Genomic DNA, 56,844 nt, shown 5'->3' on the forward strand with positions numbered 1-56,844 from the left:
TTGCGCGTTCGCAGGAAATCGGGGTTTCCGGTGCAAACCCGAATCCCATGTTCTTCACCATGATGGCAATCTCCAAGCTACGGGAGCTGGGCCTCGTCGAAAAAGGTATAGGCGCGCGACAGACATGGAGCCGTCCCGCCCTCGATGACTCTCTCTGAATATGCTCGAGCGCCGTCTGAGGCTACGGCCGATGCGGGTTCGCACCGCCATCGACGACGATGCGCTGCCCGGTGAGATACGCGGCCTGCTGTGAGGTGAGAAAGGCCACTACGTCGGCAATCTCTTCGGGCCTGCAGACATGTCCGTAGGGATAGTCGGCGTCGAGATCAGCCGCGCGCTTGCTGGCACCGCCGGTGAGCGCATTGGTCAACCGATCCCCCATGTCTGTCGAAACTAGGCCGGGTGCAACGATATTGACGTGGATTCCATGCCGAACCTCTTCCTTGGCGAGGGTGTAGGCGAGGGCTTCCAAGGCTGCTTTCGCCATGCTGTACGGAGCGCCGTGCGACGCGAGCGAATGCGCGGCGACGCTGCTGATCATGATGATGTCGCCACGCGGGCAGTCCCGCATGCCCGGCAGGACCGCCTTGGTCAACTGGTGCGGTCCGACCGCTTGGATCCCGAGCAGCCGTACGACCTCGTCGGCGTCGGTATCACTGACAAGCTTTCCGCGACTGGCGATTCCGGCGTTGTGGACGAGAATGCTGATCGGTCCGAGCGCACCGGTTGTTGCATCGACCAACGCTTGATGGCCAGCGACATCGTCGATGCGTGCCTGGATCGGGATCGCTGTGCCCCCGTGCGCCCGGATTTCTTCGACGGTCGCAGTCGCCGAGGCCTCGTCGCGCGCCCAGTTGACCGCGACGGCGGCACCGCGGGCGGCCAGACCGAGGCTTATGGCGCGGCCGATTCCGCGACCACCTCCGGTGACGAGGGCGGTCCGGCCTGCGAGTGGTCGATCGGCGATCGTCACTGAGTTCTCCTTCGGTGGAATGTCAGTCGACCGAAGGTAGCGCACCCGCTATGTGACGTGCTTCAGGTCGGCCGTCGCGGTTCCGTACTGCGGACGCCCGTTGGGCCGGTACACCTGAATCGTCACGCCGCCAGGTGTAGTGCTCGATGCGATCAGTTCGAGAGCGATGTCCGGGCCTGCGTCGGGGAACAGCCGCGTGCCCTGGCCGATGACTACCGGGCAGATGAGCAGGTTGATCTCGTCGACCAATTCGTTGTCGAGCAGCCACCTGACAAACGCGCCGCTGCCGTGCACCTGCAGCTCGCCGCCGGCCTTGGCCTTGAGTTCGCGGACCGCCGCAGCAACGTCTCCCGAGAGCACGGTCGTGTCAGCCCATTGCGGATCGGTGAGCGTCGTCGACGCAACGTACTTCGGTCGTGAGTTCAGAGCCTTTGCAACGGGATTCATGCCTGGATCTTCCACCTGCCCCCAGGAGCCCGCGAAGATGTCGTATGTCCGCCGGCCGAAGAGGAACGCATCTGCGCGCTCGTAGACCTCATTGAGAAAGGTCATCGCGCCAGTGTCGAAGAGTGGCTCGATCCAGCCGCCTCGCTCGAATCCGCCGCTGCGGTCCTCGTCCGGTGCGCCGAGACCCTGCATGACTCCGTCGACCGTGACCATGATGGTGGCAGTCAATTTCATTGTCAGTCTTCCTTTCTCGTCAGTTATTGGCTTTCCCGAACGCCGGCCGCTCGGCGGCGACGTCGTATTCCAACACGGACGCCGAAAGCATCTTGGGGAGTTTCACATTGCCGGTGCCGCCCCTGCGCCGAAACGTATCCAGCGCCTTCTGGGATTCCCAGCGCTCGAAGATGTTGACACGGCCAGGGTCGATCAAGTCGGCGGCAATCGAGACGTCGAGGCACCCAGCGGCAGGGCGGGCCTTCTCGACGATTCGCAGAGAACCTGCGAGGTATGCCTCGCGCTGATCCGGTTCGACCATGACGTGCCCCGCGACGATGACCATAGTGCTGCTCATGTCTTCACCTCCAGTCGAGTTACTTGTTTCAGACAAGCACACTTGCTTTGATGTATCAAGTGTCTGCGCGACAAGACCCTGAGAGGACTTTCTGCGTCAGTTGACCAAATGATGGTGGTTCGCCAGAACCGATCGGATACTCGGTATATGCACGCGATCGAATAAACCCAAGCGGCGGTTGATATTTGATCGACAACGAGGCGCCGGGAACGGTGTCCACAAATCCAATTCCAGCTATCCCGACCTTGCGCTGCCCATGCGCGGCGCGCCCACGATAGGAGAAGTCATGCGTACCACCGTGATTACCGCAGGAGCCCTCGCAGTTGCCATTGCCCTGATCGGCGCGGCACCCGCTTCAGCCGTTCCGGCGTCGTCCATGTCGGACGGTTTGTATATAGTCGGCGTGGACATTGCGCCCGGCAATTACTCCACTAGCGGGCCCGACGAAGACTTCGGTTGCTACTGGGAGCGACTGTCCGGCACGAGTGGTGAATTCGACGACATCATCTCAAACGACTACATCGTCGCGGGACGCTCTCAGGTCACGATCAAGCCCACGGACTACGCGTTCGACTCACACGGGTGCGGCACGTGGACCCTGCGGGCGTCGTCGACATAAGGACCCAACTACCCCCGCCCATCGTCGGTCGCACCCCTTCTCGGGATCCGCACCCCGACTTGCCGAGCGACACGCCGCGACTCGCCCTAAAAGTGGTGCGGCTGAGCCGGTCTGGCGGGTTCTCCCGGCTAGCGATCCTGCAACGTCCAGGGACTGGCATAACCCGACGGGGCGTCGACATAAGGACCCAACTCCCCCCGCCCATCGTCGGTCGCACCCCTTCTCGGGATCCGCACCCCGACTTGCCGAGCGACACGCCGCGACTCTCCCTAAAAGTGGTGCGGCTGAGCCGGTCTGGCGGGTTCTCCCGGCTAGCGATCCTGCAACGTCCAGGGACTGGCATAACCCGACGGGGCGTCGGAGCCCAAAAGGTCCAGGAATGGCACGGCGTCGAAGGCTTCCGGACCGAGCACGCCGATTCCCGACCAGCGTCCCGATGCCAGTAATTCAAGTGCGACAACGGGATCGATCGCGGTCTGCCACACCACGCATTGCGCACCGTAGTCGCGCATACTGTCCGCGTTGTCGACGACGTGTGAGAGATAGACCTCGCGGGGTTGGCCGTCGTTACCCATTCCGGTCACCCACAAACCCGCACACGTAGCGCCACTCATGCGATCGCCCAGCGTCGCCGGATTGGGCAGACAGGCCGCGACGACGTCGCGCGGCGAAACCGCGCGACCGTTGACGCTGACCGGTTCGGTGCTGTCCAGACCGAGCTTGTGCAACGTCCGCAATACGTCGATGAATTCGGTGCCCAGCCCGTACTTGAAGGTCACGCGCCGCGCATCGACCCACCGCGGCATGAGCAGCACTTCCTCGTGCTCGACGTTCACGCATTCGACCGGGCCTATGCCACCGGGAAAGTCGAAAACCTCCGGCTCGCTGAACGGTTCTGTCACGTACCAACCGCGGTCGCGTTCCCAGATCACCGGCGGATTCAAGCACTCTTCGATCGTCGTCCAGATCGAGAAGGACGGTGCGAAGTCGTATCCGTCGACGACCAGGTTGCCGCCATCGCGGACGCCTAGTTCATCGATCTCGCTGAACAGGTGGTCTGCCGCATATCGGGCGAACACGTCGGACAGGCCCGGCTCCACGCCCATACCGACGAGAGCGAGCCGACCGGCGTCTTCCCATTCGGCCGACCGGGCGAACTGTTCGTCGCCGAGCTTGACTCCTGTTTGCGCATAAGGCCGTTCGAGGTTGGGACGTGACATCGACATCGCCATGTCCAGGTAGTCTGCACCAGCGTCGAATGCCCCGGTAAAGATCGGCATGACGAAACGCGGATCGACGGCATTCATTACGTGCGTGATCGCATGCTCCTTGCTCAACGCCGTCACCGCGGCACTGTCGGATGCATCGACGCGAGCTGCTGTCATGCGCCTTTCATCCGGATACCGCTCGCGCACGGCAGCCACTGTCCGCTGTGCGCGTGTCAGGTCGAAGTCGGCGATCACCAGCGCCTCGAAGAAGTCACGCCGCGCCGCGATTCGCGCGAACGCATCACCGACGCCTCCGGCACCGACCAGCAGGATGCGCATCACTTCTCCGCGGGCGGCAATACCAGGCCGGGGGTGCCGGAATCAGGCAACATGAGCCCCGACGTGATCGGCGCATCCTCGGCCAGGAAGATCGGGGTGTCACGGTTCAGGGTCTCGCCGCGGAAGAAAGGCTTGTAGACGCGCGACGCCCAAATCATCAGCACGACACCGAGAATCGCCGAACCAGCCCCGATGATGAATGCCCAGCCGATCGTCCAGTGCCACGGCGTGGTCCAGACGACCGCACTGTTCTCCGGCTTCCAGTCCTGGACCGCGGTGAGGAGAAGCCCGCCGAACAGCAACACTCCGCCGAGCGTCGGGAAGACACCGCGCAGGAAGAAATCTTTGACGCTTCCGGTGAGCTCGCGGCGGTAGTACCAGGTGCAGGCAAAGCCGGTGAGTCCGTAGTAGAACGCGATCATCATGCCGATCGCAGTGACGGCGTCTTCGACGAGCCCACCGCCGGAGTAGAAGTTCATCGCCAAGTAGATCAGGGCGGAGATGACGCCCATCCAGATCGTCGAATTGGTCGGTGTCAGGTACTTCGGGTGGATATCGGCGAATCGAGCCGGTATCGCTTTGAACGCCGCCATCGACAGGGTGGTGCGTGCGGTAGGCAGAATCGTCGTCTGCGTGCAGGCGGCAGCCGAACTCAGCACGAGCAGAATCAGCAACTTACCCATCACCGATCCGAAGGTGGAATCGCCGAATGCGGCAGTGCCGATCACGCTCAAGATGTCTGAGGAGTTCTCTTCGTTTGCCAGCCCGACGCCTTCTTCGCCGACACCGGCGTAGGACTGTGCTGCCAACGCCACGATCACGTACGTCACCAGCAGCAGGACCGTCGACGTGATCGCCGCACGACCGGGCGTCTTGTTGCGGTCCTTCGTCTCTTCGTTGATCGCGACCGCCGAGTCCCAGCCCCAGTAGATGAACAACATCAGGATGATGCCCTGGGCAAACGTGCTGACACTGTCGATCTCGAACGGGTTGAACCACGAGAACGACGGATCGATCGCAGTCTCGGGCGGATTGCTGCCGAATGCCTTGATCAACGCCGTACCCGCGAAGACAACCAGCACCAGCACTTCGAGGGCAAGCAGGGCTTGTTGGAAGCGGGCCGAGATCTCGATCCCGCGGAAACAGATGTAGGTCATCAGACCCATCCAGATCAGGCCGGCAAGTAGCACCCAGCCGCTCGCGGGATCGTGGCCGATACTCTCCGCACCGATGAGCAGGAAAAAGTACTGCCCCGCAACCTGCGCGAGGGATGCCATGACCAGCACATCGGCGGCGATAATGCCCCACCCGCCCAACCAGCCGGTCTTCGGTCCGAACGCCTTGGTTGCCCAGGTAAACGTTGTGCCGCAATCGGGTTCACGTTTGTTCATTTGCTGGTAGCCGATAGATACGAACAGGATCGGAACGAAAGCGAGGACGATGATCGCCGGAGCTTGCAGTCCCACCAGCACGACGATCGGACCGAGCGTCGCCGCGAGGCTGTACGCGGGGGCGGTCGAGGCGACGCCGATGACGACACTCGAGGCAAAGCCGATGGCACCGGTTTTCAAGCCCTTGCCACCGTCGTCGGATGTACGGGGTTCGGTTGCAGCATTCGTTGACATGGGTCACTCCGACTACTGAGCAGTTGACGCAGGACTTGCACCTGTCCTGCGTTTATCGCAGTAAACTACGCCGACAGCAAGGGTATTAGTGCTTCTTCTATGTAAATTCGACGAATTTCGTGGCAATTCTCGGTTTCGAGGCCGATGATCGGGGCATGGCGAATCGCGACGGTCCGGGCCCGACACTCGACGCCCTGTCCAAGTCGATCATCGAGGCCCTGCAGCAGGACGGCCGAAGGTCGTACGCGTCCATCGGAGAATGCGTCGGCCTGTCCGAGGCCGCCGTTCGGCAGCGGGTCCAGAAACTGCTCGAGGCCGGGGTCATGCAGATCGTTGCGGTGACCGATCCGATGCAGGTCGGCTTCAATCGCCAAGCGATGGTCGGCATCAGAGTGGTCGGCGACCCGGCGACGGTCGCCGCGGAAATCGAAACGCTGCCCGAAGTCATCTACGTCGTCGTCACCGCGGGCTCGTTCGATTTGCTGGTCGAGATCGTGTGCGAGGACGACGAACACCTGCTCGAGGTCGTGAGCGGCAAGATCCGGGCATGCGCCGGTGTGACCAGCACCGAGACCTTCCTCTACCTGAAACTGCAACGACAGCGCTACGACTGGGGGACCAGATGAGCAACACGACACCACCCAGCACAACACCGCGTGGAACGGCACGCGGCGACGCAGCCCGAGACCATCTGTGGCTTCACTTCACCCGCCACTCCGCGTACACCGATACGCCCCCAACGATCATCGCGCGCGGCGAGGGCGCCTATATCTGGGACGACAAAGGCAAGCGCTACCTCGACGGACTGTCCGGCCTGTTCGTCGTCCAGGTCGGGCACGGCCGTCGCGAACTGGCCGAAGCTGCAATGGCGCAAGGCAGCGAGTTGGCGTTCTTTCCGCTCTGGTCTTACACCCATCCCGCTGCAATCGATCTGGCCGAGCGGCTGGCTGATTACGCGCCTGGCGATCTGAATCGAGTGTTCTTCACGACGGGTGGCGGTGAAGCTGTCGAAACCGCATGGAAGCTGGCCAAGCAGTTCTTCAAGCTGACTGGAAAACCGAGCAAGACCAAGGTGATCTCGCGGGCGGTGGCCTATCACGGCGCACCGCACGGAGCGTTGGCGATCACCGGAATCCCAGCAGCCAAGCAGGCGTTCGAGCCGCTCGTGCCGGGTGCGCTGAAAGTGCCGAACACCAACATCTATCGGGCCGCGGAGGGGCTTCGCGACGACCCGAAGGCGTTCGGGCAGTGGGCAGCAGACCGCATCGAAGAGGCGATCCTGTTCGAGGGACCCGACACCGTCGCTGCCGTTTTCCTCGAGCCTGTGCAGAACTCGGGCGGTTGCTTCCCCCCGCCGCCCGGATACTTCGACCGGGTTCGCGAGATCTGCGATCGCCACGACGTCCTGCTGGTCTCGGACGAAGTCATCTGCGCATTCGGCCGGATCGGCTCGATGTTCGCGTGCGACGACTTCGGGTACGTCCCAGACATCATCACGTGCGCAAAGGGTCTCACGTCCGGCTACTCGCCACTGGGTGCAATGATCGTGTCGGACAGGCTGTTCGAGCCGTTTGCAACCGGCAATACAACATTTGCACACGGCTTCACCTTCGGCGGGCACCCCGTCTCGGCCGCGGTCGGGATGGCCAACCTCGATATCTTCGAACGCGAGGGACTCAACGACCACGTCAAGAAGAACGGCGAAGCGTTCCGCCAATCGCTCGAGACCCTGCTTGACCTGCCGATTGTCGGTGACGTCCGCGGCGCCGGTTTCTTTTATGGAATCGAATTGGTGAAAGACAAGGCAACCCGCACAACTTTCGACGCCGACGAATCGGAGCGACTGCTGCGCGGCTTTCTTTCGAAGGCCCTTTTCGAAGCCGGGCTGTATTGCCGCGCCGACGACCGGGGTGATCCGGTCGTGCAGCTCGCTCCGCCGTTGATCTGCGGACAGGCCGAGTTCGACGAAATGACCGAGATCTTGCGCGATGTTCTCACCCGGGCGTGGTCCGTACTGTGAGTCATGATGAGCAGAAAAGTGTTGCACACCAGTAAATTTCGATCGCACGCCCAAATTGTCGTCGATCGGATAGCGCTTACCGAACAGGGAAAGCCGGATCAGGCGGCCGCACTGGTCCGCAGCAAACGCAACGAGTGTTCGTGAGCGGCAGCGGCAAGTGCGATCTCACGTGCGTGGTCCGCGCTGTTCTCGGCGGCCAGGTGTTCGTGCAGACGCGCCTTGGCCTCGTACCAGGCAGCCAGCTGCTCAGGGTCCGTGCAGCTGGCCGGTCGACTGATCGAGAGGGCAGTCATTTCGATTAGAACGTTCATCTCTGGGTCCTGCCTCTGCGATCGCCGGGCTTCCCGGCCTTCCGTTGGTTGCCTACCAACTTTCGCAAGACAGTGGTCCCCGTCACATCCGTAGATCCACCTGTCTAGGTACGTAGATCCGTGGACCCGTGTACCTAGACAGCCGAAGCGGTCGGCCGGTGTCTCGCCACCAACCGACCGCTATTCCCAGCTCAGAGCATGTTCAGCCCGGGTAGACGCCGGAAATTGGGGCGTCGTCGACCTCGATCCGTCCGGTTCGCGTGAACGTGGCCGTGTCGTAGACGTCCAGGTAGCGCGACTCCTCGCTCGGTGGGAACCATGCGATGAACAACTTCGACGCCGCCACCGGGTCGATGAAGTTCGATGTACCGCCAAGGCTGCTCACCCATGCCGTGCCACCGTCAGCCGAGAATCCGGCATAGACAGGCGCCGAATCGAGGTGGTGCGTCTCGAGGATCTCACCGGAGTGTGCATCGAGTTCCACAATCGTGTTGTCGCCGATATTGCAGATCCAGAGCTTCGAGCCGTCCGGAGTGAGCGTTCCCGAAATCGCTCCGGCCATGACCGGCAGCTGGACCGTACGAGTGACGGTCCAACTCGGAATGTCGATCCATGTCACACCGGCGTAGTAGTTGACCGCGTACAGCGTCTTGCCGTCCGCGCTCATCGCTCCCCAACCCGGCGCAAATCCGTTGAGGAACAACGGTGTATCGATCATTGCGCCCGTTACGGTGTCGTACTTGGTGACAGTTCCCGCGCCGGACATCACGTACATGATCTTGTCGTCCAGCGACAATTCCATGTGTGCGGGGCTGGGCGGGATCGCGATCGGCAGCGTGCGCACGATCTCGTCGGTCTGCGTGTCGATGACCTGCACCGTGGACAGCAGTGTCGGGAGGTAGACGTACCGACCGTCGTGCGACATGGTCAACACCGCGTACGGCGCGCCGAGGGTCGGGATTTTCTTGATCACCGTGTCCGTCTTCATGTCGATGACGGTGGCAAAGGAGCCGATCGGTCCGAAGTTGCTGACGTACGCCTTCGAATGGTCGGGCGTCGTTCGGATGACCAGCGGGTGATCGCCGATGTCAGGGATGGTCTTGACGACCTTCTGCGAAACCGGATCGACGACCTCGACGGTGCCGACCTGGTAGTTGGGAATGTAGATCATCCCGTTACCCGATGTGCTGCCGACGATCGACGGGTTGGCAGCGGCGGTGCCTGTCGGCACGAGCAAACAGGTCACAGCGACAAGAGTCGCGATCCCCACCCTTCGCAATCCGGCTTTCATGGAAGTTGACCTTTCATGGGATTTCACAGTGGAGCTCCCTTCGAACTTGAACCTGGCGCGCATCACAGGTCGGGCACCCAAACCGGGAAACCGGGACCGGCGGCGGTTTCGGTCTTGTCCAGAATCTGACCGGTCTTCGGATCGAACGTGATGAGCGTGCCCGGTCCGAAACCTGCTGCGAGAGAAATGATGTTGAGGAAGACAGGTCCCTCGCCGAGGGGTCCGGGCAAGAAGTCGAGCGGAGCGGGACCGACATCGGTGATGTACCCGCGGCTGCCGTCGTCGCTGAACGTGACGCCGATCGTGTAGCCATCGGTCGGGACGGTGCCGATAACGCGTTCGGTGATGAGGTCGACGATCAGCACACCGGTTGCGCCGAACATCGTCACGTACATCTTCGTGCCGTCAGGCGAAACCTCGTTGATGAAGGCACCGGGGTTGAGCAGACCGCCGGCCCCGTTCGGGTTGGTCGCAATGGTCTTGGTGAGCTGCCACTTGTCCATGTCGATCACGCCGATGGAGTTGATCGTGGACGTGTACAGCTTCGATCCGTCCTTCGCCCAGTCGTACCAGAACGTCGCGATTCCACCGCTCCAGATCGGAGGCTTGACTGTCGCACCGGTTTTCGGGTCGTATGCACCGATCAGTCCGGACGCGAAGCCGACGTACATGTTTCCGTCCGGGCCTGCGATCGCTCCGACCGGAATGTCGGCGAAGCGCAGTTTGCGCACGATCGTGTCGGTCTCGACATCGAGAACCTCGACGACGAAGTTCAGTTCCGGAATGTAGATCTCTTTGCCGTCGGCGGAGGTGAAGATTCCCATCGGCGTACTTTCGACCGGAATGGTCCGTGTGGTGCCGGCTTTGCGATCGATGATCGAGATGGTCGGCGAGGCGAGCCCGAAGTTGTGCACGTAGATCTTCGACCCATCCGGGGTCTTGGTCAGCACCGAAGGTCGCGACGGCCCGACCGGCGCGTGGATCGGCAGACGCTCCTTGGTCGAGTTGTCGGCACTGTCGAGAACCGCGACCGAGTCGTTGCCGACCTCCGGAACGTAGAGTTCCCCGGCCGGGCCCGGAGTGGGCTCCTCGCCGGTCGCGGTCGACGGCGCTGCAAGCAGCATCGCGACCAGCGATGCGAGGAGGACGAACGAATGGCCGGCGACGGCCATCCTCTTGCCTTTGCGACGCTGCGCTGTATTCATATTTCCCTCAAATGTTTGTGCCGGTACGGAACCTCGCTCGATTGACGAACCTTCCGGCGGACAATGGGCACATATGTGTTACCCATGGTTACAGCTTCGGGACTATACGGGGTATTTTCCGCACGGTCAGTGACGCAGCAGCCCCGCCTGGGTTGTCTGAATCGACATAAGCGCACGTCAGCCGTCATTTAGGCGCATCGGCAGCGCGCCCGTTTTGTGAGGAGGCCCATGTTTCTAAGGGCCATACCATGGCCGTCACAGGTGCGCACCGGCGCGGCCGGCAGGGCTGCCCCAGCCGGGCCGCCACCCCGCCGGTGGCCCGTGTCGCATGCCTTGACCAGGCGTGACCCGTCACACACGGCAAGACATGACGTCGATCACGCCCGGCTCTCGTTACGTGCTTTTGCCGGAGATTTCTGCGAACGTAACCGCTCGTAACAGTTACCGTCGGGAACGTAAACGAAGGAAGGGAGAAGCCGACCATGACCAGTCCCGGACCCGGCACGTCCCTTCCGGCACCGGCAAACGAACTGTTAGCGCGACCTCACCGCGCGATCGTCGAATACCAAGCTTCCAGCGAGCCCGCCGATCGATTACACATGCGCACCCGCGACAACGGCCCTGCGCTGGACATCCTCTTCACCGCGGAGGATTCGATCCGCGCGCGTGCTCGGGTCGCACCGATTACCTGATCGAACAATTCCTGACGCGCACAACCCACACATTTTGCGGGCGCACTCGTGCGTCCGCATTTGGCAAGACCGGGTCAACGACGACTCGTAGGAACGTTGTTTCTCGGCGTCCTCAGCTTGTCCAAATATCGAGACTGCGCGATTTCCGTTCCTGCGCGAAATCGCATTTATTCACATTTGATCGGGAGGAAGAAAATGCAAGAAAAGCTGAACCGACGCCGCCTTCTGCAATTGTCCGCGATGGCACCCGCCGTGGCCGGAGTTGCCTCATTCGCCGGGGGAATGCCGACCGCTCAGGCGGCGCCGTTCGAACCTCCGATGCCGATGCTCCCGAAGGATGACCCGATGCCGGTCATCCGGCAGGCGACGCTGGCGGCCGCACAAGCCCAGTACCAGTGGACCGAGGCGCACCCGTTCATCGTCGGCGTACCGTTTGCCGTGTTTCCGCCGATCGACGCACTTCCGACCATCGAGTGGCTGATCACCGGAGCAGACGCGCTGATCGAGCTCGGTATGAACCTTGTCAGCACGATCATCCCGCAGATCAATGCGTGCGCGACCGGCACGCTGGCCGATTCGAAGAACCAGTTCAACCAATTGAACGTGCGGCTCGATTCGGGGCGCATGCGCTTTCGGAACCTCGGTGGTGGCAAGTACAACATGGTCGGCGAGCGGCCCGGCGATGCGTATGTGCACCACGTCGATCCGCAGGATGCCGCCGAAGCGACGCTGATTCAGACCGAACTCATGGACGTCTTCCGTCAGATTCAGATCGTGATCGGGAACCTTCGCGAAAACCTTGCCGCCCTGCTGAACACCAACCAGGGCATCGGCAATTTCGGCACGCAGGAAGGGCTCGCGAAATACAACGCGATCTGGGGCACGATGCCGCTGCCCCCTGTCGCCGAGAATGTGCACGACGACGAATTGTTCGCCTACATGCGCATCGGCGGATTCAATACGAACGTCATCGAGCGGGTCAATGGTTCACTGCCCGCTAAATTCCCGCTGACGAATGCACAGTTCCAAGAGGGCTTGGGCAATACGTCCGACACCCTCGATGGCGCGATCGCCGACGGTCGCCTCTTCTGGATCGACTTCGAGGAGCTCGGCAAGATGGCGCCCGAGCGCGCGACCTACAAACTGCTGGCCGGCGAAACTCACAACAACGCGCCGATGGCCGTGTTCGTCGTTCCGCAAGGCAAGAAGAGCCTCCAGGCGATTGCAATTCAGTGCGGCCAGGATCCGGCCGTCGCTCCGATGTTCGTGCGCCCCGCCCCCGACGACCAATCGCGTCACTGGGGTTGGCAGATGGCAAAGACAGTCGTGCAGACCGCAGACTTCAACCATCACGAAATGCTCGCCCATCTCGGACGCGCACACCTCGTTTCGGAGGCGTTCGCGGTTTCGGTCCACCGGGCATTCGCGCCCGCACATCCGCTGAGCGTCTTGCTCGTGCCGCACTTCGAAGGCGACCTCTTCGTCAACGAACTCGCAGCCGACGTCATCCTCCCGGAGAACCTGTTCGCCGATGTCATCATCGGTGCACCGTTGAACGATGTCCGCGAAACGGTCGGCAAGGACCGGCTCGATTGGGACTTCTACGAGCGCATGCCCGCTGCCGATTTCGCGCGACGCGGCGTCGACAACCCATCGGTCCTCGACTTCCCCTACCGCGACGACGCACTGCTCATCTGGGACGTCCTGCACAACTGGGTCGACGAGTACATCCGTGCCTACTATCACAGCGATGCAGACGTCGTCGGCGACGTGGAACTCACCGCATTTGCCGACGAAGTGATCACTCGTGGCAAGGTCAAGGGCTTCCGTCGACTCACCACGATCGAAGAACTCGTCGAAGCCGTCACGATGATCACCTTCACCGCGAGCGCCTACCACGCATCGGTGAACTACCCGCAGTCGCACCTGATGACCTACGCGCCGTTCGCCAGTGGCTTCACCGCGACCGCGGCACCCACCACGACGACAGGCCACTCCGAAGCGGACTGGATCAAGATGCTCCCGTCGGTCTTCGTCTCACTTGCGAACTTCTACTTCCTCAATGTGCTGGCGACGATCTACTACCGCCCGCTCGGCGACTACCGGACAAATGTGTTCCCGTTCCCCGAGGCCATCTATGACCCGAAGGTGACGGGCGCGCTCGCACGTTTCAGGTCTGCGCTGCAGGGTGCCGAGAACGAGATCAACGTGCGCAACATGACCAGGTCGCAGCCCTACGAGTACCTGCTGCCCAGCAATATCCCGACCAGTACGAACATCTGACGGAAGTTCGTCCGACAGATAGACAGCGCGGGGCGAGCAACTGCTCGCCTCGCGCTGTTGTGTTCGGGTGCCGGATTCGACGAAAGGGGCACAACAACTCCTCATCGGCGGCGGGGACCGTGTCTTGTCAAGGTTTTCTTGACAAGACTGCCTCTGTCAAGGAAACCTTGACAGCATGGATCGAACATTTGCTTGCCCCCAGCCCCCGTTGCCACTGACCGTCTACGGCATCAACGAGGCGACGCCCGGACCTGAGTGGAAGGCGCTTTTCGACACGACCTGGCCGGCCTATCGTGATTGGTATCTGACTGAAACTTCCGGCAGCAGGCCAGATCTCGCGACCTCGCAGTCGATGCTGGCCCACTACATGCCCGAACTGTTGCCGACCTATACCCGACTTGTGAGTCTTGCCGGCAACGACGAAACGGCGGCCCGCATGCTCACGCTGTGGAATGCTCCGGCCTTCCTTCCGGCTTGTTCGCAGGCCGTGTTCGCCGGACCGGAACCGGTGCTCTGTCGCAACTACGACTACAGCCCCGATCTGTGGGAGCGGACGATCTATTCGAGCGCGTTCACCGGACGCCGAGTGATCGGCACCGGGGATTGCCTGTGGGGATTGCTCGACGGGATGAACGACGCGGGCCTGGTGGTCTCACTGACCTACGGTGGCCGACCGGGGTCCGGCCCGGGGTTTGCGATCCCGTTGGTGATTCGGTACTTGCTCGAAGTCGCTGAGACGACCTGCGAGGCACGAGAGCTGTTGCAGGACTTGCCTATAGCGATGTCCTACAACCTGACAATGGTCGACGCCGGCGGCGACGCGTGCACCGCATTCGTGGCACCTGGGCAAGAGCCCGAGTTCGCCGCCGCTGCGATCGCCACGAACCACCACGGGTCGATCCCCGAATACCCTGAACGCGCGGCGCGATTCTCGAGCGTGCAGCGGCTGGACCGATTGGCCGAACTCATCGCCGAGCGACGGGAACCCGACGATATCGCCGCGGCCTTCCTCGCGAGACCGCTGTACAACGTCGAGTACGACAGGGGCTTCGGCACCCTCTACACCGCGGTGTACCGACCCGCGGATCTGACGGTCGAATACCGGTGGCCCAGCGCAACATGGCGCCGCGGGTTCGACGATCCAAGCGCCACCAAGAACATCGTTCTCGGCGGCCCGGATCTCGCCGGGGAGTTGACGGCCCCCATATTGTGATCGGGTGACAGATGACGACTCCGATGTCCCCCATGCGCTGGTCGAACCCGCCGGACTCGGTGAGCTCGAACAGGCCGCCGCCGCCGCGGTGTCGGCACTGGCAGAGAGCGCGGACCCGGAGGCTTTCCAAGCGCTCTTGCGATTGAGTGCACTGGTCGGCGAGAGCCTCGGGGTCAGCGCTCGCACCCTTGCGGCCGCCGGTTCCTGGGCGAAAGTCGCCGAGTTCGCGGGAACCACCCGCCAGGCCGCCTGGTCACGCTGGAACGGCTGACGCGCGCAGTCTTGTTTCCTCTCACGTCATTGCGCGGGCGGGACACAAAACCTCAGGCAGCGCAGAGTAATTCGATGACTATCGCTGGTAACCCCGACGCATATCTTCCACGATCCGAGGGTGTTCGAGCGTCGAGGCCTCCAGATGCCGTGGCGCCCGGTCTCGCGGAAACGCCGTGGCGCCGTCGAGCACCGCCTGATCGAGAAAACGCAATTCCGGTGCAGCAACCGGGATCTGCAGGGCGGGCGGCGTGGTTCCCTGCTGCGCCAACGTGTAACCCCAGTCGCCGAAGCTCGGCACGAAGACGTGATACGGCGTGACGGCGAGCCCTGCTGCCTCGACTGTAGAGACGGTTCGCCAGTATGCGTCGGGGGTCGAGTACGGACTGCCGGATTGCACGACGAGCAAACCGTCCGGGTTCAGCGCACCTTTGGCGAGGCCGAAGAATTCCAGGGAGTACAGCCTGCCCAGTGCCGGTGTGTCGGGATCGGGTAGATCGACGACGACTGCGTCGAACCCGTCGAGCCCCTCGGCGGCATGGTTTCGCAGCCATGTCATCGCGTCCTCGATGACGACAAGCACCCGGGGGTCAGCCAACGAGCGGTCGTTCAGGTCGACGAGCTCGGTGTTCGCCATCTCGATCATCGCGGGGTCGAGTTCGACCTGAGTGATCTGCCGAACCGACGGAATCTTCAACACCTCTCGCGCGGCGAGGCCGTCTCCTCCGCCGAGGATCAGCACGCTCTCGGGAGTGCGTGACAGCGCCGGGTAGACAAGAGACTCGGTATAGCGGTGCTCGTCGGCGCTCGAGAACTGCAGGTCGCCGTCGAGAAACAGACGTTTGTCGTTGTTTCGTTCGGTGATCACGATCTCCTGATACACCGAGAGTCGTACGGCAACAATGGGATCGGAATAGAGTCGTTGCCGGCTGGTCGTCTCGATTTCGGCGGACGCGGCGAGGAGGTATCCGAGTGTTGCGGCGGCAGCGAGTAGCGATCCAGCGGCGACGATCCGCGCACGAACGCTCAGCTGCGACCGCAGAAGAATCAGCGCCACAACTGCGGCTGCAAGCAGATTGATCATCCCGGTGATCGCTGCCCCGCGGATCATCCCCGCCCACGGCAACAGGACGAACGGCCAGGCGAGTCCCCCGGCGAGCGCACCGAGGTAGTCCGCTGCGTTGAGGTTGGCCAGCACGGAACCCGTGCCTGCGGCGGAGGTGACGCGACCGGATTGCAGCAGCGTCATGAGAAGCGGTACTTCCGCACCGACGAGCAAACCGAGGACGAATGTCGCGGCCACAAGGACGGCGGTGCTCACGCCGATGAAGCTGAACGACACATACAACGCTGCGGCGCTGAGCCCGCCCAGAATGCCGAGCGCGACCTCGACAGCCACGAAAGCTGCTGCCGCCCGGGTCAATAGGGGCTTCGCAGCGAGGGCGCCCAGCCCGAGAGCGGCTACGTACCCTGCTATGACGACCGAAATCTGTGTGATGCCACCGCCCACCAAGCTGGTGGCGAGCGTGAGCAGAGCCAATTCGTAGATCAGACCACAGGCAGCGCACGCGGCGACGGCGGCCAGCAACGCGACCCGCGCGGACTTGCCGAGCGGCCGCGCCGTCGAGCGTGGCAACCGCTCCGCGGCCTCGTTTGCCGACGGATCGGTCGCCCGAGTACCCAGCGACGTCACGTCAGTGCGGCTGCGTTCACGAGACCGACCGCCACCATCGTCGACGCCACGGCCCACGCGGCGCCACTCATTTCGGGTTCGTCTACCAAAGTCCGAAGATGGCCGGGCACAACAAGATCCACCACGCGGAGCGCAACCGCCTGGAGGACGATTCCGAGCACGCCGTATGCCGCCGACTCCACGAGTCCCTGCGCGTAGCCGGCGTCGCTGGCGACGATCGCTGTGGTGACGACGATCGCCAGCGCGATGTGGTTCGCGCCGAGCAGGATCGCGGCGTTCGGATTGCGTTGGACGTATACCTGCTGACGCAGGTTGCCGGGAGTCAGAAGGTCGAGCGTCACGAATCCGCCCCACAAGACGAGCGTGCCGACGAAGAAGTACGCAATCGTGGCAGCGAGCCCGGACCCGAGCCCGCTGAAACTGACGCTGCCGAATTCGACAGCGAGATGGCTGGTGCTCACGAGGATCTCCTGTTGATTGGTCATTTGCCACCTTCGTTGTCCTGGGCCGCGGATGCCGGGGTGAAGCCGGGACCGAGGTACGAGTACGCGCCGTTGTTGAGCTTGGCGTCCACGTCCTCGACGACGATGTTGCTGCCGCTCGGTGTAGCCGGACTGACGATGATGACTTCGTCGTCGTAGCGGAGATACTGATTCGCGCCGTCGGTAGCCCGCGCCGCGGGATTGACTTCGGCGGCGATCTTCGACACCGTGCGGTCCACGGGATCGTCCGAGTGATAGTTGACGGTGTCCGCGGAAGAGCCGGTCTTGTCGTACAAGTCGCCCACGAAGTCACGCGGTTCGTCTTCACTACATCCGCCGAGCAGCAGCGCGGCACACACGGCACCAATCATCGCGACGCGTCTTCTCACGCCCGCCACCTGCTTTCGGCTGTCACGATCGTTCCGCCGCCTGCGACCGAGGGATAGAGATGCCAGCTTTTCCAGCTGCAAAGACCGTCTCCGACCTGCGCCGTGAGCACAGTCACCGCAGTACCCTGCCCGGGGAAAGTCCCGCAGAGCCAGTTGGGTTCCCGTGCGCTCCGCTGGCGAAGCCGCTCGGCCAGCGCGGCGAACTCGAGTTCGTCGGCCACAGCGGTCGACGACCGAAACCGGTATCCGCCCCGGCTCGCGTCCGCCGGTAAGTACTCACCGCCCATGCCCAGGGCGTCACAGGAGACCTGCTCGGTAAATGCGGAACCGCTGCTCGAAACCGTCACCACGTGAGATGCACCCAGAACTCCGAGGACCACACCGACGTGGGCTCCGCCCAGGACGAGCTCGGCAAGCGGGACGGGAGCCGGCGCACCGACCACGAGACCGAGATTCGCCGCGCACACATCGCGCGGTTCGACCTGCAGAACGTGGACGCTCACGCGAACCGCGGCGAGCCCGCCGCCCTCGTTGCAGTATTCGCGGAGTCCCGCACGGTGCCCCTATCGGTCGTAGCGGCTTCGGTGCGACATTAGCGCAGGTCATACCGGTCAGGACGGATATTTGCGACATTTCGGCAGCGATGCCTTGCCGGAACCTGAGGTTCGCGTCGAGTTCGGTGGGAGTCAGCACCGCAAAGCCGTACAGTTCGGGAATCCGACCGGGCTCGAGGTCGGCGCAGAGGCAGGCGAGCCGGTTTGTCGAGAAAGAAAGCGAATGACGAACAGTTGGACGATCGGCGACTTCACGATCACGCAGGTTGTCGAAATGGCAATCGAGGTCGGCGAACTCGACGGGCTTATCAAGGAAGCCACTCCCGAGGCGGTGAAAGACATCGGCTGGCTGTATCCGGATTACGCCACCGAGAGCGGTCAAACACTGTGGAGTGTGCATTCGTACGTCGTAGACACGGGCGCAGCCGTCGTCCTTGTCGACACCGGATGCGGAAATCACAAACACATACCCCTCGTTCCTGCGTGGAGCGACATGAACACCTCGTACCTGGAGCGACTGGCAGAAGCCGGATACGCTCCGGAGCAGATCGACTACGTCGTCGCGACGCACCTTCATTTCGACCATGTTGGCTGGAATACGGTGCTGCGCAACCGACATTGGGAACCGACATTTCCGAACGCTCGATATTGCGTCGTCAAGGACGAATTCGAATACTTCCTGGGACTAGCAGAAGGTAAGCCGCTCTCCGAGCATGCCGACGCCGACCTTCGCCTTCAGACGCGCTTCTTGTTCGAAGAGTCGATCGATCCGTGCGTCGATGCGGGACTTCTCGATCTGGTACCGATGAATCATCTTGTCTGCGAAGGAGTTCGGTATACGTCGACACCTGGGCACACACAGTTCCATCACAGCCTGACGATCGAATCGCAGGGCGAAGTGGGCTTTATCACCGGCGACTTCATTCATCACCCCATCCAGATCGCTCGTCCGAGCTGGAGCTCGCAGAGCGACTGGGACCGAGGTATCTCCGCCGAGCGCCGCCGGGAGTTTCTCGAATACGTCGCCGACGGCGACGTTCTACTTTTCGGAACACATTTCGCGGGGCACAGCGTAGGCCGAATCGTCAGCGACGACAACACGTTCAAGTTCGTTGCGGTCTGAAGCAAAACCCCCGATTTCCGGGGCTGAAAGTTCAGCAGCGCGAATCCGACGGAGTGCAGCAGTATGCTCGAGTTCGGCACGGTAACAGCCTGGCCTTGGGTATTGATTCGCAGCCGTATCAAAGACCCATTGCGTCGATCGCAACTCGCGAAGATCCGTACGAGTCACGATCGTATCGAGTGATTCGAGGACAGATGAACCCGGAAATGCTTGCGCGGGTTATGTTCTGGAGACTGGCCGAGCCACGAAAGCCGGCGGTGCGGGCGCCTTATCCTCATCCAGCAGGTCGAGTTCCCTTACTGGGTGACGTTTTTCGCCTGTCGCCACGCAGTCCGATGGCTGCGATCCAACGCCTCGGGTCGTCACTCGGACCGATTTTCGAGATCAAGGTCTTCGGTCAGCGCTTGGTGGTCGCGGCGGATCCGAGCGTGGTTGCCGATCTGTGTGACGAGTCGCGGTTCGCGAAGTACGTCGGCCCCGAACTCGTCCAGTTGCGAAAGGTGATCGGGTCCGGTCTCGTGTCCGCCGACGTCGACGATCCGACGTGGCGAAAGGCGAGCGAGCTGATGCAGCCCGCGTTCTCGCAACAGGCGATGCGCGCCTATCACTCGACTTTGGCCGACGTTGCAATGGAATTCGCCGCATACTGGCTCACCAAAGTGGACGGTCCCGCCGTCGATGTGGCTACCGAGCTATCCCGCGCAACCAACGAGATGACCGGGCGCGTGACATTCGGCCAAGCTTTCGGTTCGTTCGAACGCGGCGATCCGCATCCGTTCATGGCAGCGCTGACTGCCATGATCAACCAGTCGGAACGCGCGAACATCATGCGACGGGTGCCGCTGAGTACGCTGCTGATGCGACGTGCGCAGGAAGCGAGCGACAAACGCGGCTCCTACATCAACGGCGTTGTCGACGCCGTCATTCGGGAGCGGCGAGCCAATCCGCGCGATGAGCGAAACGACATCCTCGACGTCATGCTGGGAGCGAGTGGGCCGAACAATCCTGACCAGATCAGCGACGAAGACATTCGATATCAGGTCATCGGACTGATTTTCGGCGCCGACGCCACTTTCTGCCCGCCGTCGATTGCGCTCTACTACCTGTCCCAGAATCCCGAGATCTTCGAGCGCGCCAGGGCCGAGGTCGATCGAGTGTGGGGCCCGCCCGGCGCGAGCCCACCGTCGTTCGAACAGGTCACAAAGCTGCGGTATGTGCGCCGGGTGCTCGACGAGGCTTTGCGATTGTGGTCGCCGGTGCAGGGATTCTTGCGCGTCGCGAGGCAAGACACTTTGCTCGCGGACCGGTATCCGCTCGAGAAGGGCGAATGGGTCGTCGTGTTCATCCCACTACTGCACCGTGATCGCGTGTGGGGCACGGATGTCGACGAATTCGACCCTGACCGCTTCCTCCCGGAGCGTGTAAAAGCCCGGCCCGCTCACGCATTCAAGCCCTATGGAACTGGGATGCGATCGTGCATCGGCCGCCACCTTGCGGTGCACGAGTCACTCCTTCTGCTCGGCACGATTCTGCAGAGGTTCGACACTGTGCCGCAGGAGGGTTACCGGCTCGAGGTGCAGGAATCTGGTGGTGTGAAGCCAGCAGGCTTCGAGCTCTACATCCGGCGACGCCATGAATCCAGCAGTGTCAATTAGCGGCGGATCGTCGGGATAATTTCCGCCATATCAGGCCCGCCGCAACATGCCTGTCGAACAGGACGTACGACGCGGTCGAGTCGGTCAGCATCGTGAGTTGCAGTTCGCGGCGAGTGTGACTATTGCCCGCGAACAGCAGTTCGTCACCGACGGCGAGGACGACCTCGTCGTCTGGACACACGACGGTTTCGTCCGCTCGTGCAAGCAATAACGGAACGACCTTCAATCGCCGGTTCCTGTCCTCGGGATCACGCAGCAGCCCAGCAAGGGTGACCCGACCGTCAGCTAACAGGTCGACCAATGCCGGGGCACTGGTCCGGTCCAGCGTCACCTTCCACAGGGCGGGCAGAGCCCGGCCGCAATGTGTGTGGAGCCGATCGACCAGATCGGCCGCCCATTCGTTGCCACGCGCCGGTACTTCGCGCAGGAATCGCCACAGTAGCGGCGTGCTGATCTGCGCATAGACCTGGCGGGCGACCACTTCGGTCGGCACAAGGAGCGCGTCGACTTCCATCGCCTTGAACAACGCCGCGTTGGATCGCCGATTCTGCCGGGCGGCGAGAAACAGGTCGGAGTTCAGCTGCCGAGCGTTCACCAGAATCGACAAGTTGGTCGTGTCGTTATCCGTTGCCGCGACCAACCCGATCGCGGTGTCCAGGCTCGCTTGCTCGAGTACGCCGAGTTCGGACGCGTCTCCCGCGATCACGTCGGTGTGCGTACCTGTCGACTCGATGACGGTGACATCCAAACCCGCCGCGCGCAGATCCGCTGTCAATTCGCGACCGAAGCGGCCGTAACCGCACATGACCCAACGACCGGCCGGCGGCAGCTTCCCCCTTTGCGGCAAACGGGCACCCGGTCCAGCCTCGAGCCATTCGAGCAGCTGATACGTCGCCGGCGCGCGGAGAGCCACCCGGAGGTTGTCGCCAAAGAGGTCGAATGGATTCACGACCGTCGGCGTACCGAACGCGCGAAGCCGATCGGCGACGGGTGCCGAGTCGGTGCGAGCGAACACAGGCAGGTCGGGCCGCAACAACGCGGCAGTCATCGAGATCGTCAGGTTGGTCTCGTCGTTATCGGTAAGTGCAAGGACGCCAGCACAATTCGCGTGTCCGAGCCCGGCGAGCGTCAACAGGCGCGGACTCGCGGCGTCGGCGACGAGCATCGGGATATCGGCATGCAGCGGTTCGAGATCCAACGCTTCGATTCGTTCGTCGGACTTGTCGAGAACCACGACTCGCTGGCCCAGTTCGTCGAACGCCTTGACCAGGAGCCGACCCGCCTGGCCGTAACCGGCGAGCAACAGATACGGCTCACGGAGCCGGTCAACTTTGCGGGCGAATCGCTGCAGCGCCAACGCGCGGCGAAAACCCTGATCGCCCAGCATCGTCAACATCGATCCGATCGCATACGCCCAGCCGACGACGGACAAATAGATCGAGACGGTCAACCACAGGCGTTGCCCCGTGGTGAACGGGTAGGGCAGTTCGCCGAATCCGATTGTGGTCGCTGTGTAGCTGATCACGTAGAAGGAGTCGAACAGCGTCAGTCGGTACGGGTTGCCCGCCGGATCTACACCGGGAATCAGTGCCAGGCCGACAACGCTGATGGCAAAGAGCACGATCAACGTGATCAGCGGTGCCCGCAGTCGACGCATGACCAGGAAGATCGAGGCGGAGGGCGGCGCGTAGTCCAAATCCGCCGCCGCAGACGGTGGCGGCAGGCCCTTGCGGGTCCCGAGTTGTCGGAGCGCGATCAGCAGCGGATTGGCCATCGTTGCAGGTCCGGATCAACGGCGGAACGTCATGGTTTCGGATACCAGCAGGACTACCGATACCAAGTTGGCCAGGAGCGCCCCGCCCGACAGCGACACCATGCTGGCTGTCGAGCTTGCTGTCATTCCGTGTCCGGTGATCTGCTCGGCGAACAGCCAGACCAGCCCGGCAGAGACGAGTTGGAGATCTGCGACGAGACTGGTCGCCAGGTGCACGGCTCCGAGCTGTGTCCGGTCGCCGAACTTGAGCACCGTGGCAATCAGGCTGATCGTCAGCGCCGCGAACAACTCGTAGATGTTGTGCATCGTGGGGTCCGACATGTCCCCGATGAAGAACCCGAAATTGAGTGTCGCAGCAAGCAACACGAAAAAACCGAAGACCACCTTCTCGAGGTTCATCCGCGCTCCTTGGCTCATCTACACGGCCGCTAGAGTCACTGTCTCACTTTCGGCCGGTGCGCGGATCGACGTTGGCAATTCCCGCCGTCAGAACACATTGTGCAGGTTGAGGGTTCCCGTTTGGCTCCAGTGAGCGAGCGATGCTGGTTTTCGCGCCAGACGACCAGCCCGTCCGTTCGCCCGGGACCTCTTCGGCCCGACTCGCGTCGACGGGGCTTTTCGGACACTGCGGAGGGCTCGGTCAAAAGGCTTGGGAGCGCCTAGTTTTCGACTGGCTGGGTACGACCCTCTCCCCTACGGCGGCCACTCGCGAGGTGTCGCACCACCCGATTGCGCCAGCTCTCGATGCGATCGGTGAAGCCGACAGCGATGTCGGTCTGGATCCAGCGGTAGGCGTGACCGATTGCCTCGACGACGAGTTGTTCCGACTCTGCCGAGGCATCGAGGTCGGCGCGGATCGAACCGTCGTTCTGACCTGCTGTGAGCCACAACTCGAATTGCCCAACGAGCAGCTCTAGCCAACGGCGAACCTCCGGTCGCATCAGATGGTTTCCCGCAGCGCCTTCCAAGCTGACGATCAATATTGCGCGAAGTAGGCGCGGATGGTCGCGCGCGAAGGAAAGTAACCGATCGAAACCCGCGAGCAGGCTGTCGAGTCCGGTCGCGCCCTCGAGTCCGGTCGAGTCGCCGACAAGAAGTTCCTCGTACTCGCGTTGCAAAGCGATGAGCAGGGCATCCTTCGAGCCGTACCGCTCCCGCACCATCGCCCGGCTGTAGCCGGCGCGCACGCCGATTTCCGCGGCAGTGGTCGAGATGTAGCCCTGCTCTATGACGAGGTCTGCAAGGGCGAGCCTGAGCCGCTCCGCCGAGGTAGACGACCGCTCGACCTGGGTCCGGGAGGGAATCGACATGGCTGCGAGTATAGGTCGATTCCTCAAATACATGCTTGCGCACACGCAAGTAAGTTGCTTAGGATCGGCACATGACAAGCGTCGACTCCCATTTGGCCGCATCCCGACGACAGGGCCGGCGGTGGGCCCGCGACATAGCCGCACGCCTCGATCCCGTTGCGGACCACGAGTACCTAACGCACCTGACCCTCGAGGTGCGATACGGCGACCCGATTCTGACCTCTGCCCTCTACACCGTTGCGTTTTGCCGGCAGATGGCAGTGCCCTCGATCGCGAAAGTCGTCTATCGCGGCGGGCGCGCACCAATGATCCAGGCGACGCGCAAACGCAATGACGACACGATGGTGTTCTTCGGCGAGTTCATGCGACAGGGATACTCCTCCGGTCGAGGTCGCGCCGCGATCTCGCGACTCAACCAGATCCACAGCAGATTTCCGATAACCAACGACCAGAGCCTCTACACGCTTGCATCCCTTGCCCTCGAACCCGCCCGGATTCCCGCCATGCTCGGCTGTGAGGTCCTCACGGCCACCGAAATGGACGCGAACCTCAGGTTCTGGCAAGGCGTCGGCAGGGCGATGGGCTTGCACGACATTCCCGACACCACAACCGAATTCCACTCCTGGACAATCGCCTACGAGCGGTCGACCTGGGCGTGGTCCCATGGCGGCGCGGCCGTCGCACGAGCTGTGATCGACGACTATGCCGCCAGGTGGTTCCCGTCGAAATTGCAATGGTTCGGTCGCGCGTTCGCGATGGCGCTGTGCGACGACCAACTCCTCGCAGTCCACCGACTCCCCACACCCCCACGCTGGGCACGCCTGTTCGCCGCCACCACGCTGCGCGCCTACGCGCTCGGTCGCAGAATTCTTCCCGATCCGAAAGACAGATCGTGGGTCGACTACTACGGAAAGGCATATCCGTCGCATATCGACATAGACGCCGTCGGGTACCGGCCGACCGAACCGCGAGCTTCGTGAAATTACCGCCAGCTCTTGACGGCGAAAGCTATACGGTATAGCTTTATGGCTATGAAACCTACCCAGTACTTGGATCGCCCCGAGGGGCGAATTGCCTACGACGTCACCGGCGCGAGCGGCCCACTGGTGATCTGCGTGCCCGGGATGGGCGAGCTTCGGCAGTCCTATCGGTTGCTGGCACCACTGCTTGCCGAGCGGCATCGAGTGGTGACGATGGACCTCCGCGGCCACGGGGAAAGCGACGCCACCTTCACCGACTACGACGACGTGGCGCTGGCGAGCGACATAGCCGCACTCGTGGACGTCTTGGGTGAACCAGCGTTCGTGGTCGGCAACTCGATGGGGGCTGGCGCAGCCGTGCTCGCGGCGGCAGAAGCCCCTGACAAGGTGCGCGGCCTCGCGCTGTTGGGACCGTTCGTCCGTAACCCGAAAGCCGGGTTCGCCCAGAAACTGATGATGCGACTGATGTTCATCAAGCCTTGGGGGCCAATGGCTTTCATGTCCTATTATCCGCAATGGCTACCCGGTGAGAAACCGCTGGGCTACGAAGAACACAAGGGGCGAGTACGTGACAATCTACGCCTACCCGGCCACTGGCACGCGTTCGTGCAGACCACCCGTACGTCACACGCCCCAGCCGAAAGTCGATTGTCCGATGTCACTGCACCGGTCGTGGTCGTCATGGGCGAGGCAGACGTCGACTGGCCGGATCCGGTCGCCGAGGCCGAGTGGATCGGTCGGCAACTGAACGGCGAAGTGGTGCTGATACCCGACGTCGGCCATTACCCCCAGGCGCAGGCCCAAGACCTCACCGCTGCAGCCGTGACACGTCTGATCGCGAAGACTGTCGATGCCTAGGGTTGGCCTGAATCCCGAGATACTCGTCGCCGAGGCCGCGCGCCTCGTCGACGAGATCGGACCCGAACGCCTCACGTTGTCCGCCCTCGCCGAGCGCGTCGGGGTCGCCCAACCGACCATCTACAAACACATCGACCGCATCGAAGGCATGCACCGACTGCTCGCCCTCAGCGTATTGCGCGAACTCGGCGCGGATGTCCGCCGTGCGGCGACTGGCAAAGCTGGACCAGCTGCACTGCGGGCATTCGCGACCGCGTACCGCGACTACGCCCGCGCGCACCCCGGCCGCTACAGCTACGTTGTGCGCCCGATCCCCGACGACGAGGTGCAGCATGCCATCTCCGAGATCCTCTCGGTGCTGTACGCGGTGCTCGACGGCTACGGCATCACCGGCGATGACGCGGTCGACGCGGCACGTCTGATCCGCAGCACCATGCACGGCTTTGTACACCTCGAGTCGAACGACGGGTTCCAGATACCCCAGTCGATCGACCAGAGCTACGCCCGACTCGTCGACTCTCTCGACACCGCACTGGCGGCCTGGCGATCACCGCGGTCGCCCAGTCGGTGAACCTGATCGCGCGTCGCCGGGTACAGCTCGAGCCAGGTGCCGTAGAGGTCGTCGTAACGGCCGCGGTTGCGCGAGTCGGGCTCGATCTGTCCGACAATCTTCGTCCAATCGGTATCGGCGGCAACCAATCCCGCTCCGATTGCCGCAAGCAGCGCGTCGCCGTAGCTGGCGCCGATCGCTTCCTTCGGCACCAGCTGTGCCCGGCCGGTGACATCGCTGATCGTCTGCGCCCAGACGGGACTTTTGAGGCCGCCGCCGACAGCCACCGTACGAGACGCGCGGTGGGCATCGTCGAAGCGTTCGAGAATGTGCCGGATGCCGAACGCAATGCCTTCGTAGGCAGCGCGAACCAAGTGCCCACGAGTGTGCTGGAGCGTCAACCCGGCCAGAACCCCGCGTGCTTGCGGGTCGAACACCGGAGTGCGTTCACCCGCCAGATACGGCAGCATCAGCAAACCGTCGGCGCCCGGCGGAACAGCCAGCGCCTCGGCCGTCAGATCGGCTAACGCTGCCCCACCTGTCACGGACTGCAACCAGTCGATCAACGTACCCGCGGTGGAGGTTCCAGCTGCAAGCGCGAAGCGTCCACGGTCGACGGCTGTCGTCGTCCACAGCGCCGGGTCGGTGTGATACTCGCCGATGATCTGCACCAGAAACATCGTCGAGCCATACATCAACATCTGGTCACCGGGAGCGCGCACGCCGGCCGAAAATGCCTCCGCGTAGGCGTCTACGGTCCCGGCGACGACCGGTGTGCCGGCGGGTACTCCGGTTGCCGCGGCGGCCTGCGGCGTCACCGTACCGACTACGTCGCTGGGCCAGACCAATCGAGGCAACGGAAGATGACCACAAATGCGCAGCGCCCATTCGTGATTCCAGTCGAATTCTCTCGTCGCGTACAGCGGGTCGCACTGGCTGGCGGTGTGATGATCCATGACGTATTCGCCCGTCAGTTTTGCAACGACGTACGAATTGGATCCGTACCAACCGGTGGCACCCTCGAAGACGGCGGGCTCGTGCAAGCGAACCCACTCCAGCTTGGGCCCGACCGCCTGGCTCGACAACAGCGAGCCGGCCCGGTCGACGATGCTGGATTCCCCGAATTCCGCATTCAGCGAATCGATCTCGCCCATCGCGCGAGAGTCTATGCCGTACAGAATCGCCTTTCGCAGCGGTCGCAGACCTTCGTCGCACAGCACCAGACACGGGCCGAGTCCGCTGACGCACATGCCGGCCAGCTGTCCACCCCTCGGTACCCGTCCCATGAGTGCACCACTGATGTCGCAAACCTCACGCCACCACAGTGCTTCCGCATCCACCTCAGCCCAACCGGGCCTGGGGAATTCGATGCTGTGCGAGATGATTTCGGTCGCGACCACCGTTCCCGCCGAGTCGACGAGAACGCCCTTGGTGCTTCCCGTTCCGATGTCGATGCCGAGTAGCAGGTCCACGTCGTCAACCTACTGTTCTCGACCAGTGTGAGCGAGCGAAGCGGGCCGAAGTTGCTGCCACGTCGGTCGTCCGGCCATCGTGATCGCGCGCAAGACCCATTCCGCCGGACCGTAGCTGTGTGTGCGATGGCCGTCGGCGAATCAGACCATGATGGCTGGGACGGCGGCGATGAGACCTCCGTCGACCTGGAGGTCCTGGCCATTGAGGTAAGACGCATCGTCCGATGCCAAGAAGGCGACCGCAGCCGCGACGTCTTCGGATGTGCCAAGCCGGCCGGCCGCGACCGTCGCGACGGCCGCGGCTTTGGCAGCGTCGGAAACATTGGCTCGGTAGGACGGCGTCTCGATATAACCCGGGCTGATCGAGTTGACGCGGATCCTGCGCGGAGCGAGTTCCGCCGCGAGGGATTGCGCAAGGTTGCTGACGGCAGCTTTCGTGGCCGAGTAGAGCGAGGCCGCTGGCACACCGCGGTGGACCGCCCAGGACGAGGTTACAACGATCGCACCACCGTCGGCGAGGAGCGGAAGTGTCTTCTGGACAGTGAAGAAGACGCCCTTGAAGTTCGTCGCAACCACCCGATCGAACTCGGCCTCGGTGATATCCGGGGTCGGCCCGAAGGCGGCGATTCCCGCGTTGGCGAACACAACGTCGAGGCGACCGTGGCTGGCCGTGATCACGTCGACGAGGGCATCGAGATCCGATGAATCGGCAACGTCGCCGACGAAGGCGATGACTCGGTCACCGGCGTTCAACTCTTCCACCGCAGCATCGACACCCGGCTTTCCACGGGCAACGATGATCACCTGGGCCCCCTCGTCGAGGAGTCGCCGGGCGGAGGCCAAACCGATGCCGCTGCTCCCGCCAGTAACCAAGGCGATCTTGCCGTCGAATCGGGATGTGGCATTTGGCATTCCGGAGTCCTCTCGAAGGGTCGTCATAGGAACGAACTCCGAGCAGCGAGCCAGTATTTCCGGCATGCTGGTGACCTGTTACGATACGGAACGTGCCGTTTCCTAACGCTGAACCCCGAGAACAGGTCGCCGAGGTACGCACCGGACGGCCTCGTGACCCCGCACGCGAAGCAGAGATCCTTGCGTCCACGTTGGAGCTTCTGGGCGAGGTGGGCTACGACGCACTGACCTTCGAGGCGGTGGCGCGCCGTGCCCGCGCATCGAAGGCAACGTTGTACCGGCGCTGGGAGACGAAGCGCGACATGGTCGTTGCTGCGATAAAAGCAGGCCCAGCGTCGGGCGGCTCCGATACCGCCGTCGACACCGGCACTCTGCGCGGAGACTTGGTTGTCCTCTGCGAACGGCTCGACGCGACTCTGCGCTCGGCGGATCCGACGATGAGCTTGATGCTTCTGCAAGCAGGCCTGGAGGACCCCGATCTTTGCCGCCACATCGAAGAGTCGACAGGGCCGACTGGCGCGAAACTGCCTGCGGCAGTGCTATCGGCCGCCATCGATAGGGGCGAGCTTCCTGCGGGCGCGCATCCGTTCCCATACGAGGAGATCACCGGTTCGGTACTGCTCCTACGCCGGCTGAACGGTCTCCCCACCGGACCCGAGTACCTGACTCACCTCGTTGACAACATCCTCATTCCGGCGCTAGAGGCAAGCGCCACAACCCCCGCAGCGCCGCCGCGGGCCATCTTCTCCTGAAAGGTGCATTCATGACGAGCACGACCCTCGACGGTTTCGACTACCGACGGATCCGCGGCGAAGGCAGCGCTGCGCTGAATGTCGCCATTGGTGGCGACGGTCATCCCATCGTCCTGCTGCACGGCTTCCCGCAGACTCACCTGATGTGGCGACACGTTGCCCGCACGCTCGCGGAGCAGTATCTGGTTATCGTGCCCGACCTGCGCGGCTACGGCGCCAGCGACAAACCCGACGCCCAAAGCCCTGACACCTACTCGAAGCGGACCATGGCGCGCGACATCGTCAACGTCGCGCGCGCTATCGGAGCCGAGCGATTCAGCGTGGTCGGACATGACCGGGGAGCCCTCGTCGGAGTCCGGGCCGCCCTCGACCACCCGGAAACGATCACCCACTTGGGCATCCTGGACGTCTTGCCGACCATGGACACCTGGGACGTGTTACATGGCGTCGATGCCGCGGTCGCGTGGCACCTGTACCTGATGGCACAACCAAAGGGCTTGCCCGAGCGGATGATCGAAGCAGTGGCCGATGATTTCTTCAGTTCGTTCCTCGACGCGTGGGATTCGGACGGCGCCACATTCCCGCCGCACATCCGACAGCACTACATCGACAGTTGCGCACGTTCAGTTGCGTCCATCGTCGCCGACTACCGGGCTTCGGCCGGCATCGATCTCGAGATGGACCGCGCCGACCGAAAGGCGGGTGCCCAACTGGCCATGCCTGTCGCTGTGCTCTCCCAAGACTGGGGCTCACAGCTTGGATTCGACGCGCAGGCCCTGTGGCAGCAGTGGGCCCCCGGCGCGACCTACCAGCCGACTGAAGCAGGCCACTTCATGGCAGAGCAACGGCCTGACGAAGTCGCCGCATTCATTCAGGAATTGGTGCGCCGTAACTCGTGAGCACGATAGCCCCGCTCGCCTCTGCCGACGGACAACATTGCGGACACAAACAGTCCTAGATCGTTGACACACTGAAGGGTGTGAAGCTACCCGACCACCACGATGCGAACTAGGAGGAAACGATGGCCGATTCGGAATCACCGCCGCCGATCTCCGCCCACCCTCCAACGTGGAAGTTCGACTACCCGATCGTCCACGCCGAAACTCGGGTGCAGTGGCGAAAGTGGCTGATGCACAACGTCACATCGGCCCGGGGCGTGTGGTTGTGCTCGTGGCGCAACACCACCGACCGGCCACGCTGCCCCTACCCCGACGCCGTCGAGGAAGCCATCTGCTTTGGTTGGATCGACTCCACGAACACCGTCCTCGACGAGGAGCGCAGCTTACAACTGTTCACGCCGCGCAGACCCAAGAGTTCCTGGACCCGACTCAATCGCGAACGCGCAGCCGATATGGAGAGAAGTGGCCTCATGACCGACGCTGGTCGTCACGCCATTGCCGCCGCGAAATCCACTGGCTGGTGGACGATTTCCGACCAAGTCGAAGACCTCGTGGAACCACCTGACTTGACGGTGGCATTGGACCGAAACCCGTGCGCTCGAAGCAACTGGGACGGATTCCCACCGAGCGCCCGCAAACAGATGCTGTGGTGGATCGTTACTGCCGCTCGAGAAGAAACACGGGCAGGTCGAATTGGCCAGATCGTTTCCGAAGCAGCCATCGGTCAACGTGCTCGGGGGTGACGCTCGTGGAGACCGGCTAGCTGCGCGTGAATGCCCAGGCAACCATTAGCGGAAGCTCTTCCTGCCAGAATGCACCGCCGTGCGATCCGGTCCGCTCGCTGATGACGACGTCTGCGCCGGCACCGCGCAGCGCGTTTGCCCATCGAGCCGCATTCTCGAGGAAGAACGGCTCGGACGAACCGGCGACGAAGTACGCGCGCGGAAGGGAACTCGGCATCGTCGCAGGCGGTTGGTAACCCGCGCCTGGTGAGGCACAGAGGACCGTGCCGTAGATCTCCGGATGCCCTAGTCCGAGAGCGAGAGCCAACTCTCCACTCGCAGATACCCCGAACACGGCGGTTCGTTCAGTGGGCAGGTCCACGCCGAACCGCGACGCAGTCCACTCGCGCACATCCTCGACGAAGAACTTCTCGTGAGCCGCGAACCGGTCGGGGTCGAAATACGGTGAGTACTCATGGAGTCGGAGCGTCTCGTCGGCGAGCCGATGGACACCCACGATCATGGTGGAAGGCAATTGGGCTGTTTCGAGGAGGCCGCCCCAGTGCGCCAGCACTTGCCCGTCACCGGCGAACACGACGGCCTCAGGTGGCTCTGGCGGAACGTACACCGTGACCCTGCGTCCGCCGTCGTATTCGAATGCCTCGGTCACGAAATGGCCTGCTAGTGCATCGCCGATCCCTTGGTCGTCCACAATCGACTACCCGATCCGAGGAAACGTTCTCTGTCAACCCTCGTTTCGAAGTCCGTCGAATCCAATCCTGCAGCAATGACCGGACGTCAGTCATCGGCTCGAAACTTTGCCCAACTTTTCTCGGCCCGAAACATGTTGTTGCAGTGAGCAAAACACACTTCTCCAGCGACGGTGGCACTGAATATTGTTTCCTCTGAATACGCTGCAACAGAGGCCCGTTCGGTGCGCGAAACAATTGGTCAAATTGCCCTGATTGGAATTAGGCATCCGAATAGACTTCCACCATGCACAAGGTCGAGATCGCGCCATGGGTTGTCGAACGCGTCATCGCCAAGCGCGGAGCCGAGCACGTCTACGAGGACTTCGACCCCAAGAAAACAGCGCTCATCGTGATCGACCTGCAGAACGCCTTCATGCTTCCCGGTGCCGCATTCGTTGTGGTCGAGACAGCTGCGGAGATCGTGCCGAACGTCAACCGGCTCGCTGCAGGGCTACGTGCGGCCGGCGGGAAAGTCGTTTGGATCGCCATGACCTACACCGATCAGGTCACGGTCGACTGGTCGGCCTTCTATCGGCTTATGACCGTCGAGGGTGCAACGAATCACGATCGCGCGCTCACTAGAGGCACGAAGGGACACGAGATCTGGGACGGCCTGGACGTGCAACCGGCCGATACCGTCATCGAGAAGTCCAGGTTCTCGGCACTCGTCCAGGGATCGAGCGAACTCGACAATTGGCTGCGCGCACACGACATCACGACGCTGATCATCACCGGCTGCCTCACAGACGTGTGCTGTGAGTCGACTGCGCGCGACGGGATGATGTTGAACTACGAAGTCATCATGGTCACCGACGCCAACGCCGCCCCCACCGACGCCGACCACAACGCGGCCCTGAGCGCGTTCTACACAACATTCGGCGATATTCTGAGCACTGACCGACTGGTGGAACTGTTGGAACAAAAATCCGTGTGATCAGTGGCCGACACGTGCTAGGGCTTCATGCCGACCAGTTCCGCGCTGCGCTCCCAGAGGGCCTCACGACGGTCGGCGGAGAGTGTGTGATCGGTCGATACCCATACGGAATGGTCCGCCCCTCATCGGGCAGTTTCCACAGGTCGCAAGCTGCGAAAGTAGCTGAGCGCGCGGATGTCTCGGACCCAGGTTAGGTCCGTGGGGTTGGTCGGCTCGGAGCGCCCACTCTCAAGGCAGCAACGCACTTTCACGGCATCTCGACGGTTTCCGCACGCGCGATGTCGTTCAGCGCACTGAGCAGATAGTCAGAGACCGAAATCCTCGCTGCGGCAGCCAGATCGGCGATAGCAAGTACGGAGGCGACAAGCACCCGACCGGGTTCGTGGGCGGAAACGTCGTCGAGTTCGCCGACACCGAGAGCGCCGATCAGCACGATTGCGAGAGAGGGCACGTCGAGTCGCGGAGTCCACGCGCTTCGCCGAGCACATCGGGCGAGCGCGTCGGACACGTCCTCCCCTGCCAGCCCATCGGGATGAAGTGTTTCCATCAACTCCCGAACGATCCGGAAGTGCACCGACACGACCTGCTCGTACGGCAGCGCGCCGAGTTCACTCAGAGCATCGTCGCATTCGTCGCTCGATTCGGCGAGCGCCGCAGCCACGGCATCGTCGGTCGCCGTCGCGATAGCTCGCGCCACTGCCGGCCACTCGTTGGGCCACCCCATCGGTCCTCCAGTCGGTCGATTCGAACTGCACTGTCGCACATCCCACCGACGGAGTTGTGCGATCATCGGCCTCGTCGCCCGATCGGTATGTCCGCAGCGCCGTAATCGATTGCACACGAACAAGATCGAACAAACGGGTTCTGACCTGAGAAGCACTGGCGGCCAGGGCGGGATCGAAGTGGCGACGCGTTTGCAGTTTGTGGACGCTTTGCGCATTCGTCTGAGACCGGCCCCTCGAGACGGCCGGAGGCATCGAGAACCACAGGGTGGGGCGACGCCACCCCTATGGGTCCTGTCAGCGGGGTCCAGCGTCCGGAACCATTGCACGTGTACCGATCGGAACCGAACATCGAACCGGTCTCCCCACCCGCGAACTCCAGGGCGCGATCATTCTCGGAAAGTTGAAGGTCGACATGAACACTGGCGGGCTCCGAGGCACGCGCAGATACGCCGCCGCGACAGCAATACTCGCAACGGCCCTCCTGACGGGCTGCGCGGCGTCCGGCGACGCCACGCCAGCCGCGAAACTGCCGCTGGGACCGCCGGAGCTGGCTGCCCCAATCGACCTCGACTCCCAACCCGCAGGTGTGGCCGTCGATCCGGCAAACGAGTCGGTCTACGTCGTCCACAGGTCCGGACACACCGTGTCGGTAATCGACACCGATACTCACGAAGTGAAAGCCACCATCGACGTCGGCGTGAACCTCGACGACATCGCTATCGATCCGTCGACGCACACCGCCTACGTCACGCACTTCGACATCGGAGACCAGGACCACCACGGAATGGTGTCGGTGATCGATACCGATACCCGAGAAATCATCGACACCATCGAAGTCGACAGGAACGCGACCGCCGTGGCCGTGGACGCCGCCGACCACAAACTCTATGTAGTACACGGGTTCATCCCCCGAGTCTCCGTCATCGACACCGAAACCAACACCGTCACAAGCACACTCGACGCCGGACAGGGAGGCGCGTTGGATGTCGCGGTCGATCCGACAACCCACACCGCGTACGTCACGGTGCGGTCTACGGTCGCGGTCTTCGAGTCCGGACAACTGACCCCGTCCACCGTCATCGACGTCGGGCAATATTCCAGACTCGCGATCGACCCGGCCGCCCATCGCCTCTACGCCACCACTCTCGAAGGCTCACTCGTGGTCATCGACACCGAAACCCGCACCAAGACGGCGACCGTGAAGGTCGGGAGAAATCCAATCGACGTGGCAGTCGATCCAGGCCTGGGGTCCGTCTACGTCCTGAACAACGGCGACAAATCCGTCTCGATCATCGACAGCGAATCCTGGACACTCACGCACACCATTCCTGTAGGGGCCAACCCTCAAGAGATCGTGATCGATCCCGGCAATCACACCACCTATGTCTCGAACCTCGGCGACGACACAGTCTCCGCCATAACCCGATAGAGGCCACGCCCAAGGACGACGCTCTCGACGACACCAACGATGCTCGCCCAAGCCCGAACGATGACGGGGGGCCTCGACCTGCATGAAACCTGTTGGCCCGCCACGGGATCGAACCGACTACCTCAAAGTATTCTCAGCACGTGCCGACAAATGCGGCACGGGATCCATGACCCGACACACCCCGGGTTGTTTGGAACGATGGCCGTGCCAGCAATAGGCGGCTCATGGGTTCGCCGAGAATCGATGGTAGACAACTCGTGACACTGACGTTGTCAGCGTCAGCGGCGTCGCCTCGCGTGGATCCCCTGGGCTACAAACAGCTTTGGCCAAACATCCGTGGTCCCCACACCTGTTAGGACTGACGGTCGGGGCGTGCGCCGTAGCAGGTGTGGGGACTCGGTCACCGGGGAAGCCCCGGAGGTTTCGGTGTCCGGCCCGGGTGTGGGTCGGAGATGCCGAGCGGTCGGGTCAGGCGGGGTGGGTGACGTTGTAGAACTGGATTCCGGCGACGATGGCAACCGGTACGCCGACGACGATCGTGCCGACGACGGCACCGATCGCACCGGCCGCGGCTCCGGTGACGATGCAGGCGCCGATCGCGCCGGGTATGGCGAGAGTCCCGATGGTGACCACCGCTGCTGCCGCTCCGCCTGCGAGTCCACCTGCCAGGCAGCCGATTCCGGCACCGACTGCGGTTCCGATCAAGCCGCCGATGGCGACGCCGGCACCGACGGTGGTGCCGAAGTTCGACAGGGCCTGGTTGAAGATGGCGTCGCTCGCGGCGTCGACGGGGTGGCGGTCCAGATCGATGGCCGATACCTGGGTCGGGGTGAGAGTTGCTGTATTTCCGATGATTTCGGCGACGATCGGCCAGGACTGCCCCGCCGCCTGAAAGGTCAGCGGAAGTCCTGCGACGACATTGCCGGCGGTGTCGAGGATCTGGAACTGGCCGTTAGCTGTCGCCAAGGATCCGGCGTCAGTTTCGACGACGACCGATTTGTCGTCCAGGCTTGCGGTGTAATGGATTTCGCTCGCCGATTCGGTGCCCGGTGCGGCACTGGCGGTGCCGGTGAGCGCGAGGGTGGAGGCGGTGACCAGGAGCGCGGTCACCGCGTATTTTCTTAGCATCATCAAAATCCCCCGTCTGAAAGTCGTTGCAGTGGAAGCAGATCCGGAAGGATTGCGACCACAAGTGAACAGTGGGCGAAGAGCCCACCAGGTATTTCTGAGAGTTAGCTGAACTGCGGTGTCGAGATAGTTAAGGAATCAACCACACGAGTGGCGGGATCGCCACCGGGGTGAACATGTTTTGCATCACGCCGTCCGGAGACTGAGTCGTTGGTCACCCGGACCGCCTGAATTTCCACCAAACCGCGCTTCTGAGGCGTCTGGAGAATCGGCAGAAGTGCTGCGCACAAGGGTATTTGGTCCTCGATTTCGGAACGAGACGGCGCACGTTCACGCCGTCGCACAGAGGCGGCAATGCCGACTCGAAGTCCGCTCGGGGTCGGCGTCGACGGCTTGCGTCCAGAGTTCGAGTGATCGCAGGTGCATGCCACACGTGCCAACTACTTGTATTGCTGACAGTTTGCAGCGGTCGTAGGTCCGAATCGCCCGCTTCGAGCGTCCATTGCGTGGGGCTGATTCGCGGCCTGACCGCGCTCGGCCCGCGAGACCGGGTCGGTATCGCGAGGCGGCCGGGAAGTCGCGCCCTTGCCGGATCCGCGGCGATTCGCGAGGATCGCCCATGTGAGCACAGTCGCCGCTGCGGCTCCCATTCCGGAAACCCCTGCCGCCCGGAAACCCCTGCCGCGACAAGGAGGGCGAGCTCGATCAGCATCGCGGCTCTCCGATTCTCCCGTCGATATCCCGTGAATGCGTCGACCCGGCAAGGTCGGCATTCTGCTGGCTATTCGCGCTTGATCAGCCTTCCGAGGATGAGGGCGACAATTGCAACCACCACCCATGCGAGAACGAACATGCCCACCGCATGAAGCCTTTCGCTTCCGACCCACGGGTCCTACCGGCCCGAAAACGAGCCGATCGAAAACATCGTGCCGCGCGGTTTCATCGTCAACAAGCTGTCTTCGTAGTGCGGTGCGATGACCTTCTCCCCTAGCGGATTCGCGTGCCGTGTGCTACGAAAATCGCAGGACAACAAAGTGATTCGAAAAGCGTCGAGCGCGTCACAGCACCATCTCGGACGTGGTCCAACCCTCATCCGGGGCGGCGGTGTTGGCGGTCCGAAGTGTGATTGGTTGCCATGTGTGAAACCGGGTGAGATCTTCGCTGGCGGTGATTGCACGCCGCCACTTTTGGTAGCGCCAAGCACGGATCAGGGGGTCGATCCGCGGTTCGAATCTCGGATCACCCATGTCCCGGCGCGGGACGCCGAGCCGAAGGCCTCGACGCTACCGACGCTCGAGTGTGCGAGGTCGGAACTGGTTGGCACGGAGGCGAGCCCTCGCGCCGCGAATTTCGGTTGCGCGGTAGTCGATTCCGTCCGTCGAATGCATAAGAACGCACATCGCGATGACAACGCCGGCAAGAAGTAGCACGAAGAGCATCTGGTCCTCGATCGATTTGGGTTTTCAGGTCGTCTTGGTTGACAGGAGCCGCCGAATCAGGCGTTTCGCATGAGGCGAACATACACGGTACTTCCGGTACTAGCTACTGCCGGTACCAAATCCCGGGACTTTTTGTCCCCACGGGCCTGTGGAAGTCCCCGCACCCCTCGGTCGCGGGTCGGTGCGGCCATCCGGGGTGCGGGGACAATAGCCGAACCGGGGGTCGGGGTCCTCGGCTCGACACTCGAGACCGGCGCTCGACAAGCGCCGGTGGTCGGTATGAACGCGCCCGTCTTATCCACATTTCTCCCCTGGCTTCGAAAGCCAATCCAAGGGTTTCGACAACCCCCGAGAACTGTCGAAAACGGCTCGGCGAAATGCAATGCGGATAAGACCAGCGCGTTCTACCAATGAAATAAAGCACACTTGTACGCCGCGACACAGACCCTTCGACTGTGTGCTGACACACACTCCTGATCGGCATTTCGCGTGCCTCACACATAGACCCCACGCGGACCCAGAATGTCTCCTGAACTGGCCTTTAGCTAGCACATCGATCACGAATCGACTAGAGGACACCGGCACCGAAATAGGGGTCCTCGAGCGCGCAGCGAAGTTCCTAATCGAGTTTGTTGAAGATGCAATGACACGCGATAATTGTTTCGCCGCCGAACCGCGCGGACGCGTGTAATGCCACGCGCGATTCTTCCTCGATGGGATACAGAGTGCTATCGGTGATCGGCCTTCTTGCAGCATGGACCGTTGTGGCAACTATTGCTGCGCTGTTGCTCGGCCGACTGGTCCACCACCCATAACCCAACACCTCGCCAGCAAGGGAGCCAGGGTGATGCGACGGAACACGCCACTGTGGCGGAGTTGGCCATCCTGCTTACCGCGAGCCTGCTCGACAACTCGCGGACTCGTGGAAGATTGGGTTTCGCCGGGACCGGCGTACTCACCACTCACCTGGCGCCGCGACAAGTCCGGTAGCGGTTAGTGTCGTGGTGTACCGGCGCGAAAGATCCCACCACCGTGGACGGGACACGACGGGCCAGCGAAAGCGAAGCGACGACGTGACCGATCAGATCAGCAACGACACGATCCGGCAGACGATGACCGAGATCACCGACACGTTCTCTGCGAGCGCGGCGTTGGCCGACATCCTGGCAGCAGTGACGGCGGCCGCGGTGCGTTTGATCGACGGCGCGACCTGTGCTGATGTGATGTTGGTCGACGGCGACGACTTTCAGTCGGTCGCTCCGACGTCGCCGGTCACCGTCCATCTCGACGCAGTGCAGAAACAGTTCGGTGAAGGCCCCTGCCTGGCTGCAGCGGTCGGCGAGGTACTCGTCCGCAGCAACGACTTCGAGACCGAGACACGGTGGCCGCGATTCTGCGCCAGCGCAGTCGAGGCGGGCATCCACAGCGCCCTGTCGCTGCAGCTGTTCACCCATCGCCGCGGTCGCGGCGCACTCAACATCTTCGGCACCGACCCGCACGCCTTCGACCTCGACGACGAGACAACCGCGCTGACCCTGGCCACCAACGCGGCGGTCGGGCTGATCGCGGTGGACAAGCAGCACCAATTCGACTCCGCTCTGTCCAGCCGCGACATCATCGGTCAAGCGAAAGGCATGCTTATGGAACGCTTCGGCATCGACGCGATCCAAGCGGTCGCACTACTCACTCGCCTCTCGCAGGACAGCAACATCCTGCTTCGCGATATCGCCGCACAAATCGTTGTACGTGGGCCCGATCGCTGACACAACTACAACCCGACTGTGCCGTAGTCACGGAGTCAGCGCAGCGAGAACGGTGTCCAGATCAGGATGAATGCCCAGCACGGCGTCCAGACCGGTCACCCGAATCGGGCGTTCGGTGACCCCGATGGTCGTCGACGCCGCCGGTGACGGTGAGCAGGGTAATCGCTGCGCCGATGATCAGAATCGTTGCTTCGGTCAAGTGCACCCAGCTACCGAACGTGTCGACGGCCATTACTCCCAGCACAACATTCGCGCCGTGACATAGTCCGAGCGCTCCGAACATCAGGTAAACCACCGCCATTGCAACTGCGTAGATCAGGGCGGTTTCCCGGCGACGCGCGGCCGCGAGCCCAATCAGCCCGGTGAGCATGTGAAACACGGCATGCCAAGCATTTACGTTCACCGGCACGAACAGCACCCACACCGTCTGAGCGGGTTGGGCCGGCACCGCGAAGGTCAGTCCACCGATGATCAACCCGAGCGGGCCGTTGGACACCCACCAGAGCCCCATGGCAGCAACGACAACTTGTACGCGCGACTGGGTGAACTGGTGGAGGTGGCTAGTCAATCCGGATCGGATCGATGTCATTTCGGATGGTCCTTCGCAAAGGAGGGTAGGTCGGGCAAGGCATCGCAACTTCTGTGCGGCAGCCCACGAGAGGTAGGCGGTCTAATTCGACGCAGAAAGATCCTCGACGAAGTCCACGAAGTGATCTGCGACCAACGCGGGATGCTGTGCAATCACCCAGTGATTTCCCTCGATCTCACGAACGCGCAGATCAGTCGCGAACGGCACCGGAGCCTGGGTCTGCGCGGCGACGCTGATGTTGACCTCGTCGACCGGCGCGAGCACCTGGACGGGGATAGTGGTGGTCCGTGGGCGCGGTCTGAGCAGGCGGCTGACCAAATTGGCACGGTACAACCCGATCCCGTCGATGGAGTCGGCCATAGAGACCGTGTGCGCGGCGCCGAACGGTTCGCCGGCGGTGCTCGAGGACGCGACCACTCGGGCCACAATCCCGCGCCGGGCCAGGAACTCGGGAGCGGCCGGCACTTGGAAGCCGATGGAGTAGGCCTGCATTCGAAGCTGCGCCGCGACTGCCCGCGGGTTGCGGCGGAAGCGCCTGATCCACGCGCCGAGCATGTCCAACGAGGGACCGGAGATGCTGGTGAAGGAGAGGATCCGGTTCCCGAATCGCGGATCCGCCGCCGCGTCCCAGGTGAAGATGGACCCCCAGTCGTGGGCGAGAATGTGTGCACCCTGCGGCGCGGTCTCCATCAGTACGACTTCCAGATCGTCGACGAGCTGCGAAATCCGAAATCCCGCAGTATCTTTGGGCCTCCCCGACTGTCCCGCGCCGCGCATGTCGTAGGTCACGACACGAAACCGGCCGCCGAGCTTCTCGACCACCCCATCCCACACCGTGTGGTCGTCGGGATAACCGTGGATCAGCACCACCGTTGGTCGCCCTGGCGTTCCCGACTCGTAGACAGCGAGGTCGAGACCATCCGAGGCATTCAGCATGCGCGACGGGCGGCTGGTGGTCGGGGCACTCATGCGCGCACCGCCGTCGAGCGATCACACGGTTGATGAATTTCGACTCCCCCGGGGCAGACAACTCGCATCGTGCACACTCCTGTTCGTTGATACTTGCGATACGCATTTCGTATCTCTGTCTCGCAGCGTAGCGTGAAGGTCCAGCAGAGGTGAAGGAGCGTGTCGCATGACACAGGGCAGATTGGTGGGCACACTCGCCGACCCCGACCCCGCGGTAATGGCATTGCTCGCCGACCCGGACGAATTCACACAACGCATACTCGCGGCCGCTGTCGACCAGATGGCGGCGGTAGGTTGGCGCCGATCAACGGTTGAGGACGTCGCCAAACGCGCCGGCATCGGCCGTGCGACCGTATACCGCCGATTCACCACCAAAGACGCGCTCACCGAAGCCGTTTTGCATAACGAACTGCGGATTTATCTCGCCGGGAGCACCGCCGCGGTCGCCGGCCTCGCCGACGTCGGCGACCGGATGGCCGAAAGTACCGTGTACACACTCGAATACGTGCGCAACCATCGGCTGATCCAACGGTTGCTCGACACAGAACCCGAAGCAGTCCTGCCCGCGCTCACGACGAGCGCCGGCCCACTCGTCGAGACCATCCGCGAGTTCATCCTCGCGGTCTGGAAACACGAACTCTACGAAGATCGACCACTCCCGGCCGACATCGAGAAGCACCTGCGCACCGTTGCCGAATTACACATCCGGATCGCGATCTCATTACTCCTGACACCGCAGACCGCCATCGATCTCGAGCCCACCGACCACGCCCGCACGTTCGCACGTCGCTACCTGGCACCCATGCTCGACGCAATCGGGACTGTCCGATGAACGATGGCCCCGTGGTCAGGTCGGCGGGTCGTCGAGTGATACCAACCCAGTGGCATTCAGGATGGCGCGTAAGGAGTTCGCGCAGAGGTCACGAACCTGCGCGCGCGTGCGGTTGCGTTGGTCGAGCCAGCGCAGGCAGACAGCGATGGTGAAAGCGATCCAACCGTGAATCGCAAGCGCTATCTCGGCAGGGATGTCTTCAGAGAAGCCCAGCGCGGCGGCAATGCGCTGCTCCTGCAGACGCATTCCCGCGCGGGAGAGCTGCGCCACGCTCTTGTCGGCCATCATCCCCGGGCTGTGCAGCGCGCGATAACCGTGCTCGTTGGCTTCCACGTACTGCAGATATGCATCCAACGCGCCGAGAAGTTGCTTTTCGACGGGTAGGGACTCGTCCGCCTTGGTCATCTCCAGAAACCGGGTGGATTGTGACTCGATTACCGCCGCCGCAAACTCGCGCTTACCGCCGAAGTAGTGATACAGCAACCCCGGCGATACTCCCGCCTGCTCAGCGACGTCTTCGAGCGAAATGTCGTCGAACGGCCGCGCCCCGAACACTCGGGCACCGACATCCAGCAACTGGGCACGGCGTTCCTCAGTGCTGAGGCGGGATCGCTTGCGTGCAGTCGACACGGCGTCGATCGTAATCGCCGTCACCTCTTATTGACGCGTACTCCAATAACTGCGATCGTCCTTATTGTAATACTTCTCAATAAGGAGCTTCGATGATCACGACAGGCAACGACGCCTTCGAGACTGACAGCCGGACCGCGACGGCGTCCGATGGCCCGCACACGGGAACGAATGCGCTGGGGACGATCACGCTCGTCTGTGTCGCGTTGTTCATGCTCATGCTGGACATGACGATCGTTGCGACCGCGCTACCCGACATTCAGGCGACCTTCGCCGGGTCTCTTTCCGATCTGCAGTGGGTCATCGACGCCTACACCCTCCCGATCGCAAGTCTGCTGCTCACTGCGGCCACGTTCGGTGATCGCGTCGGACGCCGCCGGCTGTTTCTCGTCGGTATGACCGTTTTCAGCGCCGCGTCCCTGGCCTGCGCATTGAGCCAAGACATGTTGTCGCTGAACATCTTCCGGGCTGTGCAGGGTGCCGGAGCTGTCATGCTGTTCGGTGTCGCGCTCCCACTGGTGGCAGCGGCTACCCCCGATCCCGCCGCCCGTTCGCGCGCAATTGGTGTCGTCGGAGCAGTGATGGCCACTGCCTCGGTCATGGGACCGCTTGTCGGCGGCGCGCTCGTGGAAAGCCTTGGCTGGCAGTCGATCTTCGTGATCAACGTGCCCATCGGCATTGTCGCCGTTGCGATCGCGGCCCGGGTTATCGGCGAATCACGTGATGAAAAGGCTGAGCAACCCGACTGGCCAGGTACCGCACTGCTGACAACCGGACTCTTCGCAGGCGTTCTAGTCCTGGTGCAGGGCAACGACTGGGGCTGGACGTCGGTTCGAACACTCGGGTTGGCCGCAATGGCGCTCGCTCTGCTCGTCGGGTTCGCGGTGTGGGAATCTATGTGCCCGCAGCCGTTGCTGGACCTGCGTCTTCTGCTTCGACCGGCCTACACGGCGTTGCTACTGGCAGCGGCGGCGAGCGGTGCAGGACTCATTGCGGTGTCGACGTTTCTGGCGCTGTACTTCATGAACACGCTGGGTTATTCGCCACTGGAAGCAGGGCTGCGCGTCCTGCCGATGTCAGCGGCCGGCCTTCTGGCAGCGCCTGTGGCAGCAGTGACCTATAGCAGCGTCAGGATGCGATGGTCGATGCCGCTCGGCCTCGCCGCGATCGGCATCGGCCTATGGCTGTGCACCGGTGTCGAAGCGCAGGACGACTGGCTGCATTTCGTGCCGGGAATGACACTCGCGGGCCTGGGCCTCGGTGCGGTAACCGCTGTCGCGGCACAAGGTTCGCTCGAATCTGCCGAGAGCCGCCGCACCGGCATGGCCACCGGCGCGGTCAACTCCGCCCGCCAGATCGGAATTGCGATCGGGATTGCGGCGCTCGGCGCGTTGCTGCACAACCGTTCGGCGATCCGTGCCGAGGAGCTCCTCGCACAACAACCGTTGACACGCAACATGTCTGCTGGTCCGGCAGCAGAGCTCGTCGATGCACTCGGATCCGGCGCGGGTCTGCGAGTCCTCGATTTTGTTCCCGATCAACCGTCTTTCGTCACGCCGATGCTGACGAAGATCGCGACCGCGGTCTCTGCATACGGCATCGACAGCGTCCTGGCCGCCGCCGCAGCAGGCACGCTCGTCACCGCGGCGCTGGTCGCCGTACTGCTCCAACTAGACCGGCGCTATCGGTAGCCGAAAGCTGCTCGGACATCTCCAGCCCCGTGCTTGTGACGACGGAGGTCTGGACCGGTCAGGTCAGCGGTGGGCGGTGGAGGACAAGCTTCGTGGTCCGCCCGGCGTAGCGCTCGGGGGCGTCATCCCAATCCACGAGAGCAGTGGTGACCTTCTCCGCGGGGAAGTCGTTGTTCTTCACCCATTCGAGGACCTCGGGAAGGCTGGTCGCGGGGTGACTCATACCGACGTGGAGGTTGAGGTCGTTGAACGTCAAGTGCATCATCGGCACGCCGGTATAAGCGGCGAGATGGTAGCTGGGTATGACGCACGCCCCGCCAGGCGCGGCCGAGCGAACGGCGTGTAGCAGCCCGGTCTGAAGGTTCGATGCGTCCACGACAATGTCGTACAACGAGTGGTCGTACAACGAGTGGTCGTACAACGAGTGCGGCTTGGGGAATCGGATCAGCTTCGACCGTTTTCTCGCTACCGCGCCGAGCGATTCGGCAATCCCGAGCCGACGCGGATTCGAATCCAGATAGTCGACCTCGGCACCCTCCGCGGCCGCTATCCCTGCTGCATATAGGCCGACCGCCGGCAGGAGTCCGGCCACTACGAGCACCTTCGCGCCCGGACGGGTCCTCAGATGCGGCACCGTGCAGCGCCACGCTTCGGAGAGATTGTCCGAGGCCGCTGCCACGCGCAACGGGTCCAGGCCGTCCGGGATGCGAATGAGCATGTGGTTGGCATAGGGCACGCGAAGGAAGTCGCTGGCCATGCCTCCGTAGGGCCCCGTCGCCGCACCGTGTCCGTACCAGGACAACAGGCGCGTGTTCCCGGTGTCTTCGCGACGCGTAGTCGAGCACAGGCCGGTCTTGCCGCGCCCGCACATCTCGCACTGACCGCATGACACCTGATACGGCACAACCACCTTGTCGCCAACCGCGACCTCGGTAACGCCCGGGCCAGCCTCGACAACCTCTGCGACGCACTCGTGCCCAATCGCGCAGGGCTCGGCATAGGGCTTGGGACCGAAGCCCTCCCGCAGGATCGGATCGAGCAGCCGCGCTTTCTGCGCGTATCGCACCACTCGCAGCAGCGCAGCCGAAGTCGGTATCTGATCGCCGTCGCAGCGCCCCACGATGTAGGGACGAACGATCACGTCGTCGTCGTGGACGAGCGTCGGCTTCGGCCGCTCGACCCAACGGAACTTTCCGGGAGCGGTCATATTGAGTTCGCGCATAAGACTTCCTTGTCGTGGACTATGTGACGCCCTGCTACGGGCCTCCTTGGGACGCCAATGGAGACCGGCGTCGGACTGGAATCTCTGGGCCCACCGTGTCGACTCACGAGATGGACCCGGCGGAGTGCACCGTCGCATGCTCGACGACCATCGCGCCTCTAGCTGTGCACAGCGCCCGTCGGCGAGCGCGGTTGCCGACTTAGGTCAGATACCGCCCTAGAAGTCAGGCAGGATTGGTCGGGTGTCGAATACTGCTGGGCGTTTGCTCCGGTTGCTGTCGTTGTTGCAGACTTCGCGCGCATGGAGCGGAGGCGAGCTCGCCGCGCGTCTCGACGTCGATGTGCGTACGGTGCGTCGCGATATCGAGAAGCTGCGTGATCTGGGCTATCCGGTCGACGCAGTGCCCGGGGTCGCGGGATACCGGCTCGGCGCCGGTGCCCAACTTCCTCCGCTGCTGCTCGACGACGACGAGGCCATCGCGGTCGCCTTAGGCCTGAGCGTTGCCGCGGCCGGCACGATCACCGGCATCGAAGAGAGCTCCCGCCGCGCTCTGGGCAAGCTCGAACAGGTCTTGCCCTCCCGCCTGCGCCATCGCCTCACCACCGTGCACGGGGCCACGGTCACCCTGCCGGCCGGGACAACCCCGGCCGATCCTGCCGTCGTGACCGCGATCGCGACCGCTGTTCGAGATCGACTTCGCTTGCGGTTCGACTACACCACCCACGACGGGATCGTCGGCCGCCGCGAAACCGACCCACATAAGCTCGTGCACACCGGCCGACACTGGTATCTGCTCGGCTGGGACACCGACCGTGACGCCTGGCGGACCTACCGCGTCGATCGGCTGGTCCCCCGCATTCCCACCGGTCCCCGGTTCACTGCCCGCGAGGCCCCCGACGTCGACACCGCCGGGCGTGTCGCCCACGGCATCACCACCGCGCCCTACCGCTACCGCGCTCGGGTGCTGCTCTACGCCACGAGCACCCAAGCGGCGGAACGGATCTCACCGACCAGCGGCATACTGGAGACGGTCGACGAGCGGACCTGCGTCTTGGTGACCGGCGCACACGACCTCGCCGAGCTCGCCGCCCACATCGTCTTGCTCGGCATCCCTTTCCGGGTTCTGGAACCTCCGACCTTGGTCGAGCACCTCACCGCGCTCGCCGAGCGGATCACCGCTGCGCTCGGCTGAGTTCCACTACCAGGGCACAACTCCGTCGCGGTCGAAGAACTGACCGGTGGGACCGTCGGTGTCGATCAGGGCAGCTGCCACGATAGGTTCGGCACCTTCGGCGACGGTCTGAGTCCCGGTGAACCCGTTCAGATCGGTGGCGGTGAACCCCGGGTCGACCACGTTGATCCGCAACTGCGGATACACCTTCGCGTACTGCACCGTCAGCATGGATACCGCCGCCTTGGCCGCGTTGTAGGCCGGGAAGGCTACCTGTGATTCCATCCGCTGCGGGTCGGTGACCCGAGCGAAGGAACCCAGGCCGCTGCCCACGTTGACCACCACACCGCGACCGCGCGCCAGCAACGGCCCGAACGCGTGCATCGTCCGGACGATGCCGGTCACGTTGGTATCAAGGACCGCAACCATGTCCGGACCGGTGACGTCGTCACCGGAGACATCCGCAATACCGGCATTGTTGACCAGCACATCCACCCGACCGCTCTCCGCGCGCACCACTTCCGCCGCGGCCTGCACCGACACATCGTCGGTGATGTCGATCAGCACCGCCCGTGCCCCCAGTTCGGTCGCCGCGCGATCGGCATTGTCGCGACTGCGCGCACCGATCCATACCGTGTGCCCGGCTGTAATCAGTTGCCGGGCTGTTTCGTAGCCGAGTCCTTTGTTGGCGCCGGTTATGACTGTGATCGTGCTCATGACAACGTCTCTTTCTGGTCAGGTCACCGCCGTCCGGCAGTGCCTGACCCGGTCTCGGTAGTGGTCAGGATCGTTTGTCGCGGAAAAACTCTCGAAGGTCTGCGACGAGTTCGCCGGGAATTTCGAGGGCGGCAAAATGGCCGCCGTGATCGAGTTCGGTCCATCGGGTGATGTTGTGCGAGGGCGCAGAGTAGCGGCGGATGGCCCAGTCGATCGGGGTCAGCAACACCCCCGTGGGAACCCCGGAGCTGGGCTCTGGCCCCCAGCCGCCACCGCGGACATAGGTGGCATAGGCCGAGGTCCCGGCGGTACCGGTCAGCCAGTACAACATCACGTTGGTGAGCAGGACGTCCTTGTCGATAACCTGCTCGGGCAGAGCCTCTTTCGGGCGAGTCCACTCCCAGAAGCGGTCCATGATCCAGGCCAGTTGCCCGACCGGTGAATCAACAAGCCCGTAGGCGAGGGTTTGCGGTCGGCTGGCCTGCACCGCGAGATACCCCGGCGTGCCCGGATTCTCCCGGAAGAACCGGTCCAACCGGTCCTGTTCGGATGCGGTGAGCTCGGCGTACTCGTCCGCCGGCGGCGGCGAGAACAGCACCGGAGCAGGCCCGGTGGTGACGTGCATACCCGTGACCCGGTCCGGCGCCGCCGCGCCGACCAACGGGCTGACCGCCGCACCGGCATCACCGCCGTGCACACCGAAGCGGTCGTATCCCAGCCGTCGCATCAGTTCGGCCCAGGCACGCCCGGTCTTGTAGTTGTCCCACCCCTCGGCCAACGGAGTGGAGAAGCCGAACCCCGGCAGTGAGGGAATCACCAGATCGAAGGCATCTTCCGCCGTACCGCCGTGCGCCCGCGGATCGGTCAGCGGTCCGATCACATCTGCGAACTCCACGAACGTGCACGGCCAGCCATGAGTCAAGACCAGCGCTCGCGCGTCCGGTTCGGCAGAGCGGATATGCAGGAAATGGACTGTCTGACCGTCGATCTCGGTCACGAACTGTGGCCACTTGTTCCATTGCGCCTCGATCGCTCGCCAGTCGAAATCCGTCCGCCAGTACTCGACCAGATCCCGGATCCACCACGTCGGCGTGCCAACGTCCCAGCCGTCACCGGCCAACGGTGCGGGCAACCGCGCCTTGTCCAGACGCCCACGCAGGTCATCGAGATCGGCCTGCGGGATTTCGATCCGGAAAGGAACAATGTCAGTGCTCATGAGAACCAACGTAGAGACGGACTAGGTCAGATTCGGCCCTAGGACACCGCAGTTGGGTATGTCGCGTGTCACAACAGGGCCCGCCACATCTCACCTCGCCGTGCAGCGCTGCATCCCGAAATAATCTGTCTTTCAATACCTTCAGAAACATTGAGTTGGCGCGATACGCACCGCGGGGCCCGCGGCGCCGAGTCTCGTGACCCGTCTAGGTGGTTCCGCGGCCAGGACTTCGTCGAGTCGGTGCGGCTTCGTCGGCTGGCATCGCCGCCCAGTGGGTCGCCCACTGGCTGAGCGGCTCGAGTGCAGCGCCGAGATTGCGACCCATCGCGGTCAATTGGTAGGCGGTGGCGTCGCGTATGACGCGTTGGAGGCGCAGACGGCTAGCAGGGCAAAGAAACTCGCGTTATCCGCAGTCCACTGTCATGACCGTGCAGTGCCTCACGTTCTAAACATTGCTACCCGGCTTGCAGCTCAGCAGGACTAGTTCGTTGCCCGCTCGACGACGAGGTCAGCAGTCTGCGCGACCAGGTCGGGTTGCGAGAACTGGATGTAGTGGTCGCTGCCAGTGGCGAAGATGTGGGGAGTGCGGGGAGCCAGGGCGACGAAGGTGTCTTGAGCCTTCTGGTAGCTCTGGTTGAGAGTCTCTGTCGTCAGCCCGCTAGGCAGCGTCGCTACCGCGAACGGCTCGGTCTTCGTCATGACCGCCACCGGCATGGTGGGTAGCGCGGGAGCGGCCTGCACTTGCGCGATGCTCGCGTCGATGTCCACGCGCTCGGAGTTCGGACTCTTCATCGACGGCATCGGCATTTGCTCGATCGGTGGGTTCAAGAGCTGGTCGCGATAGATCGCCCAGGCCGCCGCACCGATCGTCTCCGGCAGCGTCGGGCTCAGCGAATCGACGAAAACGATGCCGCGAACCTGGTCGGGATAAGTCTTGCCGTACAGCAGGCTGATGAGCCCACCGAGAGAATGCCCGACCAGAACGTACGGACCAGGGACCTCAGCCGCAGCAAGCGCCGCGTGTAGTTCGGCGACTATGTCGGCCGCGGTGCGAGGCTGGGGAACCGGTGTGCTGCGGTCGGTCAGCGGACCGTCACCTTCGTAGCGAATGGTGCCTGGCCGGTCGTATGCGCAGACGCGGTGCGACTTCGCCAGCGCAGGAAACACGGCTGGACCTTTCGCCGGAGCGAGCAACCCCAACGCATCCTCGCTGGTCCAGGCGTCCGAAGAATCGTGATATCCCGCGACCAGAAGGACCGTCGGCGCGCCGCCGGAGTTGCTGCCACTGCAGGTGAGATAGATATTTCGGCCGCCGATGTCGACCGACCTCGCGAAGGCGTCGGTGTCGTCGGACTTCGACGATGAGCACGACGACAACGTGATCAGGGCGAGTGCAGCGAGAGCGATCGAGCGCATCAGCACGCGCCAATCGTATCCCTCGACACCCCCACCCCTGTGAGTCTTCTGCGAGTCCATAGAGGTGCAAAAGACTCACAGCCGTGCTTAGCCGATTTCGCAGAATTCCGGTCACCGTTCCTTGCAGAATTCGACCGTCGTGGGTGGTCGTCAGACCGAAAATGCTGGCGAATATCGAACTGCTGGCGTCGACGATCATGCCGTCGATATCGAGCGCGGATGCAGTTTGCGACGGGGTGCGTTCCAAAGATGACTGGGCCCTGACCGTTTCACGCGATCACCCTGGACGGACGAGCAGAATTCAGGAGTCGTGATTCGTCTGCGTCGCCGACTCTTGGCGGCGTTGGCGTCACGACACTTGTCATCGGCACCCACTCGTGCCCACTGGACCGAACCGATGCCATGTATTCGTGGTGGCGGACCCGATTCGCGAGCGTGCCAGCGCAGCATTCGAGATGGCGATGATCTTGATCGAACCTGCAGTCAATCCAAAGGTGTCGACTGCGCCGCCACCCCCGACAACTGCGCGGCCACCGAAATCCCGAACACACCCCGACCCGGCAGTGGTTGTCCCCCAAACAGATTGGGCTCCGCATCCATCGTCCACCTCCCTATCTCCGCCCGATCGCGGAAATTTCCACTTTTGCGGTCTTGCACCAATATGCGCGTAGTGGTACAACAAATCTATGCCAGCCAAGACAGATAACTGGCTCCTCACAACACAGATTGGAGAACTTGGAGGTGGCGACGATGCTGATGCGTACCGATCCGTTCCGTGACCTCGACCGCCTGACCCAACAGGTCTTCGGCACCGCGGCACGACCCGCGGTGATGCCGATGGACGCGTGGCGCGACGGCGACGAGTTCGTGGTCGAGTTCGACCTACCCGGGATGAAACCCGACTCGCTGGACCTCGACATCGAACGCAACGTGATCACCGTCCGTGCCGAACGGCCCGACCTGGACACCACCCGGGACATGCTCGCCGCCGAACGCCCGCGCGGGGTGTTCAGCCGCCAGTTGTTCCTCGGCGAAAACCTCGACACCGACCGAATCGAGGCCGAGTACACCGACGGTGTGCTGCGCCTACGGATTCCGGTCGCGGAGAAAGCCAAACCCCGCAAGATCGACATCGCCCACCACAACGGGCGGAAATCGATCGACGCCTGACCGACCCACGCAGTAGCGAATTGAGCACTGTGGTGAATTGAGCACACTGGTGAATTGAGCACAGTGGTGGAGTGAGCACGATGACTCGCACCGACACATCCCCGATCGACGCGGTGGGCACGATCACGCACGAGCCGGAACTGTGGTCTGTGGATCCCGATGTCGAGGAACTCTTCGTAGACATCGAGGAAATCCTTTGCGCGGCACTACGTCCGCGACCGTGCCCACCCCCCGCACCGAGAGTCACCGGCGACACAGCCCGGCTCCCGGCACCCGGTGCGGTCCGCACCCGAATCCGGAAACTCGAAGGCACCCCCGGCACCGGCACCACGCGCGCGACCCAACGCGCCCCGCCGACCCGAAACCACACCGCAGCAAATGAAAGTAGGTGAGGCCATCACAGCGATACACCGATACCGTGGCTGCCGCCCGCACCCCAATTTCACAGTCCCCGCGCTTCACTCGACCGGACACACACATCGCAACAGTCCGGATTCGACAGCGCCCCGCCCCTACACGGCACTCACTCGGGCGGGCGGCACCACCTCACCTGACCATCCACCCGAAAGAAGATCGGAAGACTGCCGACGACGCCGTACCCGCCGCCGGCACTGACGAGCAGAACCACCATGGACTCGTCTCGTCCCGGTCGGCAGCGGAAACATTGCAGGAGGTGATCCAGATGGCTACGTCGACACGGAAGCCACGTCGGTCTCGCTCGCGCAATAACGCCCCGTCCGAGCGCCCGGACTGCGTCTGGCCCGAACCCAGCCCCTTGACTCAGTGGTGGCAACACGTCATGGAAGGCGCCGACAGGACTGGGCAAAGGTCGTAGGCATTGCCCGCCACCGACCGAAACGTGTCGCAACGCGTCTCAGGACGGCTTCGCAGGAAAGGTGCTGAACCTGTGAATCCGAGCCAGGCGCTTCGCTGTTGTCACCGCCGGATACCTCGACCTCTCAAACGCCCGCGGTTGTCTCGGTGACCTGGTGGTGCGATTGCCGGTCGCCTCACAACCAAAACCTGCACCGGCAGCGCCCCTGGCTGGTAGCTCTTTCCCGGTTTCCTCGCATCGTCGGATTCGTGCCTTGCAGAAGACATCCCGTCGGGCTGACTGAGAGTTGCGTCTGGTCGCGTTGCTGAACCAGTGGTAGCGCTGGCTAACAAGATCGAATAAGTAGCGCCGCGAGCGCATTCGACAGTGGGTTTACGACGCCGGTGGTGTTGATCAGGGGATCGTCGTCGTGGCGGTCATTGCTCAATTGACGCCGGACGCGGACAGTCTGATCGATATCGGGGGTGCGAGTGCACCGTCGCGATTGCCATCAGTGTCGAACACTCCGGCACCGCCGCAGACGCCGGTGTCCGGGAGTGTCAGTTCGACCCGTTCGGCGCTGTCGCGGTCGCCGGCCAGCGCGGCGGCGATGCTGCGGACCTGCTCGTACCCGGTCATCGCCAGGAACGTCGGGGCGCGGCCGTAGCTCTTCATGCCGACCAGGTAGAAGTCGGGTTCGGGATGAGTCAGCTCGGCGACGCCATGCGGGTAGACGGTCCCGCACGAGTGCACGTTTGGGTCGATCAACGGGGCCAGAACGGTTGGTGCTTGCAGCACCGGGTCGAGGCCGAGCCGGATCTCGGAAAGCCACGACAAGTCCGGCCGGAATCCGGTCAGGACCACGACCCGGTCGACCGCGTCGATGCGTTGCCCGGCGTCGGACACCAACGCGACCTGACCGTCGATGGTGGGTTCGACAGTGGCAGTGCGGAATCCGGTGACAACACGCAGGAGCCCAGCGTCGACGGCCTGCTTGGCGCGTTCGCCGAGGGCGCCGCGGGCGGGGAGTTGGTCGGACTTTCCGCCACCGAAGGTGGCGCCGACGTCGCCGCGCCGTCGGACCCAGGTGATCCGGGTGGCGGGTGCGTCGTGCTCCAGGGTGGTGAGTGCGATGATCGCGGTGAGCGCGGAGTGTCCGTTGCCGGCGATCACGGTGTGCCGTCCGGCGTAGCGGGCGCGGACCGCGGGATCATCGAGGTCCGGGACCCGGTAGGTGATCGAGTCCGCTGCGTCCCGCTCGCCCAGGGCGGGTAGACCATCGCCGCCGAGCGGGTTCGGTGCACCCCAGGTTCCGGAGGCGTCGATCACGGCGCGCGCCACGATTCGGTCTTCGCTGCCGTCGCCGCGTCGGACGTGCACGGTCAACGGTTCGCTGTCCCGTCCGGCATCCACGACCCGGTCCCGGCCGCGACGTGCGACACCGATGACCTCGGTGTCGAATTGCACTGCGGCACCGAGCGCGTCGGCCAATGGGACGAGATAGTCGCGGGTCCACTTCCTGCCGGTGGGATAGGAATTCTGGGCCGGTGCGGTCCAGCCCGTCGCTTCGAGCAGGCGGCGCGCGGCCGGGTCGATCAACTCGCCCCACCGGGAGAACAGTCGCACGTGGTTCCATTGCGACACCGCCGCGCCTGCCGCGGGTCCGCGTTCGAACACCAACGGGATAAGACCGCGTTCCCGCAACTGGGTGGCGGCGGCGAGGCCGATCGGTCCGGCGCCGACCACGACGACGGGCAACTCGTTCATTTCCATGCCGTTCATTGACTTCATCCTTTCGTCGATGATCATCGATCTATTTCGAAACTGTGGTGGGGCGGAACTGGCCGAGGCTGGGCACGATCGTGACTAAGACCCACAGCGCGATCGCGGCGATAATTGCGGTGACGGTGTCGCCGACGGTGGCAGCGCCGAGCACGTGCCCGCGCAATGCGTCGGCGGCGTGTGCGACCGGGTTGAGCGTCGCTGCGACCTTCATCCAGCCGGGCATGGTGTCCAGCGGCGCGAATGCGCTCGAGACGAACATCAACGGCATCATCACCATCATTCCGGCGAACTGGACAACGTCGGGACGGCGGAGGCGATCGCCGATACGCCCGAACAGCGCGCTCATTGCCGCCGCCAACACCACCAGGACGACCAGTGCGGCGACGGCGTCGCCGAGGTTGCCGTGAAACCGGAAGCCGAGGGCGAGGGCGGCGACACCCAGGAGTGCGGCGCGGGCAAGGGTGAACACGGCTTCGTTGATCGTGCGAGCCAGGCCGGGTAGCCACGATCGCATCGGGAGGGCAGCGAAGCGGTCGCGCAGACCGTTGGTGTGATCGATGGCCGCGGACACCCCGGCGTTGGTGCCAGCCATCACGGTGGACACGGCAAGCATGGCGGGGGTGAGGAAATCGATGTAGCTGACACCGGTCGGAAAGCCGGGTCCGGCTGCGACGCTGCGGAATACCTGGCTGAATAAGACAAGCATCGCCATCGGCATCGTCAGCGAAAACATCAGCAATTGCGGGACTCGTGCGCTGGTGCGGAGGTTACGAACGACGAGTGCGATCAGTTGGTCGGTGACCGGTGACCGGGTGGCGTCCGCCACGAGCATGGCGTTCATGAGTTGGCTCCTTGCAGGGCTAGATGGGTGAAGACGTCATCGAGACTGGGTGAGGTGATGTCGAGTTCGCTGACCTCGACACCGTCGCGGACAAGGCGGGCGACGACGTCGGTAGCGGTCATGGCGTCCCCGGCGGTGACCGAGATTCGAATCCGGTCGGCGTCGACGGGATGTGCGGTGTCGGGCTCGAACGTCAAGCGGTCGAGTCGATACGCGGGGATCGTGGCGGTCACGACCTTGCCGCCGACAAGGCGTTTCAGTTCGGCGGGTGTGCCGCGGGCAGCGACGCGGCCCTGGTTGAGTACGACGATGTGGTCCGCGAGCCGGTCGGCTTCCTCGAGGTATTGGGTGGTCAGCACGACCGTGGTGCCAACGGCGGTGAGCTCGTCGACGACCTCCCACAGCGCGGTGCGGGCGAGAGGGTCGAGCCCCGTCGTGGGTTCGTCGAGGAACAGCACAGACGGAGACCCGACGAGGCTGGCGGCCAGATCTACCCGCCTGCGTGATCCGCCGGAGAGCTCACCGATGCGTCGCGACGCCAGATCGTGCAATCCGAGCCGGTCGATCAGTTCACCCGCCCGGACTCGAGCCCCGGCGCGGAGTCCGGCGAGACGGCCGACAAGTTCCAAATTCTCTCGGGCGGTGAGAAATTCGTCGAGGCCGGCGTATTGGCCGGTCACCCCGATCCGCCGGCGGACCGCCGTTGCGTCGGCGACGACGTCGAGTCCGTCGACCCGCACACGCCCGGTGGTCGGGCGCAGCAGGGTTGTGAGCACCTTGATCAAGGTTGTTTTGCCGGCGCCGTTGTGCCCGAGAACGCCGAGCGTCATCCCGGTCTGCACTCCGATGTCCACGCCGTCGAGTGCCCACGCGCCGCCGTAGGTGACGTGGAGATCCTCGACAACGACCGCGGGAACGGTTCGCGTGGATTCGGCGGTGCGAACAGCAGTGGGGAATTCGTTGGACATGAGTGCGGCCTCCTGAATCGACGTTGTGCCTGTTCAGACGCCGGCGATTTCAGATGGACGCACGAAGATTTGCGCCGAGGGGGTTCGGTTGCGTCCTTGGGCCAGTACCGTCGTCTGTACGGGTGCGGACGTCGGAGGCGACCTCTGTGCCCAACGAAAAGAAGGACTCGATCATGAGCCTGCAGGAGATGACTGCCGAGACCGGCCATCCCACAGTCGAAGACGTCTGGCGCCGATTCGGTGCGGAGTTGCGGTCGTTCGTGCATCGACGGATCAACGACCCGTTCCGAGCCGACGACATCGTTAGCGAGATTCTGATCCGGATTCACGAGAGTGTCGGCAACCTCGACGACCGGGAGCGACTGGCCGCCTGGGTCTTTCGCATTGCGCGCAATGCCATCACCGACGAGTACCGTCGTGTCGCACGCGTTCGTGAACAGCTCGATGCCGCACCCGGGGACCGACAACCCGACCACACCGACGCCAGTTGGGACAGCGAACCGGACGCTGTGATGACGGAACTCGCGGGATGCCTGCGACCGCTGTTGGAGCAACTGCCACCCACCTATCGCCGGGCATTGCAATTGACCGATCTCGACGGGAACGCCCAGGCCGACGCGGCGCGCCTGGAAGGCATCTCGGTGTCGGGAATGAAGTCGCGGGTCCAGCGCGGTCGCCAGCAACTCGCAGACGTCCTCCGCCGCTGTTGCACACTGACTCTCGACGCTCGCGGCCTACCGATGGACTACACGCGACCCGAGAGTTGCGGCTGCGCGGAATCGCCGGATCCGACGCACACCGCATAGCGGTTGCGTCCATTCACCGGACTGCTCGTCTCTACAGGAGCAAGCAAAACCGTTCCTACTGAGGAGAATTGCCATGAACGAGTCGAAGATTGCCGAGAACGTCACGCCGACCAACACGTGTTGCGCGCCGGCGAAGCAGCAAGTCTGCTGCGAGCCAAGCGAAAAATCGTCCTGCTGCAATGCGGAGAACGCCGCCGAGACCGGGAGCTGCGGGTGCACATAGACCCTTGGCGGGCAACCTGACGAGTCCGGCATGTGTCGTGACCCCGACTAGCAGTCGCCCGGCTCCACCCCCGACACGCGGTCGGATTCTCGACGGCTGCTGCTGGCTCTTCTCGGGTCCAGCAGCAGCGTCGCGCAGCGGCAGCAGGTCGACGATGCCGTGTCGGCACTCTGTAATTCCGCCTCGTCCGCGGGGGCGGTAGTGCTGGCGCACGCACACCCTCGTGCTCTACCCGAACTGCTGCGGCTGAGTCGAACTCCGCGGTGAGCAGTCGGCGAGTCCGGACGCGCCGACTTACGACGACGAACTCGACATGATCGCGGAATGCGCTGGATGCATTTGGCCTAGCGTCCGCCCGATGCATGAGTCTCGAGTTTGGCTTCATTCGAGCCGTTGGCAGAGGGGCAAAACCCGTTGTGGCC

Annotated in this window: 55 protein-coding genes (1 of these 55 cut by a window edge); 25 read left to right on the forward strand and 30 right to left on the reverse strand. The window is 63.3% G+C overall.

From position 1 onward, the window contains the following. Positions 1–158, forward strand: partial view of an MBL fold metallo-hydrolase gene (locus JGU72_RS06660; RefSeq protein WP_199682886.1) — the 3' portion only. The gene continues 898 nt to the left of window position 1, outside the view; the window shows 158 of its 1,056 coding nt (coding positions 899–1,056); its start codon lies off the left edge, out of view; the stop codon is at positions 156–158. A gap of 23 nt (positions 159–181) precedes the next feature. Here the strand turns inward: JGU72_RS06660 and JGU72_RS06665 are convergent, their stop codons facing one another. Genes JGU72_RS06665 through JGU72_RS06675 form a run of 3 tightly spaced genes read right to left on the reverse strand, consistent with a single transcriptional unit; the run spans position 182 to position 1,979 of the window. Continuing rightward, the gene (locus tag JGU72_RS06665) at positions 182–973 is read right to left on the reverse strand and encodes an SDR family NAD(P)-dependent oxidoreductase (protein WP_307828321.1); all 792 of its coding nucleotides are present in this window, start codon (positions 971–973) and stop codon (positions 182–184) included. 48 nt (positions 974–1,021) lie between these two features. Next, positions 1,022–1,654, reverse strand: a complete 633-nt coding sequence (locus JGU72_RS06670; protein WP_199682887.1) for a dihydrofolate reductase family protein — start codon at positions 1,652–1,654, stop codon at positions 1,022–1,024. Between the two features lie 19 nt (positions 1,655–1,673). Beyond that, positions 1,674–1,979, reverse strand: coding sequence for a putative quinol monooxygenase (locus tag JGU72_RS06675; RefSeq protein WP_199683257.1), 306 nt, complete (start codon positions 1,977–1,979; stop codon positions 1,674–1,676). 298 nt (positions 1,980–2,277) lie between these two features. On the opposite strand from JGU72_RS06675, the gene JGU72_RS06680 reads away from it, so the two are divergent. Further along, positions 2,278–2,610: a hypothetical protein gene (locus tag JGU72_RS06680; RefSeq protein ID WP_199682888.1), complete on the forward strand. Its 333-nt coding sequence runs from the start codon at positions 2,278–2,280 to the stop codon at positions 2,608–2,610. Between the two features lie 311 nt (positions 2,611–2,921). Here the strand turns inward: JGU72_RS06680 and JGU72_RS06685 are convergent, their stop codons facing one another. Both JGU72_RS06685 and JGU72_RS06690 read right to left on the reverse strand, forming a co-directional pair. Continuing rightward, positions 2,922–4,157: a saccharopine dehydrogenase family protein gene (locus tag JGU72_RS06685; protein WP_199682889.1), complete on the reverse strand. Its 1,236-nt coding sequence runs from the start codon at positions 4,155–4,157 to the stop codon at positions 2,922–2,924. Then, positions 4,157–5,782, reverse strand: a complete 1,626-nt coding sequence (locus tag JGU72_RS06690; RefSeq protein ID WP_199682890.1) for an APC family permease — start codon at positions 5,780–5,782, stop codon at positions 4,157–4,159. The genes JGU72_RS06685 and JGU72_RS06690 overlap by 1 nt, the downstream gene beginning before the upstream one ends. A gap of 155 nt (positions 5,783–5,937) precedes the next feature. Here JGU72_RS06690 and JGU72_RS06695 point away from each other — a divergent pair, with 155 nt between their 5' ends. After that, a complete protein-coding gene (locus tag JGU72_RS06695) occupies positions 5,938–6,408 on the forward strand; it encodes an Lrp/AsnC family transcriptional regulator (protein ID WP_199682891.1) in 471 nt (156 codons plus the stop codon). Beyond that, complete coding sequence (locus JGU72_RS06700) at positions 6,405–7,802, forward strand: aspartate aminotransferase family protein (RefSeq protein WP_199682892.1); 1,398 nt, start codon at positions 6,405–6,407, stop codon at positions 7,800–7,802. The genes JGU72_RS06695 and JGU72_RS06700 overlap by 4 nt, the downstream gene beginning before the upstream one ends. Positions 7,803–7,900: 98 nt before the next feature. Here the strand turns inward: JGU72_RS06700 and JGU72_RS06705 are convergent, their stop codons facing one another. The 3 genes from JGU72_RS06705 to JGU72_RS06715 form a co-directional block, all read right to left on the reverse strand. Beyond that, positions 7,901–8,113: a hypothetical protein gene (locus JGU72_RS06705; protein ID WP_199682893.1), complete on the reverse strand. Its 213-nt coding sequence runs from the start codon at positions 8,111–8,113 to the stop codon at positions 7,901–7,903. 202 nt (positions 8,114–8,315) lie between these two features. Further along, positions 8,316–9,404 (reverse strand): YncE family protein, encoded by a 1,089-nt coding sequence (locus JGU72_RS06710; protein WP_199682894.1) that lies wholly within the window; start codon positions 9,402–9,404, stop codon positions 8,316–8,318. 62 nt (positions 9,405–9,466) lie between these two features. Continuing rightward, positions 9,467–10,576, reverse strand: a complete 1,110-nt coding sequence (locus JGU72_RS06715; RefSeq protein WP_199682895.1) for a YncE family protein — start codon at positions 10,574–10,576, stop codon at positions 9,467–9,469. A 515-nt stretch (positions 10,577–11,091) separates the two neighbouring features. On the opposite strand from JGU72_RS06715, the gene JGU72_RS06720 reads away from it, so the two are divergent. The 4 genes from JGU72_RS06720 to JGU72_RS06735 all read left to right on the forward strand — a co-directional run bounded on the left by JGU72_RS06720 (position 11,092) and on the right by JGU72_RS06735 (position 15,068). After that, positions 11,092–11,301, forward strand: coding sequence for a hypothetical protein (locus tag JGU72_RS06720; RefSeq protein WP_199682896.1), 210 nt, complete (start codon positions 11,092–11,094; stop codon positions 11,299–11,301). Positions 11,302–11,496: 195 nt separating this feature from the next. After that, on the forward strand, positions 11,497–13,584 hold the full coding sequence (locus tag JGU72_RS06725; RefSeq protein WP_199682897.1) for a lipoxygenase family protein: 2,088 nt from the start codon (positions 11,497–11,499) through the stop codon (positions 13,582–13,584). Positions 13,585–13,759: 175 nt separating this feature from the next. After that, the gene (locus tag JGU72_RS06730) at positions 13,760–14,797 is read left to right on the forward strand and encodes a C45 family autoproteolytic acyltransferase/hydolase (RefSeq protein WP_199682898.1); all 1,038 of its coding nucleotides are present in this window, start codon (positions 13,760–13,762) and stop codon (positions 14,795–14,797) included. Positions 14,798–14,801: 4 nt separating this feature from the next. Next, entirely contained in the window at positions 14,802–15,068 is a 267-nt protein-coding gene (locus JGU72_RS06735; RefSeq protein ID WP_199682899.1) for a hypothetical protein, read from the forward strand. A 78-nt stretch (positions 15,069–15,146) separates the two neighbouring features. Here the strand turns inward: JGU72_RS06735 and JGU72_RS06740 are convergent, their stop codons facing one another. Genes JGU72_RS06740 through JGU72_RS06755 form a run of 4 tightly spaced genes read right to left on the reverse strand, consistent with a single transcriptional unit; the run spans position 15,147 to position 18,134 of the window. Next, on the reverse strand, positions 15,147–16,751 hold the full coding sequence (locus JGU72_RS06740; protein ID WP_374101093.1) for a polyamine aminopropyltransferase: 1,605 nt from the start codon (positions 16,749–16,751) through the stop codon (positions 15,147–15,149). A gap of 5 nt (positions 16,752–16,756) precedes the next feature. Next, positions 16,757–17,245 (reverse strand): DUF350 domain-containing protein, encoded by a 489-nt coding sequence (locus JGU72_RS06745; protein WP_199682900.1) that lies wholly within the window; start codon positions 17,243–17,245, stop codon positions 16,757–16,759. After that, positions 17,242–17,631 carry a DUF4247 domain-containing protein gene (locus JGU72_RS06750; protein WP_307828322.1) on the reverse strand — a complete coding sequence of 130 codons (390 nt, stop codon included), beginning with the start codon at positions 17,629–17,631 and terminating at the stop codon, positions 17,242–17,244. The genes JGU72_RS06745 and JGU72_RS06750 overlap by 4 nt, the downstream gene beginning before the upstream one ends. After that, on the reverse strand, positions 17,628–18,134 hold the full coding sequence (locus tag JGU72_RS06755; RefSeq protein ID WP_199682901.1) for a DUF2617 family protein: 507 nt from the start codon (positions 18,132–18,134) through the stop codon (positions 17,628–17,630). The genes JGU72_RS06750 and JGU72_RS06755 overlap by 4 nt, the downstream gene beginning before the upstream one ends. Before the next feature lie 274 nt (positions 18,135–18,408). Between JGU72_RS06755 and JGU72_RS06760 the strand changes: the two genes are divergently transcribed. Then, a complete protein-coding gene (locus JGU72_RS06760) occupies positions 18,409–19,308 on the forward strand; it encodes an MBL fold metallo-hydrolase (protein ID WP_199682902.1) in 900 nt (299 codons plus the stop codon). Between the two features lie 221 nt (positions 19,309–19,529). Then, on the forward strand, positions 19,530–20,963 hold the full coding sequence (locus JGU72_RS06765) for a cytochrome P450 (RefSeq protein WP_233531717.1): 1,434 nt from the start codon (positions 19,530–19,532) through the stop codon (positions 20,961–20,963). Here JGU72_RS06765 and JGU72_RS06770 read toward each other — a convergent pair. The 3 genes from JGU72_RS06770 to JGU72_RS06780 all read right to left on the reverse strand — a co-directional run bounded on the left by JGU72_RS06770 (position 20,956) and on the right by JGU72_RS06780 (position 24,047). Beyond that, a complete protein-coding gene (locus tag JGU72_RS06770; RefSeq protein WP_199682904.1) occupies positions 20,956–22,737 on the reverse strand; it encodes a potassium channel family protein in 1,782 nt (593 codons plus the stop codon). The genes JGU72_RS06765 and JGU72_RS06770 overlap by 8 nt on opposite strands. A 15-nt stretch (positions 22,738–22,752) precedes the next feature. Further along, a complete protein-coding gene (locus tag JGU72_RS06775) occupies positions 22,753–23,136 on the reverse strand; it encodes a DUF6394 family protein (protein ID WP_199682905.1) in 384 nt (127 codons plus the stop codon). Positions 23,137–23,396: 260 nt separating this feature from the next. Further along, positions 23,397–24,047, reverse strand: a complete 651-nt coding sequence (locus JGU72_RS06780) for a TetR/AcrR family transcriptional regulator (protein WP_199682906.1) — start codon at positions 24,045–24,047, stop codon at positions 23,397–23,399. Positions 24,048–24,118: 71 nt separating this feature from the next. Between JGU72_RS06780 and JGU72_RS06785 the strand changes: the two genes are divergently transcribed. Genes JGU72_RS06785 through JGU72_RS06795 form a run of 3 tightly spaced genes read left to right on the forward strand, consistent with a single transcriptional unit; the run spans position 24,119 to position 26,456 of the window. Further along, positions 24,119–25,027, forward strand: coding sequence for a DUF2236 domain-containing protein (locus JGU72_RS06785; RefSeq protein WP_199682907.1), 909 nt, complete (start codon positions 24,119–24,121; stop codon positions 25,025–25,027). Positions 25,028–25,072: 45 nt separating this feature from the next. Next, the gene (locus JGU72_RS06790) at positions 25,073–25,885 is read left to right on the forward strand and encodes an alpha/beta fold hydrolase (protein WP_233531170.1); all 813 of its coding nucleotides are present in this window, start codon (positions 25,073–25,075) and stop codon (positions 25,883–25,885) included. Next, positions 25,878–26,456: a TetR/AcrR family transcriptional regulator gene (locus tag JGU72_RS06795; protein WP_199682908.1), complete on the forward strand. Its 579-nt coding sequence runs from the start codon at positions 25,878–25,880 to the stop codon at positions 26,454–26,456. Before JGU72_RS06790 ends, JGU72_RS06795 begins: the two co-directional genes overlap by 8 nt. On the opposite strand, the gene JGU72_RS06800 is transcribed toward JGU72_RS06795, so the two are convergent. After that, entirely contained in the window at positions 26,384–27,907 is a 1,524-nt protein-coding gene (locus JGU72_RS06800) for an FGGY-family carbohydrate kinase (protein WP_199682909.1), read from the reverse strand. The two genes, JGU72_RS06795 and JGU72_RS06800, sit on opposite strands and share 73 nt — an antisense overlap. A 141-nt stretch (positions 27,908–28,048) precedes the next feature. Further along, the gene (locus tag JGU72_RS06805; protein ID WP_199682910.1) at positions 28,049–28,819 is read right to left on the reverse strand and encodes an SDR family NAD(P)-dependent oxidoreductase; all 771 of its coding nucleotides are present in this window, start codon (positions 28,817–28,819) and stop codon (positions 28,049–28,051) included. A 92-nt stretch (positions 28,820–28,911) separates the two neighbouring features. Between JGU72_RS06805 and JGU72_RS06810 the strand changes: the two genes are divergently transcribed. The 3 genes from JGU72_RS06810 (at position 28,912) to JGU72_RS06820 (ending at position 31,213) form a co-directional block, all read left to right on the forward strand. Then, positions 28,912–29,571 carry a TetR/AcrR family transcriptional regulator gene (locus JGU72_RS06810; protein ID WP_199682911.1) on the forward strand — a complete coding sequence of 220 codons (660 nt, stop codon included), beginning with the start codon at positions 28,912–28,914 and terminating at the stop codon, positions 29,569–29,571. A gap of 11 nt (positions 29,572–29,582) precedes the next feature. After that, on the forward strand, positions 29,583–30,470 hold the full coding sequence (locus JGU72_RS06815) for an alpha/beta fold hydrolase (RefSeq protein ID WP_199682912.1): 888 nt from the start codon (positions 29,583–29,585) through the stop codon (positions 30,468–30,470). Between the two features lie 122 nt (positions 30,471–30,592). Beyond that, a complete protein-coding gene (locus JGU72_RS06820) occupies positions 30,593–31,213 on the forward strand; it encodes a YdeI/OmpD-associated family protein (RefSeq protein WP_199682913.1) in 621 nt (206 codons plus the stop codon). A gap of 16 nt (positions 31,214–31,229) precedes the next feature. On the opposite strand, the gene JGU72_RS06825 is transcribed toward JGU72_RS06820, so the two are convergent. Then, positions 31,230–31,862, reverse strand: coding sequence for an alpha/beta hydrolase (locus JGU72_RS06825; RefSeq protein WP_307828323.1), 633 nt, complete (start codon positions 31,860–31,862; stop codon positions 31,230–31,232). A gap of 326 nt (positions 31,863–32,188) precedes the next feature. On the opposite strand from JGU72_RS06825, the gene JGU72_RS06830 reads away from it, so the two are divergent. After that, positions 32,189–32,878 carry an isochorismatase family protein gene (locus tag JGU72_RS06830; protein WP_199682915.1) on the forward strand — a complete coding sequence of 230 codons (690 nt, stop codon included), beginning with the start codon at positions 32,189–32,191 and terminating at the stop codon, positions 32,876–32,878. A gap of 247 nt (positions 32,879–33,125) precedes the next feature. Here the strand turns inward: JGU72_RS06830 and JGU72_RS06835 are convergent, their stop codons facing one another. Beyond that, complete coding sequence (locus JGU72_RS06835; protein ID WP_199682916.1) at positions 33,126–33,602, reverse strand: hypothetical protein; 477 nt, start codon at positions 33,600–33,602, stop codon at positions 33,126–33,128. 413 nt (positions 33,603–34,015) lie between these two features. Here JGU72_RS06835 and JGU72_RS06840 point away from each other — a divergent pair, with 413 nt between their 5' ends. Beyond that, positions 34,016–35,032 carry a YncE family protein gene (locus tag JGU72_RS06840; RefSeq protein ID WP_199682917.1) on the forward strand — a complete coding sequence of 339 codons (1,017 nt, stop codon included), beginning with the start codon at positions 34,016–34,018 and terminating at the stop codon, positions 35,030–35,032. A gap of 468 nt (positions 35,033–35,500) precedes the next feature. Here JGU72_RS06840 and JGU72_RS06845 read toward each other — a convergent pair whose 3' ends face one another. After that, positions 35,501–36,163, reverse strand: coding sequence for a hypothetical protein (locus tag JGU72_RS06845; protein WP_233531172.1), 663 nt, complete (start codon positions 36,161–36,163; stop codon positions 35,501–35,503). Between the two features lie 2,509 nt (positions 36,164–38,672). Between JGU72_RS06845 and JGU72_RS06850 the strand changes: the two genes are divergently transcribed. Next, complete coding sequence (locus JGU72_RS06850) at positions 38,673–39,362, forward strand: GAF and ANTAR domain-containing protein (protein WP_199682919.1); 690 nt, start codon at positions 38,673–38,675, stop codon at positions 39,360–39,362. Between the two features lie 61 nt (positions 39,363–39,423). Here JGU72_RS06850 and JGU72_RS06855 read toward each other — a convergent pair whose 3' ends face one another. Next, entirely contained in the window at positions 39,424–39,951 is a 528-nt protein-coding gene (locus JGU72_RS06855) for a DUF4383 domain-containing protein (RefSeq protein ID WP_199682920.1), read from the reverse strand. A gap of 81 nt (positions 39,952–40,032) precedes the next feature. Continuing rightward, entirely contained in the window at positions 40,033–40,920 is an 888-nt protein-coding gene (locus JGU72_RS06860) for an alpha/beta fold hydrolase (RefSeq protein ID WP_199682921.1), read from the reverse strand. 166 nt (positions 40,921–41,086) lie between these two features. Between JGU72_RS06860 and JGU72_RS06865 the strand changes: the two genes are divergently transcribed. Continuing rightward, complete coding sequence (locus JGU72_RS06865) at positions 41,087–41,752, forward strand: TetR/AcrR family transcriptional regulator (RefSeq protein ID WP_199682922.1); 666 nt, start codon at positions 41,087–41,089, stop codon at positions 41,750–41,752. Positions 41,753–41,767: 15 nt separating this feature from the next. Here the strand turns inward: JGU72_RS06865 and JGU72_RS06870 are convergent, their stop codons facing one another. Further along, complete coding sequence (locus JGU72_RS06870; protein WP_307828324.1) at positions 41,768–42,382, reverse strand: TetR/AcrR family transcriptional regulator; 615 nt, start codon at positions 42,380–42,382, stop codon at positions 41,768–41,770. A gap of 92 nt (positions 42,383–42,474) precedes the next feature. Here JGU72_RS06870 and JGU72_RS06875 point away from each other — a divergent pair, with 92 nt between their 5' ends. After that, on the forward strand, positions 42,475–44,073 hold the full coding sequence (locus JGU72_RS06875; RefSeq protein ID WP_199682923.1) for an MFS transporter: 1,599 nt from the start codon (positions 42,475–42,477) through the stop codon (positions 44,071–44,073). A 58-nt stretch (positions 44,074–44,131) separates the two neighbouring features. Here JGU72_RS06875 and JGU72_RS06880 read toward each other — a convergent pair whose 3' ends face one another. Further along, on the reverse strand, positions 44,132–45,295 hold the full coding sequence (locus tag JGU72_RS06880) for a zinc-dependent alcohol dehydrogenase (protein WP_199682924.1): 1,164 nt from the start codon (positions 45,293–45,295) through the stop codon (positions 44,132–44,134). Between the two features lie 241 nt (positions 45,296–45,536). On the opposite strand from JGU72_RS06880, the gene JGU72_RS06885 reads away from it, so the two are divergent. Continuing rightward, positions 45,537–46,487: a helix-turn-helix transcriptional regulator gene (locus tag JGU72_RS06885; RefSeq protein WP_199682925.1), complete on the forward strand. Its 951-nt coding sequence runs from the start codon at positions 45,537–45,539 to the stop codon at positions 46,485–46,487. A gap of 6 nt (positions 46,488–46,493) precedes the next feature. On the opposite strand, the gene JGU72_RS06890 is transcribed toward JGU72_RS06885, so the two are convergent. The 3 genes from JGU72_RS06890 to JGU72_RS06900 form a co-directional block, all read right to left on the reverse strand. Then, on the reverse strand, positions 46,494–47,183 hold the full coding sequence (locus tag JGU72_RS06890) for an SDR family NAD(P)-dependent oxidoreductase (RefSeq protein ID WP_199682926.1): 690 nt from the start codon (positions 47,181–47,183) through the stop codon (positions 46,494–46,496). A 64-nt stretch (positions 47,184–47,247) separates the two neighbouring features. Beyond that, entirely contained in the window at positions 47,248–48,399 is a 1,152-nt protein-coding gene (locus JGU72_RS06895) for an epoxide hydrolase family protein (RefSeq protein WP_199682927.1), read from the reverse strand. Positions 48,400–48,879: 480 nt separating this feature from the next. Then, entirely contained in the window at positions 48,880–49,815 is a 936-nt protein-coding gene (locus JGU72_RS06900) for an alpha/beta fold hydrolase (RefSeq protein ID WP_233531725.1), read from the reverse strand. A 750-nt stretch (positions 49,816–50,565) separates the two neighbouring features. Here JGU72_RS06900 and JGU72_RS06905 point away from each other — a divergent pair. Further along, the gene (locus JGU72_RS06905; protein ID WP_199682929.1) at positions 50,566–50,985 is read left to right on the forward strand and encodes an Hsp20/alpha crystallin family protein; all 420 of its coding nucleotides are present in this window, start codon (positions 50,566–50,568) and stop codon (positions 50,983–50,985) included. 71 nt (positions 50,986–51,056) lie between these two features. Beyond that, the gene (locus JGU72_RS06910) at positions 51,057–51,377 is read left to right on the forward strand and encodes a hypothetical protein (protein ID WP_199682930.1); all 321 of its coding nucleotides are present in this window, start codon (positions 51,057–51,059) and stop codon (positions 51,375–51,377) included. 866 nt (positions 51,378–52,243) lie between these two features. Here JGU72_RS06910 and JGU72_RS06915 read toward each other — a convergent pair. Genes JGU72_RS06915 through JGU72_RS06925 form a run of 3 tightly spaced genes read right to left on the reverse strand, consistent with a single transcriptional unit; the run spans position 52,244 to position 55,393 of the window. Further along, entirely contained in the window at positions 52,244–53,566 is a 1,323-nt protein-coding gene (locus JGU72_RS06915) for an NAD(P)-binding domain-containing protein (protein ID WP_199683262.1), read from the reverse strand. Between the two features lie 46 nt (positions 53,567–53,612). Continuing rightward, a complete protein-coding gene (locus JGU72_RS06920) occupies positions 53,613–54,425 on the reverse strand; it encodes an ABC transporter permease (RefSeq protein WP_199682931.1) in 813 nt (270 codons plus the stop codon). Then, positions 54,422–55,393, reverse strand: a complete 972-nt coding sequence (locus JGU72_RS06925; protein WP_199682932.1) for an ATP-binding cassette domain-containing protein — start codon at positions 55,391–55,393, stop codon at positions 54,422–54,424. The genes JGU72_RS06920 and JGU72_RS06925 overlap by 4 nt, the downstream gene beginning before the upstream one ends. Before the next feature lie 146 nt (positions 55,394–55,539). Here JGU72_RS06925 and JGU72_RS06930 point away from each other — a divergent pair, with 146 nt between their 5' ends. Beyond that, positions 55,540–56,199: a sigma-70 family RNA polymerase sigma factor gene (locus JGU72_RS06930; protein WP_307828325.1), complete on the forward strand. Its 660-nt coding sequence runs from the start codon at positions 55,540–55,542 to the stop codon at positions 56,197–56,199. Positions 56,200–56,844: the final 645 nt, after the last annotated feature.

The organism is Antrihabitans auranticaus, assembly GCF_016481275.1.
In the GTDB taxonomy this organism is placed as follows: Bacteria; Actinomycetota; Actinomycetes; order Mycobacteriales; family Mycobacteriaceae; genus Antrihabitans.

Excerpts from the sequence above, each read along its gene's own strand:
- JGU72_RS06845 (WP_233531172.1), bottom strand. The coding sequence starts at position 36,163 with ATGATGCTAAGAAAATACGCGGTGACCGCGCTCCTGGTCACCGCCTCC.
- JGU72_RS06770 (WP_199682904.1), bottom strand. The coding sequence starts at position 22,737 with ATGGCCAATCCGCTGCTGATCGCGCTCCGACAACTCGGGACCCGCAAG.
- JGU72_RS06730 (WP_199682898.1), top strand. The coding sequence starts at position 13,760 with ATGGATCGAACATTTGCTTGCCCCCAGCCCCCGTTGCCACTGACCGTC.
- JGU72_RS06860 (WP_199682921.1), bottom strand. The coding sequence starts at position 40,920 with ATGAGTGCCCCGACCACCAGCCGCCCGTCGCGCATGCTGAATGCCTCG.
- JGU72_RS06880 (WP_199682924.1), bottom strand. The coding sequence starts at position 45,295 with ATGCGCGAACTCAATATGACCGCTCCCGGAAAGTTCCGTTGGGTCGAG.
- JGU72_RS06710 (WP_199682894.1), bottom strand. The coding sequence starts at position 9,404 with ATGAAAGCCGGATTGCGAAGGGTGGGGATCGCGACTCTTGTCGCTGTG.
- JGU72_RS06695 (WP_199682891.1), top strand. The coding sequence starts at position 5,938 with ATGGCGAATCGCGACGGTCCGGGCCCGACACTCGACGCCCTGTCCAAG.
- JGU72_RS06920 (WP_199682931.1), bottom strand. The coding sequence starts at position 54,425 with ATGAACGCCATGCTCGTGGCGGACGCCACCCGGTCACCGGTCACCGAC.
- JGU72_RS06725 (WP_199682897.1), top strand. The coding sequence starts at position 11,497 with ATGCAAGAAAAGCTGAACCGACGCCGCCTTCTGCAATTGTCCGCGATG.
- JGU72_RS06780 (WP_199682906.1), bottom strand. The coding sequence starts at position 24,047 with ATGTCGATTCCCTCCCGGACCCAGGTCGAGCGGTCGTCTACCTCGGCG.
- JGU72_RS06680 (WP_199682888.1), top strand. The coding sequence starts at position 2,278 with ATGCGTACCACCGTGATTACCGCAGGAGCCCTCGCAGTTGCCATTGCC.
- JGU72_RS06705 (WP_199682893.1), bottom strand. The coding sequence starts at position 8,113 with ATGAACGTTCTAATCGAAATGACTGCCCTCTCGATCAGTCGACCGGCC.
- JGU72_RS06895 (WP_199682927.1), bottom strand. The coding sequence starts at position 48,399 with ATGAGCACTGACATTGTTCCTTTCCGGATCGAAATCCCGCAGGCCGAT.
- JGU72_RS06790 (WP_233531170.1), top strand. The coding sequence starts at position 25,073 with ATGGCTATGAAACCTACCCAGTACTTGGATCGCCCCGAGGGGCGAATT.
- JGU72_RS06675 (WP_199683257.1), bottom strand. The coding sequence starts at position 1,979 with ATGGTCATCGTCGCGGGGCACGTCATGGTCGAACCGGATCAGCGCGAG.
- JGU72_RS06840 (WP_199682917.1), top strand. The coding sequence starts at position 34,016 with ATGAACACTGGCGGGCTCCGAGGCACGCGCAGATACGCCGCCGCGACA.
- JGU72_RS06785 (WP_199682907.1), top strand. The coding sequence starts at position 24,119 with ATGACAAGCGTCGACTCCCATTTGGCCGCATCCCGACGACAGGGCCGG.
- JGU72_RS06670 (WP_199682887.1), bottom strand. The coding sequence starts at position 1,654 with ATGAAATTGACTGCCACCATCATGGTCACGGTCGACGGAGTCATGCAG.
- JGU72_RS06815 (WP_199682912.1), top strand. The coding sequence starts at position 29,583 with ATGACGAGCACGACCCTCGACGGTTTCGACTACCGACGGATCCGCGGC.
- JGU72_RS06890 (WP_199682926.1), bottom strand. The coding sequence starts at position 47,183 with ATGAGCACGATCACAGTCATAACCGGCGCCAACAAAGGACTCGGCTAC.
- JGU72_RS06685 (WP_199682889.1), bottom strand. The coding sequence starts at position 4,157 with ATGCGCATCCTGCTGGTCGGTGCCGGAGGCGTCGGTGATGCGTTCGCG.
- JGU72_RS06760 (WP_199682902.1), top strand. The coding sequence starts at position 18,409 with ATGACGAACAGTTGGACGATCGGCGACTTCACGATCACGCAGGTTGTC.
- JGU72_RS06745 (WP_199682900.1), bottom strand. The coding sequence starts at position 17,245 with ATGACCAATCAACAGGAGATCCTCGTGAGCACCAGCCATCTCGCTGTC.
- JGU72_RS06900 (WP_233531725.1), bottom strand. The coding sequence starts at position 49,815 with ATGCGCTCGATCGCTCTCGCTGCACTCGCCCTGATCACGTTGTCGTCG.
- JGU72_RS06700 (WP_199682892.1), top strand. The coding sequence starts at position 6,405 with ATGAGCAACACGACACCACCCAGCACAACACCGCGTGGAACGGCACGC.
- JGU72_RS06855 (WP_199682920.1), bottom strand. The coding sequence starts at position 39,951 with ATGACATCGATCCGATCCGGATTGACTAGCCACCTCCACCAGTTCACC.
- JGU72_RS06805 (WP_199682910.1), bottom strand. The coding sequence starts at position 28,819 with ATGCCAAATGCCACATCCCGATTCGACGGCAAGATCGCCTTGGTTACT.
- JGU72_RS06715 (WP_199682895.1), bottom strand. The coding sequence starts at position 10,576 with ATGGCCGTCGCCGGCCATTCGTTCGTCCTCCTCGCATCGCTGGTCGCG.
- JGU72_RS06915 (WP_199683262.1), bottom strand. The coding sequence starts at position 53,566 with ATGAACGAGTTGCCCGTCGTCGTGGTCGGCGCCGGACCGATCGGCCTC.
- JGU72_RS06720 (WP_199682896.1), top strand. The coding sequence starts at position 11,092 with ATGACCAGTCCCGGACCCGGCACGTCCCTTCCGGCACCGGCAAACGAA.
- JGU72_RS06820 (WP_199682913.1), top strand. The coding sequence starts at position 30,593 with ATGGCCGATTCGGAATCACCGCCGCCGATCTCCGCCCACCCTCCAACG.
- JGU72_RS06875 (WP_199682923.1), top strand. The coding sequence starts at position 42,475 with ATGATCACGACAGGCAACGACGCCTTCGAGACTGACAGCCGGACCGCG.
- JGU72_RS06905 (WP_199682929.1), top strand. The coding sequence starts at position 50,566 with ATGCTGATGCGTACCGATCCGTTCCGTGACCTCGACCGCCTGACCCAA.
- JGU72_RS06925 (WP_199682932.1), bottom strand. The coding sequence starts at position 55,393 with ATGTCCAACGAATTCCCCACTGCTGTTCGCACCGCCGAATCCACGCGA.
- JGU72_RS06865 (WP_199682922.1), top strand. The coding sequence starts at position 41,087 with ATGACACAGGGCAGATTGGTGGGCACACTCGCCGACCCCGACCCCGCG.
- JGU72_RS06765 (WP_233531717.1), top strand. The coding sequence starts at position 19,530 with ATGTTCTGGAGACTGGCCGAGCCACGAAAGCCGGCGGTGCGGGCGCCT.
- JGU72_RS06835 (WP_199682916.1), bottom strand. The coding sequence starts at position 33,602 with ATGGGGTGGCCCAACGAGTGGCCGGCAGTGGCGCGAGCTATCGCGACG.
- JGU72_RS06690 (WP_199682890.1), bottom strand. The coding sequence starts at position 5,782 with ATGTCAACGAATGCTGCAACCGAACCCCGTACATCCGACGACGGTGGC.
- JGU72_RS06775 (WP_199682905.1), bottom strand. The coding sequence starts at position 23,136 with ATGAACCTCGAGAAGGTGGTCTTCGGTTTTTTCGTGTTGCTTGCTGCG.
- JGU72_RS06830 (WP_199682915.1), top strand. The coding sequence starts at position 32,189 with ATGCACAAGGTCGAGATCGCGCCATGGGTTGTCGAACGCGTCATCGCC.
- JGU72_RS06795 (WP_199682908.1), top strand. The coding sequence starts at position 25,878 with ATGCCTAGGGTTGGCCTGAATCCCGAGATACTCGTCGCCGAGGCCGCG.